Source organism: Marinimicrobium sp., from assembly GCF_002695945.1.
Taxonomy (GTDB): Bacteria; Pseudomonadota; Gammaproteobacteria; order Pseudomonadales; family Cellvibrionaceae; genus Marinimicrobium; species Marinimicrobium koreense.
The window spans coordinates 60,899-118,569 of record NZ_NZQP01000012.1 but is presented as its reverse complement, the minus strand read 5'-3'; the positions used below and the strand labels follow the sequence as shown (position 1 = coordinate 118,569).

At 59.0% G+C, this 57,671-nt stretch carries 44 protein-coding genes and 1 riboswitch (2 of these 45 running past the window's edge); of the genes, 13 read left to right on the top strand and 31 right to left on the bottom strand.

Annotation, left to right across the window (positions count from 1 at the left end):
- From miaA to CMG77_RS01410, 5 genes are all read right to left on the bottom strand, one after another.
- Positions 1 to 610: the 5' portion of a tRNA (adenosine(37)-N6)-dimethylallyltransferase MiaA gene (miaA, locus tag CMG77_RS01430; RefSeq protein ID WP_123638185.1), read on the bottom strand. The gene continues 383 nt to the left of window position 1, outside the view; 610 of the gene's 993 nt are visible here — the first part of the coding sequence; the start codon lies at positions 608 to 610; its stop codon lies off the left edge, out of view.
- A gap of 622 nt (positions 611 to 1,232) precedes the next feature.
- The gene (gene mutL, locus CMG77_RS01425; RefSeq protein ID WP_286807335.1) at positions 1,233 to 3,104 is read right to left on the bottom strand and encodes a DNA mismatch repair endonuclease MutL; all 1,872 of its coding nucleotides are present in this window, start codon (positions 3,102 to 3,104) and stop codon (positions 1,233 to 1,235) included.
- A gap of 45 nt (positions 3,105 to 3,149) precedes the next feature.
- Entirely contained in the window at positions 3,150 to 4,442 is a 1,293-nt protein-coding gene (locus CMG77_RS01420) for an N-acetylmuramoyl-L-alanine amidase (protein ID WP_286903486.1), read from the bottom strand.
- A 145-nt stretch (positions 4,443 to 4,587) separates the two neighbouring features.
- Complete coding sequence (gene tsaE, locus CMG77_RS01415) at positions 4,588 to 5,100, bottom strand: tRNA (adenosine(37)-N6)-threonylcarbamoyltransferase complex ATPase subunit type 1 TsaE (RefSeq protein WP_286903485.1); 513 nt, start codon at positions 5,098 to 5,100, stop codon at positions 4,588 to 4,590.
- A complete protein-coding gene (locus CMG77_RS01410) occupies positions 5,093 to 6,616 on the bottom strand; it encodes an NAD(P)H-hydrate dehydratase (RefSeq protein WP_286903484.1) in 1,524 nt (507 codons plus the stop codon). Before CMG77_RS01410 ends, tsaE begins: the two co-directional genes overlap by 8 nt.
- Before the next feature lie 69 nt (positions 6,617 to 6,685).
- On the opposite strand from CMG77_RS01410, the gene queG reads away from it, so the two are divergent.
- Positions 6,686 to 7,801: a tRNA epoxyqueuosine(34) reductase QueG gene (gene queG / locus CMG77_RS01405; protein ID WP_286903483.1), complete on the top strand. Its 1,116-nt coding sequence runs from the start codon at positions 6,686 to 6,688 to the stop codon at positions 7,799 to 7,801.
- 195 nt (positions 7,802 to 7,996) lie between these two features.
- Positions 7,997 to 9,448, top strand: coding sequence for a decarboxylating NADP(+)-dependent phosphogluconate dehydrogenase (gnd, locus tag CMG77_RS01400; RefSeq protein ID WP_123638191.1), 1,452 nt, complete (start codon positions 7,997 to 7,999; stop codon positions 9,446 to 9,448).
- Between the two features lie 138 nt (positions 9,449 to 9,586).
- Here gnd and orn read toward each other — a convergent pair whose 3' ends face one another.
- Entirely contained in the window at positions 9,587 to 10,147 is a 561-nt protein-coding gene (gene orn / locus CMG77_RS01395; RefSeq protein ID WP_286903482.1) for an oligoribonuclease, read from the bottom strand.
- 57 nt (positions 10,148 to 10,204) lie between these two features.
- Here orn and rsgA point away from each other — a divergent pair, with 57 nt between their 5' ends.
- The 3 genes from rsgA (at position 10,205) to CMG77_RS01380 (ending at position 13,703) form a co-directional block, all read left to right on the top strand.
- Positions 10,205 to 11,302, top strand: coding sequence for a small ribosomal subunit biogenesis GTPase RsgA (gene rsgA / locus CMG77_RS01390; protein ID WP_502691715.1), 1,098 nt, complete (start codon positions 10,205 to 10,207; stop codon positions 11,300 to 11,302).
- Between the two features lie 102 nt (positions 11,303 to 11,404).
- Complete coding sequence (locus tag CMG77_RS01385; protein WP_286903480.1) at positions 11,405 to 12,214, top strand: sulfurtransferase; 810 nt, start codon at positions 11,405 to 11,407, stop codon at positions 12,212 to 12,214.
- Positions 12,215 to 12,218: 4 nt separating this feature from the next.
- Positions 12,219 to 13,703, top strand: coding sequence for a RimK family ATP-grasp domain-containing protein (locus CMG77_RS01380; RefSeq protein ID WP_286903479.1), 1,485 nt, complete (start codon positions 12,219 to 12,221; stop codon positions 13,701 to 13,703).
- A 16-nt stretch (positions 13,704 to 13,719) separates the two neighbouring features.
- On the opposite strand, the gene CMG77_RS01375 is transcribed toward CMG77_RS01380, so the two are convergent.
- The 7 genes from CMG77_RS01375 to CMG77_RS01345 all read right to left on the bottom strand — a co-directional run bounded on the left by CMG77_RS01375 (position 13,720) and on the right by CMG77_RS01345 (position 22,585).
- Complete coding sequence (locus CMG77_RS01375) at positions 13,720 to 14,109, bottom strand: DUF3859 domain-containing protein (RefSeq protein WP_286807329.1); 390 nt, start codon at positions 14,107 to 14,109, stop codon at positions 13,720 to 13,722.
- 528 nt (positions 14,110 to 14,637) lie between these two features.
- Positions 14,638 to 18,252: an urea carboxylase gene (gene uca, locus CMG77_RS01370; RefSeq protein WP_286807328.1), complete on the bottom strand. Its 3,615-nt coding sequence runs from the start codon at positions 18,250 to 18,252 to the stop codon at positions 14,638 to 14,640.
- Positions 18,253 to 18,586: 334 nt separating this feature from the next.
- Positions 18,587 to 19,225, bottom strand: a complete 639-nt coding sequence (locus CMG77_RS01365) for an urea amidolyase associated protein UAAP2 (protein ID WP_286903478.1) — start codon at positions 19,223 to 19,225, stop codon at positions 18,587 to 18,589.
- A gap of 22 nt (positions 19,226 to 19,247) precedes the next feature.
- The gene (locus CMG77_RS01360; protein ID WP_286807325.1) at positions 19,248 to 19,967 is read right to left on the bottom strand and encodes an urea amidolyase associated protein UAAP1; all 720 of its coding nucleotides are present in this window, start codon (positions 19,965 to 19,967) and stop codon (positions 19,248 to 19,250) included.
- Entirely contained in the window at positions 19,957 to 20,757 is an 801-nt protein-coding gene (locus CMG77_RS01355; protein WP_024461156.1) for an ABC transporter ATP-binding protein, read from the bottom strand. The genes CMG77_RS01360 and CMG77_RS01355 overlap by 11 nt, the downstream gene beginning before the upstream one ends.
- A gap of 6 nt (positions 20,758 to 20,763) precedes the next feature.
- Entirely contained in the window at positions 20,764 to 21,591 is an 828-nt protein-coding gene (locus CMG77_RS01350; protein ID WP_123638201.1) for an ABC transporter permease, read from the bottom strand.
- Positions 21,592 to 21,830: 239 nt separating this feature from the next.
- A riboswitch (guanidine-I (ykkC/yxkD leader) is annotated at positions 21,831 to 21,961 on the bottom strand.
- Positions 21,962 to 22,291: 330 nt separating this feature from the next.
- Entirely contained in the window at positions 22,292 to 22,585 is a 294-nt protein-coding gene (locus CMG77_RS01345; RefSeq protein WP_286807324.1) for a hypothetical protein, read from the bottom strand.
- Positions 22,586 to 22,793: 208 nt separating this feature from the next.
- Between CMG77_RS01345 and CMG77_RS01340 the strand changes: the two genes are divergently transcribed.
- Positions 22,794 to 22,958, top strand: a complete 165-nt coding sequence (locus CMG77_RS01340) for a DUF1328 domain-containing protein (RefSeq protein WP_024461159.1) — start codon at positions 22,794 to 22,796, stop codon at positions 22,956 to 22,958.
- A gap of 73 nt (positions 22,959 to 23,031) precedes the next feature.
- Here CMG77_RS01340 and CMG77_RS01335 read toward each other — a convergent pair whose 3' ends face one another.
- The 3 genes from CMG77_RS01335 to CMG77_RS01325 form a co-directional block, all read right to left on the bottom strand.
- Positions 23,032 to 23,319, bottom strand: a complete 288-nt coding sequence (locus CMG77_RS01335; protein ID WP_024461160.1) for a hypothetical protein — start codon at positions 23,317 to 23,319, stop codon at positions 23,032 to 23,034.
- Between the two features lie 71 nt (positions 23,320 to 23,390).
- Positions 23,391 to 24,977 carry a carbon-nitrogen hydrolase family protein gene (locus CMG77_RS01330; protein ID WP_286807322.1) on the bottom strand — a complete coding sequence of 529 codons (1,587 nt, stop codon included), beginning with the start codon at positions 24,975 to 24,977 and terminating at the stop codon, positions 23,391 to 23,393.
- Positions 24,978 to 25,012: 35 nt separating this feature from the next.
- Positions 25,013 to 26,356 (bottom strand): MFS transporter, encoded by a 1,344-nt coding sequence (locus tag CMG77_RS01325; protein ID WP_286807321.1) that lies wholly within the window; start codon positions 26,354 to 26,356, stop codon positions 25,013 to 25,015.
- A gap of 114 nt (positions 26,357 to 26,470) precedes the next feature.
- On the opposite strand from CMG77_RS01325, the gene CMG77_RS01320 reads away from it, so the two are divergent.
- On the top strand, positions 26,471 to 28,819 hold the full coding sequence (locus CMG77_RS01320; protein ID WP_286807320.1) for a fatty acid cis/trans isomerase: 2,349 nt from the start codon (positions 26,471 to 26,473) through the stop codon (positions 28,817 to 28,819).
- A 4-nt stretch (positions 28,820 to 28,823) separates the two neighbouring features.
- On the opposite strand, the gene CMG77_RS01315 is transcribed toward CMG77_RS01320, so the two are convergent.
- The 6 genes from CMG77_RS01315 to purE all read right to left on the bottom strand — a co-directional run bounded on the left by CMG77_RS01315 (position 28,824) and on the right by purE (position 35,293).
- On the bottom strand, positions 28,824 to 30,500 hold the full coding sequence (locus CMG77_RS01315) for a putative bifunctional diguanylate cyclase/phosphodiesterase (RefSeq protein ID WP_286807318.1): 1,677 nt from the start codon (positions 30,498 to 30,500) through the stop codon (positions 28,824 to 28,826).
- A gap of 180 nt (positions 30,501 to 30,680) precedes the next feature.
- Positions 30,681 to 30,956 (bottom strand): helix-turn-helix domain-containing protein, encoded by a 276-nt coding sequence (locus CMG77_RS01310; protein ID WP_286807317.1) that lies wholly within the window; start codon positions 30,954 to 30,956, stop codon positions 30,681 to 30,683.
- Positions 30,957 to 31,133: 177 nt separating this feature from the next.
- Positions 31,134 to 31,952, bottom strand: a complete 819-nt coding sequence (locus CMG77_RS01305; protein WP_286807316.1) for a M90 family metallopeptidase — start codon at positions 31,950 to 31,952, stop codon at positions 31,134 to 31,136.
- Positions 31,953 to 31,998: 46 nt separating this feature from the next.
- A complete protein-coding gene (hemN, locus tag CMG77_RS01300) occupies positions 31,999 to 33,390 on the bottom strand; it encodes an oxygen-independent coproporphyrinogen III oxidase (RefSeq protein ID WP_123638208.1) in 1,392 nt (463 codons plus the stop codon).
- A gap of 323 nt (positions 33,391 to 33,713) precedes the next feature.
- On the bottom strand, positions 33,714 to 34,778 hold the full coding sequence (gene purK, locus CMG77_RS01295) for a 5-(carboxyamino)imidazole ribonucleotide synthase (protein WP_286903477.1): 1,065 nt from the start codon (positions 34,776 to 34,778) through the stop codon (positions 33,714 to 33,716).
- A 5-nt stretch (positions 34,779 to 34,783) separates the two neighbouring features.
- The gene (gene purE, locus CMG77_RS01290) at positions 34,784 to 35,293 is read right to left on the bottom strand and encodes a 5-(carboxyamino)imidazole ribonucleotide mutase (RefSeq protein ID WP_123638210.1); all 510 of its coding nucleotides are present in this window, start codon (positions 35,291 to 35,293) and stop codon (positions 34,784 to 34,786) included.
- Between the two features lie 194 nt (positions 35,294 to 35,487).
- Here purE and senA point away from each other — a divergent pair, with 194 nt between their 5' ends.
- From senA to selD, 3 genes are all read left to right on the top strand, one after another.
- Positions 35,488 to 36,825 (top strand): selenoneine synthase SenA, encoded by a 1,338-nt coding sequence (senA, locus tag CMG77_RS01285; protein ID WP_286807313.1) that lies wholly within the window; start codon positions 35,488 to 35,490, stop codon positions 36,823 to 36,825.
- Positions 36,826 to 36,845: 20 nt separating this feature from the next.
- Positions 36,846 to 37,592: a putative 4-mercaptohistidine N1-methyltransferase gene (locus CMG77_RS01280; RefSeq protein WP_286807312.1), complete on the top strand. Its 747-nt coding sequence runs from the start codon at positions 36,846 to 36,848 to the stop codon at positions 37,590 to 37,592.
- Positions 37,593 to 37,917: 325 nt separating this feature from the next.
- A complete protein-coding gene (gene selD, locus CMG77_RS01275) occupies positions 37,918 to 40,194 on the top strand; it encodes a selenide, water dikinase SelD (RefSeq protein WP_286807311.1) in 2,277 nt (758 codons plus the stop codon).
- Positions 40,195 to 40,370: 176 nt separating this feature from the next.
- On the opposite strand, the gene CMG77_RS01270 is transcribed toward selD, so the two are convergent.
- From CMG77_RS01270 to CMG77_RS01235, 8 genes are all read right to left on the bottom strand, one after another.
- A complete protein-coding gene (locus tag CMG77_RS01270; protein WP_286875468.1) occupies positions 40,371 to 40,502 on the bottom strand; it encodes a hypothetical protein in 132 nt (43 codons plus the stop codon).
- Between the two features lie 381 nt (positions 40,503 to 40,883).
- Positions 40,884 to 41,411, bottom strand: a complete 528-nt coding sequence (locus CMG77_RS01265; protein WP_286807310.1) for a hypothetical protein — start codon at positions 41,409 to 41,411, stop codon at positions 40,884 to 40,886.
- Positions 41,411 to 42,112, bottom strand: a complete 702-nt coding sequence (locus tag CMG77_RS01260) for a DUF3800 domain-containing protein (protein WP_286807309.1) — start codon at positions 42,110 to 42,112, stop codon at positions 41,411 to 41,413. Before CMG77_RS01260 ends, CMG77_RS01265 begins: the two co-directional genes overlap by 1 nt.
- Before the next feature lie 49 nt (positions 42,113 to 42,161).
- Positions 42,162 to 46,106 (bottom strand): RNA-directed DNA polymerase, encoded by a 3,945-nt coding sequence (locus CMG77_RS01255; protein ID WP_286807307.1) that lies wholly within the window; start codon positions 46,104 to 46,106, stop codon positions 42,162 to 42,164.
- A gap of 10 nt (positions 46,107 to 46,116) precedes the next feature.
- A complete protein-coding gene (locus tag CMG77_RS01250; protein ID WP_286807306.1) occupies positions 46,117 to 47,832 on the bottom strand; it encodes a restriction endonuclease subunit S in 1,716 nt (571 codons plus the stop codon).
- Entirely contained in the window at positions 47,829 to 49,313 is a 1,485-nt protein-coding gene (locus tag CMG77_RS01245; protein ID WP_286807305.1) for a type I restriction-modification system subunit M, read from the bottom strand. Before CMG77_RS01245 ends, CMG77_RS01250 begins: the two co-directional genes overlap by 4 nt.
- 53 nt (positions 49,314 to 49,366) lie before the next feature.
- The gene (gene hsdR, locus CMG77_RS01240; protein ID WP_286807304.1) at positions 49,367 to 51,769 is read right to left on the bottom strand and encodes an EcoAI/FtnUII family type I restriction enzme subunit R; all 2,403 of its coding nucleotides are present in this window, start codon (positions 51,767 to 51,769) and stop codon (positions 49,367 to 49,369) included.
- Positions 51,770 to 52,022: 253 nt separating this feature from the next.
- The gene (locus CMG77_RS01235; protein ID WP_286903476.1) at positions 52,023 to 52,565 is read right to left on the bottom strand and encodes a ferritin-like domain-containing protein; all 543 of its coding nucleotides are present in this window, start codon (positions 52,563 to 52,565) and stop codon (positions 52,023 to 52,025) included.
- Between the two features lie 415 nt (positions 52,566 to 52,980).
- Between CMG77_RS01235 and CMG77_RS01230 the strand changes: the two genes are divergently transcribed.
- The 3 genes from CMG77_RS01230 to CMG77_RS01220 all read left to right on the top strand — a co-directional run bounded on the left by CMG77_RS01230 (position 52,981) and on the right by CMG77_RS01220 (position 56,911).
- A complete protein-coding gene (locus CMG77_RS01230; RefSeq protein WP_502691723.1) occupies positions 52,981 to 54,111 on the top strand; it encodes a c-type cytochrome in 1,131 nt (376 codons plus the stop codon).
- Between the two features lie 6 nt (positions 54,112 to 54,117).
- Positions 54,118 to 54,612 (top strand): (2Fe-2S)-binding protein, encoded by a 495-nt coding sequence (locus CMG77_RS01225; protein WP_286903474.1) that lies wholly within the window; start codon positions 54,118 to 54,120, stop codon positions 54,610 to 54,612.
- Positions 54,527 to 56,911, top strand: coding sequence for a xanthine dehydrogenase family protein molybdopterin-binding subunit (locus CMG77_RS01220; protein ID WP_502691714.1), 2,385 nt, complete (start codon positions 54,527 to 54,529; stop codon positions 56,909 to 56,911). The genes CMG77_RS01225 and CMG77_RS01220 overlap by 86 nt, the downstream gene beginning before the upstream one ends.
- A 287-nt stretch (positions 56,912 to 57,198) precedes the next feature.
- On the opposite strand, the gene CMG77_RS01215 is transcribed toward CMG77_RS01220, so the two are convergent.
- Positions 57,199 to 57,671, bottom strand: the 3' portion of a protein-coding gene (locus CMG77_RS01215; RefSeq protein WP_286807298.1) for a nucleotidyltransferase family protein. Its footprint extends 124 nt past the window's final position; the window shows 473 of its 597 coding nt (coding positions 125-597); the start codon falls outside the window, past its right edge — the gene reads right to left on this strand; it ends in the stop codon at positions 57,199 to 57,201.

Sequence of the window (57,671 nt, the reverse complement as noted above, 5' to 3'; positions counted from 1 at the left end):
ATATGGCCAACTGGGTGACATCAAAGCGCTCGGTAAACGCCGGGCCCGCCTGGGCCTGCTGCTCGCGGCGCAGCTCGGTCATGGTTTTGCCGCTGACCCGGTAGACTTCCAGGGCACGACTGAGGCGCTGGGAGTGGTTGGGGTGAATCTCGGCCGCCATTTCGGGGTCCACCTCGGCCAATTGCGCGTGAATATGGGGCCAGCCGTGCTCGGCGGCCTCACGCTCAATGGCTTCGCGTACCGCCGGATCCGCCTCGGGCATGGGCGCCAGGCCGTCCAGCAGGGCTTTAAAATAGAGCATGGTGCCGCCCACCAGCAGCGGGATACGGCCAGCGGCGTGAATATCGGCGATTTCCCGCTCGGCGTCGGCCCGAAAATCCGCCACCGAGTAGGGATCGGCCGGGTCGCGGATATCAATCAAGCGGTGCGGCGCCCGAGCGAGCTCCTCGGCGGTGGGTTTGGCGGTGCCAATATCCATGCCCCGGTAGACCAGGGTGGAGTCGACACTGATCAGCTCCACCGGCAGGTGCTCGCGCAGGGCCATGGCCAGGGCGGTTTTGCCGGAGGCGGTGGGGCCCATCAGGAAGATGACTTTTTGGCGGTTGGTCATGGTTTATAGCGCCGTGTTTTAGTACTTCGTAGAGAGTCCGGTCCGGATTGGGGTAGACCCTTCCCGGACACGCCGTAAACCCATGACGTGCATGGATGCACTAATGCCGCGATGGCATGGATGCCACAGAGCGGCCCCTGGGGGCTCGCATCGCGGGTCCCCCGCTCCACGGTCCGGGAAGGGTCTACCCCAATCCGGACCTCCTAGGTCGCCGCGTGCTTTGGTGGCTGCGTATTTCCAAAACGCGACAAATCTATCCATGGAGCTCCCTCACTTCATCCATGAAGTGAGGGTTTGGGAATGGTTTACCCGATGTCGGGCCCTCAGAAGCAGCATCGTGGTTCGCGTAGGGCGGATAAGCGCAACGCGCGCATCCGCCGTAAATACCCTTACAACCCACGGATAAAAATCGGGGATTGGGTAACGGCGGATGCGGGCTGCGCCCTTATCCGCCCTACGCCACCTAAGTTGGACATGGCACTGAGGTCAGGGGTGGGGTATGGCATTCCGGGACCGTGGAGCGGGGGACCCGCGATGCGAGCCCCCAGGGATGGGTTCACGGCGTGTCCCGGAATGCCATACCCCACCCCTGACCGGACAATACTAAATCCACCCAAGCGCTCTACTGCCCACGCATAAAGAGCTTGTCGAGTTCGTCCAGGGACTGCAGCGCCCAAGTGGGGCGGCCGTGGTTGCACTGGCCGCTGCGCTCGGTGGCCTCCATATCCCGCAACAGGGCATTCATCTCCGGAACGGTCAGGCGGCGGTTGGCGCGCACCGAACCGTGACAGGCCATGGTCGAGAGCAGCTCGTTGATCCGCTGCTGAATCCGCTCACTGCTGCCGTACTCGATCAGATCCGAGAGCACATCCCGCACCAACTGCGCCACCGGGGCGCGGTTGAGCAGTGCCGGCACCTGGCGAACCAGAAGCGTCTCCGGGCCGGCGCGCTGTAACTCAAAGCCCAACTGAGTGAAGGTATCGGCGTGCTCCTCGGCACAGTCCGCCTCCTTCTGGCTCACCGCAATGCTCTCCGGCACCAGCAGCGGCTGGGTCTGCAGGCCACCTTGGCCAAACGCGGACTTCATCCGCTCGTACGTGATGCGTTCATGGGCCGCGTGCATATCGACGATGATCAGCCCCTGGGCGTTCTCCGCCAGAATATAAATGCCCTTGAGCTGGGCAATGGCATAACCCAGCGGCGGCACCTCGCCATCCTCAGACTCCGGCATCGGTGTAGGCGCCGACGGAGCCGCTGCCCCACCGTACTGGCCCTGGTAGCCGGCACCGCCATTAAACGGCTGATGCAGGCTGCCGTACTGGCGCATCTGCTCCGCGACCGCGCCCGGGGCGGGCGCACCGGGGGGCTGATACCCGCCGGCCGGGTGACTGGCGGCGGCCAGGCCCATGGGCGCCTGGCGAAACTCGCCTGCGGCGGCTCCGCTCAGGGCTGGCTCGGGCGCATCGGTCTCCGACTCCAGACGATCCCCCGGGCGGACCTGAGCCAGGGCATGATGCAGGCTGCTGAAAATGAAGTCGTGCACCCGGCGGTTGTCCCGGAAGCGCACTTCGTGCTTGGTCGGGTGGACGTTGACATCCACGGTGGACGGGTCCACTTCCAGGTACAGCACAAACGCCGGGTGGCGTCCGTGATAGAGCACGTCCTGGTAAGCCTGACGGACTGCATGCCCGACCAGCTTGTCACGAATGGCCCGACCGTTGACGTAAAAATGCTGCAGGTCCGCCTGGCTGCGATTGAAGCTCGGCTGCGCCACCCACCCCCACAGGCGCAGTCCGGAGCGCTCGATATCAATGTGCAGCGCCTGCTCCATAAACGCCGGGCCGCACACCTGAGCCACCCGGCGCTCGCGCTCAATCTGGGTGCCGGCTTCACGCCAGCTGTAAACCGCACGGTTATTGTTGCGCAAGGTGAAGGCGACATCGAACCGGGACAGGGCCTGGCGCTTGATGACATCGTCCAGATGGTTGTATTCGGTCTTTTCCGTGCGCAGGAATTTGCGCCGGGCCGGGGTATTGAAAAACAGATCCCGCACTTCCACCGTGGTGCCTTTGGGGTGGGCAGCCGGCGCCAGCTCGGCCTGCATATCCCGCCCTTCGGCGGTGACCTGCCAACCGGCGCTCTCGTCGCTGGTATTACTGGTCAGGGTCAGGCGCGCCACGGAACTGATACTGGCCAGGGCCTCACCGCGGAACCCCAGGGTGGCCACCGCCTCAAGGTCATCCAGCTCGCGAATCTTGCTGGTGGCGTGGCGACTCAGGGCCAGGGGCAGATCGGATTTGTCGATACCACCGCCGTTGTCGCGCACTCGCATCAACTTGACGCCACCGTCCTCAACGTCCACTTCAACGCGGGTCGCGCCCGCGTCCAGACTATTTTCCAGCAGCTCCTTGATCACCGATGACGGGCGCTCCACCACCTCGCCGGCGGCGATCTGGTTGGCGAGGCGCGGGTTGAGCAATTGAATTCTAGACATGCATTCTCAATAGGGTTAAAGGCTGGCGTAGGCCAGCCGCGAGCCTCAGCTCGATGGAATTTTCAGTACCTGTCCGACCTGGATCACGTGACCGTTGAGGCCGTTTTCCCGCCGGATGGCATCCACACTGACGTTGTGCTGGCGGGCAATGGCGCTCAGGGTGTCTCCGCGACTGATGGTGTACTCCCGCGCATCTCCACCGCCCTGACGGCGGCTGGCCAGATAGGTGCCGGCCGGTGGCTGGCGTTCGAAGTAACGGCGTACCCCCTGCCCGATACGGTCCGCCATCTGCTGGCGATACTGGGCCGTGGCCAGTTTGCGCGCCTCACCGGGATTGGAGATAAAACCGGTCTCCACCAGAATGGACGGCACATCGGGCGATTTGAGCACGGCGAAGCCGGCCTGCTCGACCCGGGGTTTGTGCAACCGGGAGATGCCGCCCATAGACTCAAGCACCTCCTTACCTACCGTCAGACTCGAGTTGAGCGTCGCGGTCATGGACAGGTCCACCAGTACACCGGCCAGCACTTCGTCTTTGTCTTCCAGGCTGACACTGCCCACCCCGCCAATCAGGTCGGCCTCGTTTTCGCGTTCGGCCAGAAACCGGGCGGTCTCACTGGTGGCGCCGCTGCGCGACAGGGCGAACACCGAGCTGCCATTGGCCGACGGGTGGGTAAAGGCATCGGCGTGAATCGATACAAACAGGTCCGCCTGCATCTTACGGGCGATATTGCGTCGCTCCCGCAAGGGCACATAATAGTCGCCGGTGCGCACCAGTTTGGCCTCATAGCCGGGAATCCCATTGAGCTCCCGGACCAGCCGCTTGGCGATATCAAACACCACGTTTTTCTCGTACAGTTTGCCGGGGCCAATTGCCCCCGGATCCTCGCCCCCGTGGCCGGCATCCACGGCAATCACCACGTTCCGATCGCCGCTGGTTGTGGCAGGGGTTTTATCCGCGAGCGCTTCCGCCCGACTTTTTCCCTGATCGTGCAGATCGATTACCAGCCGGTCATTGGTGCCGGCGTGGCGCTTGAGCAGGAAACTCTTGGGGCGCACGGATTCTTTCAGGTCGAACACCACCCGCAGAGTGCCATCGCTGCGATGCGCACTGCGTACCCGCCGGATCGGGGTATCGTCCAGCGCGAGATCATCCAGGCTGGCCTTGAGCCGGGTATCGGCAACGTCGACGACCACCCGGCTGGGCGAACTCAGGGAGAACAGNTTGTGGTCCACCGGGCCGCTGAGATCGAACACCNACCGCGTGTGGTCCGGTGCGCGCCACAGACGGACACTATCCACATCCGCAGCGCTGANCGGAAANGACCCACTACCCATCAGGAGCACCACCAGGGCCCACCGAGTCGNTTGTTGTCTCCAGGCTGTTTTCAAAGCGCTTTTCCCGACACGATTGTAGATTCCATAACGGACGGTCCGTCCCTCACACTATCGATTAATGGGGTCATTGATCACCCCGCTGGCGCTAGGTTCCCGCTCCGGGCATTTCGAGACCCGAAAAGTCGGCCCAGTGCTTCAGCCACTGCTCACCGAGCGATGTTCCACCCTGCAAGCGCGCGCGCCGGCCGCTTCCATCGACCGTCACTGTAACCCGCAGATCCGGTTCCGGCAAAACCCCGGCGCCCCGCTCTGGCCACTCGATGACGCACACGTCCCCGGCCTTAAAATAATCCCGGATCCCCATATATTCCAGCTCTTCGGGATCCCCGAGGCGATAGAGGTCAAAGTGATTCAGCGTCCGCCCGCCCAACTCATAGGGCTCCACCAGGGTATAGGTGGGACTCTTAACCGCACCTGAATGCCCCAGTCCGCGCAGGAGCCCGCGGCACAGCGTGGTTTTGCCCGCGCCNAGATTGCCCTCGAGAAACACCACCAGCCCGTTCGGCCACTCANGCAGCGCCTCTGCCANGGAGGCACCCAGATCCAGCGTGGCGCTCTCATCGGCCAGGTAAACCGAACGATGGATCGGCTCAGACATGGCCCGGCTCCGCCTGCAACAATTGGCATAGTGCAGGGATCAGATCCGTGGCCAGCAGGCTGCGCTCGCCCCAGTCACCTACCGCCAGATCCGCCGCTTCCGCGTGCAGTCCCGCACCCAATGCTGCCGCCCGATCCACACTCAACCCCTGCGCCAGAAGGCCGCCCAGGATGCCGCTCAGTACATCCCCCATACCGCCGGAGGCCATGCCGGGGTTACCGGCACTGATCACTTCGAGCGGGCCCTCGGGTGTCGCCACCANCGATCCTGACCCCTTGAGGATGACGGCGCCGCCGAAACGCTTTTGTAAGGCGGCGACGGCCGCAAAGCGATCGCGTTGCACCTCGCTGGTGACGCTCTGCAACANGCGCGCCGCCTCGCCGGGGTGCGGCGTCAAAACCCAGTTATCCCGAGCCTCGGCCACGGCGGGCCGCTGCGCCGCCAGCAGATTGAGGGCATCGGCATCAAGGACGAGCGGCAGACCGGATTGGAGAGCCTGCTGCAACATCTGNTCTGACCAGGGCGACTGCCCCAGGCCTGGGCCGACCACCAGCACGGTGGGTCGCGCCAACCAGGGTTCCAGTTCCTGCCCCGAAGTCACCCCGCAGACCATGATTTCCGGACNNCGGGTCANCGCNGGNGCCACATGTTCGGGNCGNGTCGCCAGACTGACCAGACCGGCACCGGTTCGAGCCGCCGCCTCGGCGGCCATNATGGCCGCGCCGCCATAGCCGGTGTCACCGCCAATAATCATGACGTGGCCGAAATCGCCCTTGTGGGCATCCACAGCGCGGGCCGGCAGGGCAGCCAGCGCCTCGGCCAGCTCAAACCGGTGGCACTCACCGGGCACCTCCGCGTANACGGCCTCGGGNACNCCCAGGCCGGCAAACACCANCTCCCCNCACAGAGCGNGCCCNCGCCCCGTCAGCAGNCCTCGNTTNGCGCCGATGAAGGTCACCGTCAGGGCCGCGCGCACCGCNGNNCCCATTTCCGNNCCGGTNTCCGCGTTGAGCCCCGAGGGAACATCNACCGCCAGTACCGGCAAAGCGGATTGATTGATCTGCGCAATCGCCTCGGCATNGGNCGNNCGCACNTCACCNCTGATACCCGTGCCCANCAGCGCATCGACAATAACGCCCTCCTCGGGCCCGCGNTCTGNTAGGGCATNGACGNCNACGCCTTCCTGCANNGCATAATCCCGNGCCTCGGCCGCNTCNCCNGNGAGNTTTTGCGGATCACCCACGGCGATCACCCGAACCGGNATGCGANGCTGGGCGGCCAGGCCGGCGATGACNTAGCCNTCNCCNGCATTGTTTCCGNCNCCGCAGTANACCGTGATGGNGGNGGGACNNGGNAAGNNTTGCAGCAGTTGCTCAAANGCGGCTCGCCCGGCCCGNTTCATCAACTGANNNCCCGGAATNCCACTGGCAATGGCCCGCTTATCCAGNTGCCGGGTNTGTTCANCGGTGTACANAGTGCGGGGAAATTCTGGCGCGTCGACCGACGTCAATTTCATAGAATCCTCAATTTGGTCGCGATATCTGGCAGAATTATACGCGAACTCACCGGAATCCCGTAACGATCTATGCCGCACTCCGTGGACTTTCAACAACTCGCCGACGACATCAAACNGTGGGGGCGGGANCTGGGCTTTCAGCANGTGGGCATTACCGATACCCANNTGCAGGANAGNGAGGCNCNACTGAANCAGTGGCTCGAGCGCGGCNACCACGGNACCATGNANTGGTTTACCGCCCACGGCGACAAACGCTCCCGGCCACCGGANCTGCACCCCGGCACCATNCGGGTNATNTCGGTGCGGATGGATTANNTNCCGGCCGATACCGATCAGATCAAGNTCCTGAAAGANCCCACCAAAGCCTACATTTCCCGCTACGCGCTGGGTCGGGATTACCACAAANTGATTCGCAAACGCCTGGCGACCCTGGCCAAGAAAATCGAGGCCGCCCTTCCCCCGGAACTGATAGAAGGCCAGCAGCGGCCCTTTGTGGACAGCGCCCCGGTGATGGAGAAACCCTTGGCGGACAAAGCCGGGCTGGGTTGGACGGGAAAGCACACCCTGATCCTGAACAGCGAGGCGGGCAGCTGGTTTTTCCTCGGAGAACTATTCACCTACCTGCCACTGCCGGTGGATCGATCCGAGCAACCCAACCAGTGCGGCACCTGCAGCGCCTGCCTGCAGGTGTGCCCCACCGACGCCTTCCCCGAGCCCTACACCCTGGACGCCCGCCGCTGCATTTCGTACCTCACNATTGAACAGAAGGGACCGATTCCCGAGGAATTTCGCGAGCCCATGGGCAACCGGGTGTTCGGCTGTGATGACTGTCAGGCGGTGTGCCCCTGGAACCGCTATGCCCAGCACACCCGGGAACGGGATTTCTCCCCCCGGCACGATCTGGACCGGCAGGACCTGTTGACGCTGTTTCAGTGGACCGAAGCGGAGTTTCTGACCCGCACAGAGGGCTCGGCCATCCGCCGAACAGGCTACGAGGGCTGGCTGCGCAACCTGGCGGTAGGCCTGGGCAATGCGCCCTCCGATCCGGGCATCATCGCGGCGCTAGAAGCCAAGCGGCCCCTGGCCAGCCCGATGGTCCAGGAGCATATTGACTGGGCCCTTCAGCAGCAGGCTCGACCCAACCGCCGCCGCAAGCGGAAAATTCGCCGAAAGCGCGAATCATAGGTAAAAACAGCGTTATAACAGGGATTTAGATTATAACTATTAGCGCTATTGGCCCGATCACCCTGTTAATTTGAGTGATAAACGTGAATAATACGCACCCTTTTTTGAAAACATTGACGATAAAGCGCGTACCGACGTCCGGGCGCCAATAATGACCATCACCCACATCAACCCGAGAGACAGGTAGCAGACTCTATGAAAGAGAAATCCGATATCGGCCTGGTTGGCCTCGCCGTGATGGGCGAGAACCTGATTCTGAACATGGCCAGCAAAGGCTATACCGTGACCGCGTACAACCGCTCCACCGATAAGGTGGAAAAGTTCGTCAATGGGCGCGCCAAAGGCAAAACCATTCGCGGCGCCTCCTCGGTTGAAGAGCTGGTGCAGTCCCTGGCCAAGCCGCGCAAAATCATGTTGATGGTCAAGGCCGGACAGGCGGTAGACGACTTTATCGAGCAGTTGATCCCGCACCTGGACAAGGGCGACATCATCATCGACGGCGGCAACACGCACTACCCCGACACCAACCGTCGCACCGAATACCTGGAAAGCAAAGGCCTGCTGTTTATCGGCACCGGCGTTTCCGGTGGCGAAGAGGGTGCCCTGACCGGCCCGTCCATCATGCCCGGTGGTTCTCCGGCGGCCTGGGAGCACGTCAAGCCCATCTTCCAGGACATCGCCGCCAAAGTGGACGATGGCAGCCCCTGCTGCGACTGGGTTGGCGAAGCCGGCGCCGGCCACTTTGTGAAAATGGTCCACAACGGCATCGAATACGGTGACATGCAGCTGATCTGCGAAGCCTATCAGTTAATGAAAGACCTGGTGGGCATGACCCACGATGAAATGCACGAAGTGTTCGCCGAGTGGAACGAAGGTGAGCTGAACAGCTACCTGGTAGAAATTACCCGCGACATCCTCGCCTATAAAGAAGACGGCGAGCCGCTGGTTGAAAAGATTCTGGACAAAGCCGGCCAGAAAGGCACCGGCAAGTGGACCGGCATCATCGCCCTGGACATGGGTATTCCCCTGACCCTGATCGGTGAAGCGGTCTTTGCCCGTTGCCTGTCCGCCCAGAAAGACGAGCGCGTGGAAGCGTCCAAAGTACTGAATGGTCCGAAAGTGAAGTTCGAGGGCGACAAGAAAGCCTTTGTGGACGACCTGCGTCAGGCACTGCTGGCGGCCAAGATGATTTCCTACGCCCAGGGTTACGCCCTGATGCGCGAAGCGGCGAAGGAATTCGGCTGGCATCTGAACTACGGTGGCATCGCCCTGATGTGGCGCGGTGGCTGCATCATCCGCTCCGGATTCCTGGACAACATCAAGCACGCCTTCGACAAGAATGGCGATCTGAAGAACCTGCTGATGGATGACTACTTCAACGGTAAAATTGATGCCGCTCAGGACGGCTGGCGCCGCGTGGCCGCTACCGCGATCACCAGCGGTATTCCGGCCCCGGCCATTACCGCCGCCCTGAACTACTTCGACGGCTACCGCTGTGAGCGTCTGCCAGCAAACCTGCTTCAGGCCCAGCGGGACTACTTCGGTGCCCACACCTACGAGCGGGTCGACAAGCCCCGGGGTGAGCACTTCCACACCAACTGGACCGGACGTGGTGGGGATACGGCGTCTTCCACCTATAACGTTTAAGTCCCGTTTGGGTTACGGCGGATGCGGCCTTTGGCCTTATCCGCCCTACACGACCCNCTNAGNNAGTCGCGTAGGGCGGNTAAGCGCGAAGCGCGCANCCGCCGTNACCNNACTTCATTCCNCNACTCAACTCAACCCTCACTCCATCCGAAAAAACGTCTCCCGGTAATGCTTTAANTCCTCAATCGAGTCCTTGATATCGTCCAGGGCCAGATGTGCCCCACTCTTCTTGACCCCCTCGGCCACCTCCGGCCGCCAGCGCCGGGCCAGCTCCTTCACCGTCGACACATCCAGATTCCGGTAGTGAAAATAACGCTCCAGCCTGGGCATACCGCGCACCAGAAAGCGCCGGTCCTGGCAGATGGAATTACCGCACATGGGCGACTTGCCCGCCGGTACCCATTGCTCCAGAAAGGCGATGGTCTGGGCCTGGGCCTCTTCCAGAGAAATGTTGCTGTCTTTCACCCGNTGGGTCAGGCCGGACTGGCCGTGCTGCCTGGTGTTCCAGTCGTCCATGGCCGCCAGTGCCGAATCCGGCTGGTGAATGGCGTACACCGGCCCCTCGGCCAGTACATTCAGATGGGCATCGGTCACAATGGTCGCAATTTCGATGATCACATCCGAATCCGGGTCCAGCCCGGTCATCTCCANATCGATCCAGATCAGGTTGTTTTCATTGGGTGTGGCAGCATTTGACATACAATCGGTTCCTAGAGCGTGTTTGACGCGAGACTTTATCCAGACAGATAGGGCACAATGCCCGTAATCGCCACCAAGATTAACCCGCAGGCCCGCCGGGAACAACCGGCCGCCTCATTACCGCGCGGAGAACACACGCCCTGCATGAGTAAACGCAAACTGACCCGTCGCCAGAACTGGCGCATCCAGAAGATCCAGGAAGAACGCCAGGCCCGTGCCCAACGCAAACAGTCGGGCCCCNTGGAGNATCTGGATGAAAACGCCCTGGGGGCGGAACAGGAAGGGTTGGTNGTGACTCACTTCGGTACTCTGGTGCTGGTGGAGGCCAACGGCGAGCGCAAACGCTGCCACTTTCGCAGCAACCTGGGCTCTCTGGTGACGGGCGACCAGGTCGTCTGGCGCGACGGTTCACCCTACGGTGTGGTGGAAGCGGTCATGCCGCGNCGCTCCGAGCTGTGCCGCCCGGANCCCTACGGTGACCTGAAAACCGTCGCCGCCAATATAGACCGGGCGCTGATCGTGATTGCACCCTACCCCGAGCCCCANTTCAGTCTNGTGGATCGCTANCTGGTGGCCGCCGAAGCCAGCGATATCACCCCGGCGCTGGTGATCAACAAGTGCGATGCNATTGATGCCCGTATTGNCGACAAGATCNAACGGATGGANTCCCTCTATCGCAGCCTGGGNTATTGGGTCGTGCGNGTCTCCGCCGNGACCGGCGAGGGTATGGACGCGCTGGCCGACTACCTCAAGGACTTCACCAGCGTATTTGTCGGCCAGTCCGGGGTTGGCAAGTCTTCACTGACCAACTACCTGTTGCCGGACGCCGACCTGCGTGTGGGCGAACTCTCCGAGCGTCAGACCGGCAGTCACACCACCACCAATGCCGAGCTGTTCCATTTTCCCGGGGGCGGCCAGTTGATTGATTCCCCGGGGGTGCGGGAGTTCGGGCTCTGGCANATGAGTCGNGATCANGTACTGGAGAACTTCATCGAGTTTCGTCCTCATCTGGGGCACTGNAAATTCCGCGACTGCGCCCATCAGGGCGAGCCGGGCTGCGCCCTGNAGAAAGCCCTTGAATCCGGCGAGATCAGCCCTCAACGAATGAGTAGTTGTGAACAGATTCTCGACAGTTTGAACTCACCACGCGGCTGAATGCGNCAAAGTCCGCATTTTACTATTGAGTCCCGCGTATTCGGCGTTATGCTAACNGAAGACCATGCAGTAACCCGATGCAGTAACCAAAGGAATTTCACTATGGCCGACCTGCCACTGATCATCGAACCCGCTGACCTCGCTCAGCTGCTGAAACAACCGCCGGAAAACCTGCGCATTGTGGATCTGTGCAGCGAACCGAGCTATCAGCACGGTCACGTCGAAGGGGCCCTGCACATTCCACCGCAAATGCTGTTGAGCAATATCCCGCCCGCCCCGGGGCGCATCGCCAGCGTGGAGCAGCTCAATCGGCTGTTTTCCTACCTGGGTCTGACCCCCGATACGCACTTTGTCGTCTACGACGATGAAGGCGGCGGNTGGGCCGGACGCTTTATCTGGACCCTGGACGCCATCGGGCACAAGNATTACTCCTATCTCAATGGAGGGCTGCAGGCCTGGAAGAGCGATGAGCTGCCCCTGAGCCGGGAGATTCCGCAACCGCCCTTTACCGANGCCCACGTCAGTCTCGACCCGAGCGTTGTGGTGGAAATTCCGGATATCCTCGAGGCGCTGGANGATCCNAANTTTGTCGTCTGGGATGCCCGGGGACCGTCTGAATACCGGGGCGAAAAAGTGCTCGCCCAAAAGGGGGGGCATATCCCCGGCGCCGTGAATGTGGAGTGGACTCAGTTGATGGACCATCGCAACGGCCTGCGNATCCGCCCCGACGCCGAAGCCTTTCTGGCCGAACAGGGGCTGACCAAAGACAAACGCATTGTCACCCACTGCCAGAGCCATCATCGCTCGGGCTTTACTTATCTGGTCGGCAAGTCGCTCGGCTTNGACATCAAGGGCTATCACGGCTCCTGGTCCGAGTGGGGCAACCATCCCGACACCCCTGTGGAAATCTGATTGAATGTCACGACTGCTCATTGTTGTTGAGTCCGCCCAGGACTGGGCACCCTACTTCCCCAGTGAGCAGGTAATCACCTTTGATGATTACCTGCAGCTGCCGCCGGCGAAAACCAATCGCACCCGGGTCATCAACCTGTGTCGCAAATTCAGCTACCTGAGCAAAGGNTANTACTGCTCGCTGCTGGCGGAAGCCCGGGGGCACTCGGTGATTCCGTCGGTGAAAACCCTGAACGATCTGCGCAATCACANCAGTTTTTCAGTGATTGCCGAGCAGCTCCACAGCCAGGCCGACAANTTTCTCACCAAGCTGGCCAATCGCGAGACGAGTACCTTCGAGTTCTGGGTGTTCTTCGGAGAAAGCAGCGTGCCGGAACTGAAAAAGCTTGCCCGGGAACTGTTTGAGCAACAGCCCTGCCCGATTCTCAAGGTCGAACTGAACTGGCGCGGCGGTTGGCGCATCAACAGCCTCAAGGTGGCGCCGGTGCATACCCTGACCGAGCCGGAGCAGGAAGCCTTTGCCAACGCCCTGGATCGTTTCAGTGCGCAACTGTGGCGCAAACCCAAAGCCCAGAAGGTCAGCCGTTACGAAATGGCCATTCTGGTCAACCCGGATGAGAAGCTGCCTCCCAGCGACGACAAAGCGCTGAAGAAATTTGTGAAAGCGGGTAACCGGCTGGGCATCAATGTCGACTTCATCGGCCGCAAGGACATCCGCAAGCTACCCGAATACGACATGCTGTTTATTCGGGAAACCACCAATATTGACCACCACACCTTTCAGTTCGCCTGCCGGGCCGAGGCCGAGGGGCTCGCGGTGATTGACGATCCGCAGTCCATCATCCGTTGTACCAACAAGGTGTACCTGGCCGATCTGTTCAACGCCCGCAAGGTGGATACCCCCACCACCCGGCTGATTTCCACCCGCTCCAAAGCCGCGCTCGATAAAGTCGCCGCCGAGCTGGGCTTCCCCATGATCGTCAAAATCCCGGACGGGTCATTCTCCCGGGGCATGGTCAAGGTGGAAGACCGGGAAGGATTGGACCGGGCCGTTACCGAGCTGTTGAAACAGTCCGCCCTGCTGCTCGCCCAGGAGTTCATGTACACCGATTATGACTGGCGCGTTGGCGTTCTGAACGGCAAGCCGCTGTACGCCTGTAAATACTACATGGCCGGCGGTCACTGGCAGATTTACGATCACAACAACACCGTAGATCCCTCCGGGGGCTATCAGACCATGCCGACCTATGAGGTGCCGCGCAAAGTCATCGACACCGCGATCAAGGCGGCGGGACTGATCGGCAAGGGACTCTACGGCGTGGATCTGAAGCAGAGCGGCAAGCGGGTGGTGGTGATTGAGGTGAACGACAACCCGAGTATCGATGCCGGGGTGGAGGATGAATTTATCGGCGATGAACTCTACAACCTGATCATGCAGGAGTTCATCAATCGGGTGCAGACCATCCGCCGCTTGCGCGAGGCGCTGTAAGCGCCCCTGGTCAACGTTAAGGCAGCATGAGGGTCAGGGTCTCGTCGGCGATCAGTTGGCCGTCAATGGCCAGGGTAATGCGCCAGGGACCCTGCTTGTTCTCTACCGGCTTCCAGATGGTATCGCCGATAAAGAAATCCCAGTCGTTCTGTTTGATATACACCTCACCGTCGAAGGGTGGCAGGGGGTTGCCGTCTTCATCGGGAATATTCGGGTGGTAGATGCAATACTGCAGCTTGCGGTTTTTGGCTTTTTTGATATTGACGATGTAGCCGAATTCGATATCCAGCTCGCAGGGGATGTCCCGCGTCATTTTGATCAGCTGCGGCAGCTCCTTGGAGTTGGGATCCAGCGGGGTATAGACGCCCCAACTGCGCAGTTTGACTTCCGGTTTTTTCTTGGCCATGGCACCCGAGTAATGGTTGGTTCAAAACCCGAATTGTACCATGGGTGGTTTCAGGGTTTTCGGTTCGTTATTGGGCCTCTGTATCATCACGCCCGGTCAGGTGAGGGGAAGCCCTTCCAAGACACGCCGTAAATACGGTCCCCTTCGCGCTCCCGGCGCTTCGGGACACTTCCCACATCCATGTGGGGCGTCCATGTAGGCTCGAATCGCGGGTCCCCCGCTCCACGGTCTTGGAAGGGCTTCCCCTCACCTGACCTCATCAGGAGAACGACCTTGGGCAAAGGTACCGTAGGGAGGAGTAAGACAACGGCGGATGCGCTGCGCTTATCCGCCCTACGCAACCTGCACTGCTATCCGTAGGGCGGATAAGGTCGAAGACCGCATCCGCCGTTACCCAAGTTGTCGCAGCCAATAGGTGCTAGCTCCCGAAACGATACGCTGCTGCCGCGGAGGCTGGGTATACCCAGGCGGAGCACTCCGGTACGAAGCGCTTGCCCAAAACACCCTCCGACCATTCAGCTCTGCCTTTTAGGAGAGAACCAACAACCGATCCCCCGCATTGACTGATTGACCTTCGGCGCGGGAGAGAGAATCCACAACCCCCGCCTCCGGCGCTACCACCTCAATCTCCATTTTCATCGACTCGAGAATGCACACCACATCTCCGGCCTTCACCTTATCGCCGGGTTTGACCATGAACTGCCAGATATTCCCGGCCACATGACTTTCCACCGCCGTGGCGCCCTCGGGCAACGCGTCCACCTGTTCTTCGGCCGCCTCCTGACCACTGGTGTCGAAATTCATCTGACCGTTATCGATCCAGCGCTGAAGCTCCTCGTTGAACGCACCATTGCGCTTCTTGACGAAGGCATCAATCTCCGACTGGTGCTGCTCGATGAATGCCTCGTAGTCGCTCAGCTTGAAAGTGGTTTCTTCAATGCGCAGCGGGTATTGGCCCTTCGGGAAGTCCCTGCGAATCTGTTGCAGCTCTTCATGGCTGACTTCATAGAAGCGAATCTGGTCGAAGAAGCGCAGCAGCCAGGGGTTGGTGAACTCCCGGGTTTTTCGGTAGCGGTTCCACATCTGCAGCGTGCGGCCGACGAACTGATAACCGCCCGGCCCTTCCATGCCGTAAACGCACAGGTAGGATCCGCCGATGCCCACCGAGTTTTCTGCGGTCCAGGTGCGCGCGGGGTTGTACTTGGTGGTCACCAAACGGTGCCGTGGGTCCAGGGGTGTGGCCACGGGCGCGCCCAAATAGACATCACCCAGCCCCATGACCACATAGCTGGCCTCGAACAGAATCTTCTTCACTTCATCGATGGAGTCCAGACCGTTGATGCGCCGGATAAACTCAATGTTGTCCGGGCACCAGGGGGCGTCCTTGCGCACCGACTGCATGTACTTTTCCGCTGCCTGACGACAGGCCGGGTCATCCCAGCTCAGGGGCAGATGAACAATGCGCGAGGGCACTTCCAGCTCGTCGATGTTCTGTAACTTGTGTTCGGCTTTTTCCAGCAGGTCGAGCAGCCGGTCTGTCGACAACTGCTGGCTTTCATAGTGGATCTGCAAAGAGCGGATGCCCGGAGTCATTTCCATAATGCCGTCAACGCCCTGCTCCTGCAGAAAGAGCATCAATGCGTGCGCCCGGAAGCGCAGACGGATATCCAGCTGCAGAGGCCCGTATTCCACCAGCAGATATTTGTCGCCGGACGGTCGATAGACCACCGGCACGCCGGTCTCGTCACCGGAGAGGGTTTTGAGCACCGGAGTCCGGGCAATCAGCTCGCCGATGGCCAAAGGCTGCGCCGGTTCACTCTCGGTCGAGTCCAGTTGCGCCAGTTGGGTCTGTTGTTCCCGCTCCAGGCGATTGGCATCGGCCAGACTCACCGGGACGAACTGCAATTTGTCTCCCGCTTTCAGCTGACCGAGTTTCCACAGGTCGGCCGCGATCACGGTCACCGGGCAGACAAAGCCACCCAGGGACGGACCATCGGGGCCCAGGATCACCGGCATGTCCCCGGTAAAATCCACCGTGCCGATGGCGTAGGCGTTGTCGTGAATATTGGACGGGTGGAGCCCGGCTTCACCGCCGTCGGAGCGGGCCCACTCGGGTTTGGGACCGATCAGGCGGATGCCCGTGCGACTGGAGTTGTAATGCACTTCCCAGCGATGCTGGAAAAAGGTGCGCATATCCTGTTCGGTAAAGAAATCCGGGGCGCCGTGAGGCCCGTAGATGACCCGCAACTGCCAGTTGCCGTCAATATCCGGGCGCAGGGCCTCCGGTGCCCTGGAGCTCTGCTCCGACAGTGGTTGTTCCACCAGATGCAATACATCACCGGTGCGCAACGCCCGTCCGGCAAATCCGCCAAACTGCCCGAGGGTAAAGGTGGACTTCGACCCCAGGTAATCCGCACACTGAATGCCTCCGGCCACCATCAGATAAGCGCGCGCGCCGCTGGCTACGACTTTTCCGATGGTCAATACCTGCCCCGGCTCGGCGCGCACCACCTGGCAAAACAGAACCGGTTGATCGTCCAGGGTCGCGTGCAAGGCCGCACCTGCGAGAACAAAATCCGTGGCGGTATTGAACTTCAGAGTCGGGCCGTTGAGGGTAATCTCCAGGCCGGCGGTGCCTTCGGGGTTACCCAGCAGACGGTTACCCAGGCGCAGTGAATAATTGTCGAAAGGACCCGAGGGCGGCACCCCGATATCCCAGTAGCCGACCCGTCCTGGAAAATCCTGCACAGTGGTCATGGTGCCCGGTGCCAGTACGTCCATCGTGTGCGGCTGATACGCCAGATCATTCAGAAACCGGGTGTGCACTTCACCGGCGTGGAACTCGGGCGTCGCGATAATACGGCGCACGTAATCGCCATTGGTTTCGATGCCCTCCAGGGTGGTTTGGGCCAATACCTGGTCCAGCGCATCGATGGCCCGGGCGCGATCGTCCTGCCAGACGATCACCTTGGCGAGCATGGGGTCGAAGTACGGCGAAACCGTCAGGCCGGCTTCCACCCAGGTATCGATCCGCAGCGCCTGGCCATCCGCCGGGGGAAAGTCCACGGCGCTCAGCAAGCCCGCGCTGGGCTGGAAATTTTTGTTGGCGTCTTCGGCGTAGAGGCGCGCCTGCAGCGCATGCCCCCGGGGCTTCAGCGAGGCTCCCAGTGGCTTGATATCCCCCAGCTCTCCGGCGGCCTGGCGCAGCATCCAGGCCACCAGGTCCACGTCATAGACCTGCTCGGTCACGCCGTGCTCTACCTGCAGGCGAGTGTTCACTTCCAGAAAGTAGAAGGTGTTTTCACCGGCGTCGTAAATGAACTCCACGGTGCCCGCGTTGCGGTAGTGCACGGCTTCGGCCAGGCGCACGGCGGTGTCGTGCAGCTGTTTGCGCACGGTGTCGGGAATGTTCGGCGCGGGGCACTCTTCGACCACTTTCTGGTTGCGGCGCTGGGAAGAGCAGTCTCGTTCGCCCAGGGCGACGGCGTTACCTTGACCGTCGCCAAATACCTGCACTTCGATATGGCGGGCGGTTTCAATGTATTTTTCGACAAACAGACCATCGTTGGAGAAGTTGTTGGCGCTCAGGCGTTTGACGCTGTCGAAGGCTTTGCGCAGCTCGGCTTCGCTGTAGCAGGTCTGCATTCCGATGCCGCCACCGCCGGCGGTACTTTTCAGGATGACCGGGTAGCCGATGTGCTCCGCCGAGGTGACGGCTTCTTCCAGGTCTTTGAGCAGGCCGGTGCCCGGTAGCAGGGGAACCTTGTTTTCTTCGGCCAGGGCGCGGGCGGTGTGTTTAAGGCCGAAGGCGTTCATCTGTTCGGGGGTGGGCCCGACGAAGGCGACACCGCGCTGTTCGCAGGCGCGGACGAAGTCGGGGTTTTCGCTCAGGAAGCCGTAGCCGGGGTGTACGGCCTGGGCGCCACTCTGCTCGATGACGGCGAAGAGTTTTTCCTGGTTGAGGTAGGTCTCGGTGGCGGCGCCTTCGCCTAACGAGTAGGCGTCGTCTGCCAGGGTGACGTGGAGTGAGTCGGCGTCGGCTTCGGCGTAGACGGCGACGGAGCCGATGCCGAGTTCTTTGAGGGTGCGGATGATGCGCACGGCGATGGCGCCGCGATTGGCGATCAGGACTTTGTTGAACATCGCATGGTCTCTCGATGTCGGTGCGGGTCGTCCCGCTGGATTCGTTGCCCTACCGGGTCGTCCCGATGAGGCTATATACAGGTCTGGAGGCTTTCAGTTGAGTCCGGTCTGGAGCGGGTACAACGATTCAAGACACGCCGTAAATACATGATGTGCATGGATGCACGAATGCCGCGGTGGCATGGATGCCAAAGAACGGCACCTGTAGGCTCGGATCGCCGGTCCCCGGCTCCACGGTCTTGAATCGTTGTACCCGCTCCAGACCTCCGTGCCAGCGGAAGTTTGCGTAGGGCGGATAAGCCGCAGGCGCATCCGCCGTAACCCAACGTCCCCCCTAATCCCAAACCAACACCTCAATCGGCGTCGGATCATACCCATTACACGGGTTATTCAACTGCGGACAATTGGAAATCAACACAATGGTGTCCATCTGGGCCTTCAGCTCCACATATTTTCCGGGCGCCGAGATGCCATCTTCGAACGTCAATCCACCGTCCGGGGTGATGGGCACGTTCATGAAGAAGTTGATGTTGTGGGTGATGTCCCGTTTGCTCAGGCCGAGTTCTTCGTGCTCGGCGATGGCGAGCATCCAGCTGTCGCGGCAGGCGTGCATGTGGCGTTTGTCGAGGTCGTAGCGCACGGTGTTGCTTTCGGTGGCGCAGGCGCCGCCCAGGGTGTCGTGGCGGCCGCAGGTGTCGGCGACGATGTCGAGCATGACGCGGTTGTAGTTGGAACGCAGGCGGGTGCCGGCGCTCAGGTAGGCGTTGCCCTGTTCGCGGATGGTGTCCATGGCGCTGTAGCGCTCGGTGGGATCATCGGCGCTGTAGAACAGTGTGTCGGCGGCCTGGTTTCCTTCGAGGTCGAGGATGCGCAGGGTCTGGCCGGCTTTGATCACTTTCAGGTAGTAGTCGCCCGCGCCGACGGTGTCGCGGACGCTGGCGTCTTCGGGTTTGAGTGTGCTTTCTTTGATCATGGGTGTTCTCCTCTGCCCTGACTCATGCGCCCAGGTAATAGAGACGGTTGTTTTCAAAGCCGCGGCGGTTTTCCGGGCGGAAGTTTTTGCAGTAGTCGTCCTCGGTGACCGGGTCGGCCTGAAGCAGGCGTATGCCCACGGGCTTGCGTGGGTAATCGAGCGCCCGGTTCATGGGGTGTGGGCAGGAGTGCATTACTACCAGCGTGTCCATTTCAAACCGCAGCAGGACGCGGCTGCCCGCGCTCGAGTGGTTTTCTGTCAGTGCCAGGTTGCCTTCGGCATCCGGGGCGACTTTGCTGAACCAGTTTAGGTTGGCGGCCAGGTCTTTCGGGCCCAGTCCGTATTTTTCCAGCTCCACCAGAAAGCTGCTGGTGCCGTCCTGGTGCCACTGGTTCTGGTCGTTCTGATAATCGCGCTTGCCCCACTGCTCGGCCACTTGTTGCGCGTTACTGGTGCCGCAGACGGTTTCATGCCAGCCCAGGCTGTCTTCCACGATGGAGGCGAAAATCCGGCCCATGTCTGAATAAAGGCAGTGGCCGCGGGTGAGTTTGAAAGTGTGTTGACACTTGAGGGTATCCGGCGCGTTATAGCGTTCGAGCAGATTTTCCGGGTTGTAAAACAACATACCGACGTTGGCGCCGCCCTCGAGGTCGGTCAGTTCCAGCGCGGTGCCGCGCCGCAAGCGCAGGGACCAGTGGCTGGCCGGTGGCAGGGTGTACTCGTACAGAGCTTCATTGGCCATGGTGAAGCGTCTCCTTTTTCTGTTCGGTTTGATTCAGGTTGTCGTCAATGGTTTTCAGCAATGCTTCGTCCGTCTCACCCACCGGCAGGTCATAGGTTATCCGCGCGCCGTAAGCTTCGGGTTCGTGCGGATCAATCCGGTCTTTGTCGAACACCCAGAGCCGGGTGCCGAGATAGAAGCCTTCCTGAATGTCGTGAGTGATCATGAATACGGTCAGGTTCAGTTCGCGCCAGAGTTTGATCACCAGTTCATGCATGTCCTTCCGGATGCCGGGGTCCAGTGCGCCGAACGGTTCATCCAATAGCAGGATGCGTGGCTGTTTGATCAGCGACTGGGCGATGGCGAGTCGCTGTTGCATACCGCCGGACAATTCATGGGGGTATTTGTGCAGGGCGTGACTCAGCCCCACCGCCTCCAGCATGTCCTCCGCGGTCTGCCGGGCCTGCCTGCTGGCCCGACCAAACAGACGCGCCATCAGCGGGCTGCGCTCAAACTCCATGGAGAGCATCACGTTTTCCAGCGCCGTCATATGCGGGAATACCGAATAGCGCTGAAACACGATACCGCGATCGTCACCGGGCTCCGCCACCAGCGGTTTGCCATCGAGTTCGATCCCTCCCTGAGAGGGAGACTCGGTGCCCAGCAACAATTTCAGAAAGGTGGTCTTGCCACAGCCCGATGCGCCGACAATGGTAATGAACTCACCGCGCTCCACGGTTTTGTTCAGATTTTCCAGCACCACGGTGTCACCATAGCGCTTCCACAGCTTGTCAATTTTGATGTAACTCATAACACCTCAGTGGCCGCTGCCAGTTTGTGCGTGGAACCAGGGGAAGCAACGGCGCGAAAGCAACCGCAACAACAGGTCGATAACAAAGGCAAGAATTGTGATCCAGACCACATAGGGCAGGATGACATCCATGGACAGGTAACGACGTACCAGGAAAATGCGGTAACCAAGTCCATCGGTGGAGGCAATCGCTTCGGCGGCAATCAGAAACAACCAGGCCGATCCCAGAGACAGGCGCACGCTGGCGAGCAGGCGGGGCAGTATCTGAGGCAGAATCACCCGCTGGATGATCTGCCAACTGCTGGCGCCCAGGGTTTGCGCTTTGATGATCTGCTCGGCGGGAATTTCCTGCACTCGCTGCTGCATATCGCGACACAAAAACGGCGCCGTGCCAATGATGATCAACATGACTTTGGACAACTCACCCAGGCCAAACACAATAAAAAGAATGGGCAATATGGCCATGGGGGGCACCAGAGAGACGGCCGTCATCAAAGGCGACAGGTTGGCGCTTACATAGGGAATGGCACCGCTGAGCACCCCGAACACCAGAGCGAACACGGCGCTGATGGTCACGCCAATAGCCAGGCGTTGGAGACTGCTTTGGGTGTCTTGCCAGAACAGGTACTCGCCCGTTCGGGCGCTGGGTTCGAACGCCAGTCTTTCGATTGCCGCGCCAAAGCTGTCAAAAGAAGGTAACAACTTGTCGTTGGGATTTTCCGCCAGACGCGCGTTGGACGCCCCCACATAGAGGGCCAACAACAGCAGAAATGGCAGCAGTCCCAACAGCCAGCGGGCAACGCGATTGGGTTGTTGGTTGATCAGTCGCTTCATGCTTACCTCAGCGTGGATGAATTGGCTCTGGACCGGTATTCAATTACCGGCTGCCAGCAGCGGGAAGGGTTCGGGCGAGGCGACAAAAAAAGGTGACAAGGAAAAACCCGGGGGTTTTTACCTTGCCACAACAGTGGGTCGGAGAGGGAGAGTAGTACGGTGTGGTGCCTGACATGGTGAACCTCCAGCGGTTACACGGTTTCATGAACGAGGATTCAATGGCGACAGCGCCATCGCGAACCTCCCGGGCTTTTGTCCCGCCGTGTAACCTTGCACTGAAAATTCCCGTGTAAGGTCGGCTGCTCTCGGACCAGACACGCGAACCTGAACCTGTTCAAGTCATCACGCCGGAACCCTAGCGGCCTATTCAGCACTGCATCATCCGCCGCAGCGCCTTGGTCAAATTGTCTTTACTGAGTTGCTTCAACGGGGTGGTCCCATCGAATCCTCTGTGTACTAAAGAGTGAGCAATATGAATGCCAACCTTAAAAGGCGCCAAAATAGCGCTTTTGCGCCGTTTCCGCAGGACAGGAACACCGCCTTCCGCACCAATACGGTGCAATTCTGCGCAAGGAGGCACCAGAACAAGGCCTGACTGAGTGACACCTGGAGGACAAGGAGGATGGTATGGAGAGGGGGGGAAGAGCGCGCCCTTGAGCCACCATAGTGACCCCAGGGCGCTTACTACTACAATGATTACTTATTCAACGGCATCTTCGGCGTCATCTGCCGCATCTTCCATTGCATCACCGGCATCATCCACCGCGTCATCAATATTCTCGCCCGCTTCTTCTGCAGGCCCTTGATCACAGCCGGTCAGGAAAGCACCGCCGGAGAGAACCAGAAACATTGCCAGGGCCAGTGAGCGGACGCGCTTGGTCAGAAGGTTTTCTTCATTCATGGTGTTGACTCCTTCATTCGATAAAAAAGGGCTTATTGCTGCCCCATGGGTGCCGTATGCTTGCTGTTTTGGCGCGAAATGCAGCAATAACAAGCCATTTTCTGCCAAAACCCTACGGTACTGTTTATCTTAGGCCAAGATTGCGGAATTCAACAGTCGCCGCCGGAACAAGGCGCCAAATGAGACTTCACTCACAACTTTCGCCCTCGAATGCAACTTTCCTACCTCCTTACGTCCAATATTGTGAAGGCCGCGTTTTTGCCTATACTCACAAAACCTGCATCGTCAAAGGAGATTGCTTATGTTCAGCTGGGCATTTTTATTTCTGATTATTGCCATTGTTGCCGGGGTACTGGGATTGAGCGGCATTGCTGGCGCCGCAACCAACATTGCCTGGATTCTTTTTGTGGTCGGCGTGGTGCTGGCGATCGTGTTCGCCGTTGTCGGGCGAAAACCGCCGCTATAACCTCAATGATACCGGGACATTGAAGAATGAGCGCGCTGTAGTCGCAATGGCGCGCTCACTTTTTTCAGCACCGTCACGCTAATGCATAGTAACCAAAAATCACCGAAGCGATGACAATTCCCACGATCACCGGGGACTGATACCAAGGGAGCGTGATGGGCCGCTTACCGCTTTTGTCCTTGCGGCGTTTGCGTACCGCGTCGAGTTGTTCCCGGGTCGCAAACAGTTTCTCCGGAAAAACAAAGCAGAGGGTGCCGTATACAGCCAAAGGCACACTCAACAGATAATCGCCCAACACCAGAAACAGAATTGCCAGCCCCAGGCAAATGGCACCCACGGTGCGAGACTCTCGATGCTTCATATCAACGTGCTCCTCAATCAGATTATTGTTGGTCTGTCATCAAGGGCCCCATCCCTGGGGTTCTGAAACAACTATTGCTTTTTATCCCCTCGCCACTGCATCCGGTACAGGTCGTGCCGACGATCTTTCAGATTCTGCACAGTGCCGCTGTTGCGGGCCATGATCAATGACTCGGGACGCAAGTCGGCAAACGCCACGGTTTCGACATTGGGCGTTGTATCTGCCGCAATGCCATCCCGCGCGAAGGGAAAGTCACAGGGCGTCAGAATGCAGCTCTGCGCGTATTGAATGTCCATATTGGAGACGTTGGGCAGGTTACCCACATTACCGGACATGACCACGTACATCTGGTTTTCCACCGCACGGGCCTGACAACAGTAGCGCACGCGCAGATAGCTTTGCCGCTCATCGGTGCAGAAAGGTACAAACAGAATCTGAACCCCCTGATCCGCCAGGTGACGCCCCAATTCCGGGAACTCCGAGTCGTAGCAGATCAATACACCAATCGGGCCGCAGTCGGTATCGATGGCGGTCAGGCTGCTACCACCTTCAATGTCCCACCAATAGCGCTCGTTCGGCGTGGGGTGGATTTTGGGCTGCTCGAAGATCCGGCCGTCGCGCAGAAAAATATAGGAAATATTTTCAATACGGCCGTTCTCTACCCGAGTGGGGTGCGAGCCGGCGATGATATTGACGTTGTAGCTGAGCGCCATATCCCGGAACGCATCTTTAAGACGAGGCGTGTACTTGGTCAGCGCCTCAATCGACTCGAAAGGCGAAAGCTCCTGGTCCTCAATCGACAACAGCTGCAGTGTCAACAGTTCCGGAAAGACCACAAAGTCACTTTTGTAATCCGCCACGACGTCGACAAAGTATTCGATGTACTTCAGAAACTCAGCGAACGACGTGACCCGCCGCTGCATATATTGCACAGTGGCGATGCGCACGACGTCGGGCATCCGTACGCCGTATTTTTTCACCGGTTTCTCATCTTCCTGCGGTACTTTCGGGTTGTACCAGACCAGGTGGGCGGCGTAGTTCAGCGATTCGGTATCATCGTCGAGGTAATTGGGGATAACGCCAATCACCTCAAAGCCATTGCGCAGCTGGAACGACAGGACCGGGTCCTTGATCTGCTTGTGCACCACCTGATCGATATAGTTTTCTACCGAGCCGACTTTTTTCAGGCGCTTGTGCAGGTTGGGCATTCTCCCGGCAAACACCACGCCTTTCAGACCCAGGGACTGACACAACTTTTTCCGCTCGTTGTACAGACGCTGGCCGATGCGATAGCCGCGATAGGCGTTATCGATACAGACTTCCATACCGTACAACCAGTCGCCATGGATGTCGTGACGGGATGCAAAACCGTTGCCGGTAATTTCATTCCAGGTGTGCGTCTTCAGTGCCACATCACCGGAGATGCGGAAGGTCGCACAGTAACCCACCAGGGCATCCCCCACCATGACCACGATCTGCCCCTGGCGGAAGTTATTGATCTGCCCGACGATCGCCGCGCGCGGGTAGGTCTCCATTTTGAGCGGACCGTACACACGGTCAGCGAGCGCCACAATGGCGGGCACATCCGCCAGGGTGGCATTGCGCACGGTCAGGTGAGCACCGGGCTGCTGCAGTTTGTTTTCCTCTTTCTTCGCCATACTGTTAACTGCCTCTACAACAGGGGATCAGCGGTTCAGCCGCTGATCTCTTTCAAATTGAGTCCATACAGGGCGGCGATCAGGGATATCCCGCCCAGCAATGCAATCACACCCGCGACACCGATCCACGCGGTCAGCAGCCCCACGCTACCCAGGGCGAGCAATGCCAGCCCGATCAGCGTGTTGCTGACCGCCACATATTGCGCGCGGGTCTGCGCGGTGGCCATATCGACAAGATAGACCTTGCGGGCCAGGCGCGCCCCGCCGTGACAGATACTGATACCAAAGAACAGCAGAGCATGCACCCAGGGCGAGGCGAGCAGCGTCAGCTCCAGCCACGCCAGCAGCGCCGTCACGGCACAGAGTATCGCACCCCCAAAGGCCGCCAGCGCCATGGTCCAACGGCTGGAGCGGTCACTCAGTCGGCCCCACACCGGCGAGCTCAGGCTGGCCGCCAGGCCACTGGCAATGATCATCAGGCCCAGCCCCGCCGCGCTGCTGCCGGCGTGTTCCTGAGCGAGCAACACAAAAAACGGCGGGACCAGCGCGATACTCAGCAACAGCCCCCGGGCGAGCACAAAGCGCCGAAAGTCCCGATCGGTCACCACGATACCCAGACTGCGCAGGGCCACACTGACCGCGTTCCCACCGCCCTCGGTGGCCCCCGGCGCTTCCTGAATCTGGCTGAACGCCAGTAGCGACAGCAGCCATAACGCCGCTGCGCCACCGAGGAACAGGGTCAGGTTGACCGGCTCGGCACCCGTGCCAAATTCCGCATACAGGCCCACCAGCAAGGTGGCCACCCCGGCCACGCTGGCCGAGTAACCCATCAGCGCACCGCGCCGGGTTTTCGAGACGGTTTTTCCGAGCACATCTTTGGCGGCAACCGAGCAGAGCCCTCTTGCCAGGCTGTACACCACCAGGGCGCCGACGACGGCCCAGCCTACCTCAGAGCCCTGCAGCGTCCCGGCGGCCAGGGCCATGGCCGCCAGCGCCAGCATGGACAGAAAAGCACCCAGCAGCCAAACCACTTTGCGCCGGGCCAAGCGCCGGATAAAGGCCGCGACCATCAGTTGCGGAATCAACACCCCCGCCTCGCGGATAGGCACCAGAAAGCCGGCGAACCCCGATGAGGCCCCGGCCGCGCCGAGCAGCCAGGGCAAGATCAGTCGGGCACTGGAGAGCTCATCCGCCACTTTACTGAAGGTGTTGGCGACCAGGTAGGCAAAAAAGTTGCGCGGTTGATGTCGGCAGGCATCCTCGGGAATATCCTTACAGACCCGGGCATCCTCATCATCATTCAATTGTTCGTAAACCCGGCTCAGGCGGGGGTAATCGGGGTACAGAACCTCGGGCTTGACGGGCTGATGGTCACTCACAGGCACTTTCTCTCCGGTCTGGTGTAGGCCGCCGCTCAGTATCGGTGCTTATCCGAATGATGTAAACCACGGCCTGTTATACTCCCGGGATAATGCACGACCAAGGATCTTCCCATGGCAACTGGACACTGGCTGACCCGGGGCTCACTGGTGACGCTCATACTGATCGTCATTGGCTGCAGCGCGATCGGCCACCAACTGTGGAATCAACGCTATGGCGCCCCCACCCCCCGGGAGCCACTGCGCAATGCGTCGGAGGACGACCGGTTCCAGGAACATATCAAACCGCTGCTCGAGCACCGCTGTACCGTCTGTCACGGCTGCTACGACGCGCCCTGTCAGCTGAAAATGGAAGCCCGGGAAGGTCTGTTCCGGGGTGCCCACGAGGACAAGGTGTACGACGGTACCCGCCTGCTCGGTGCCGAGCTCACCCGGCTGTTTGAAGATGCGGACAGCACCGCGCAGTGGCGAGAGAAAGGCTTCTTCCCGGTCATCAACGAGCGCGCCGACAGTGCCCAAGCCAATCTCCAGGGTAGCGTGCTCGCGCGCATGCTCCAGCTCAAACGGCAGCACCCCTTGCCCACCCAGGCCGTGCTGCCCGACAGTTTCGATTTTTCCCTTAACCGAGACTGGCACTGCCCCAAGGCCGAGACCTTCGACAGCTATGCCGAGGACTACCCACTGTGGGGCATGCCCTACGGGCTACCGGGGCTGTCCGAGCGCGAGCACAACCGCCTGATCCACTGGCTGGAAGATGGCGCCCCCGCCGGGGCCCCCAAACCCATTGGCCCCGAGTTGCAACAGACCGTTCAGCAGTGGGAGCATTTTTTTAACGCCGACTCCCTCAAAGCCCGGTTGACCAACCGCTACCTGTACGAGCACCTCTTTCTGGCCAATCTGCATTTTGAGGCAAACCCCACCGTGTTTTTCAAATTGGTCCGCTCCGGCACGCCCCCCGGCGAGCCCATCGAGCGCATCAGCACCCGCCGCCCCTTCGATGACCCGGGGGTGGACCGGGTGTACTACCGTCTCTGGCGGGACCCGAGCAGCATTGTGGTGAAAAACCACCTGCCCTACGCCCTGACGCCCGAGCGCATGGCCCACTGGCGAGAATGGTTTCTGGACGCGGATTACGCGGTCACCGAACTGCCGGGTTACCAGTCCGAACAGGCGGCCAATCCCTTTGCGACCTTTGTGGATCTGCCAGTAAAGGCCCGCTACCAGTTTTTGCTGGATGAAGCCGAGTTCACCATCATGAATTTCATCAAGGGCCCGGTGTGTCGAGGCCAGGTGGCCCTCAATGTGATTCAGGATCACTTCTGGGTCAGCTTTGTAGACCCGGCGTTTACCGCCGATAAATGGGATGGAGAGTTTCTAGCCAACAACAGCGAGCACCTGAAACTGCCTGCCGGAGTCGGCAACACCCTGCTGCCAATGACCAATTGGCGGCGCTACTCACAGTTGCAGAAAGATTACCTGGCCGCCAAAGCCACCCACCTGTCCGACAAGTTTGGCGAACGTGAACCGCTCAGCATGGAAATGATCTGGGATGGCGAGGGCCAAAACACCAACGCCGCTCTGACCATTTTCCGACACACCGACAGTGCCAGCGTGCACCGCGGTTTTATCGGGCCCGAGCCGAAAACCAGCTGGGTGATCGACTATCCCCTGTTGGAGCGGATTCACTACCTGCTGGTGGCGGGCTTTGATGTCTACGGCAACACCTCCCACCAACTGCTGAGCCGGCTGTATATGGACTTCCTGCGCATGGAAGGCGAGATGAACTTCATCAACTTCCTGCCCGAGCCAGTCCAGGAGCCGACCATTGCCCACTGGTATCGGGACGCCGAAGAAGACCTCAAAGAATACCTGGACGTTTACCAGAACAACCTCCAGGTAGAGACCGCTCTGGAATACCCGTCGGGCCAGGACCACCAACGGCGACTCTACCAGTTGTTGATCAGACGGCTTCAGCCGGTCCTCTCCGGCGAGCACCAGTTGGACGAACTGGCGCTGAATGAGCGCACCAGAGAAGCGCTGCAGACACTGCACTCATTGGAGGGAGAGGCCCTGCGGGTACTGCCGCCGACAACGGTCATCTATGTGCCCGATAGCGCGTTGTTCACACTGATTCACCACAACGCCTACAGCAACCTGTCATCGCTGTTTATGGAGCAGGAGCGACGCCTGCCGAAGGAGGACACACTGAGTGTGGCGGCGGGCATCATCGGAAGCTACCCGAACAGCTTCCTGATGATGGATGAGCGGGACATTCCGGCCTTCGTGAATCAGGTGCGGGCCATGAGCGACGAGCGGGACTACCGGAAGCTGAAGGATCGCTACGGGGTGCGCCGCAGCGATCCAAATTTCTGGGAAATCAGTGACGACATCCACGTGCTCTATCGTGAGCGCGCGGGAGTACAGGCAGGACTATTGGATTACAACCGGCTGGAAAACCGATAGAGCGTCAGTCATCCACCGGGCGATAGTGTTCACACCAGGCGGCAAACTGCCGACTCGGTAAGGCGGGCGTAAAGAAAAATCCCTGCACCTGATCGCAGCCCATCGATCGGAGCAGCCGGTACTGCTCCGCATTTTCCACCCCCTCGGCGGTAACCACCAGATCGAGGGCATGCCCCATATCCACCAGGCTGGCCATCAGTTTGCGGGAGCGTTCCTGGCTCTCCAAAGGTTGAACAAACGCCCGATCAATCTTGATCCCGGTGATCGGTAGGTGCTGCAGGTACTCAAACGAGGCAAAGCCGGTACCAAAATCATCGATACTGACGGAAAATCCCATGGCCCTGAGCCGCTCAATAGCAACTCGAGCCGCCTCCAGATTCTGAATCAGAGCGCTTTCGGTCACCTCGACTTCAATGTGCGCCGGCGCCACCCCCAGGCGACGGACCTGCTGTTCGAGGAAAGTCGGCATACGCTCATCCATCAGGTTCCGGGCGGAAAAATTGATGCTGACCGGGTGGGACTGCCAGGACACAAATTCACAGGCCGCCCGGCTGACAAATTCGGTCACCGGCCCAATCAGGGTCGTATTCTCCACTTTGGGCATAAACTGGCCGGGGGGAATCAATTGCCGCTCGCTGTCACGCCAGCGGATCAGCGCTTCACTGCCCACCAGCGCACCGTCACGCAGGCGTACCTTGGGCTGATAGTGCAGCTCGAATTCACCGCGCTCCAGTCCGCGCCGGACGTTGGAAATCAGGGTAATATGGGACAGCTTTTTCTTGGACAAATCGGAATGATAAGGGCAGTAGCTCACGCCTTTGCGAATGGCCGAGAAGAGCGCAATGCGCGCTTCACTGATCAGCTCATCCGTCGCCGAGCCCAGCCCCGATTTGAAGGCGCTGCCCAGGACCAGCTGCACCCGGACCGGTACCGATTGAACGACCAGGTTGTCTTCCCCGGCTTCGATGATGCGCCGGGCCATTGCTTCGAGCAACACCTCATCGGCCCCGGGCAACAGCACAATAAGTTCAGAAACACTGAACCGGTACACACTGGAATCACCGCCAACGAGGTGGCGCAGACGCTCGCCCACGAGCCCCGCCAGCTCATCCGACGCATCCGCCCCCATGGCCTCCAGCACGTCGGTAATATCGGTCAGGCGAACAATGATCAGCCCAACCGGTGCCTCTCGCCTCCCCTCACTGTTCTTCCAGGCATGAAGATCCTGATCGAGGGCCGCCTGATTGGGCAGACCCGAGCGAGGGTCGGTGCGCACCAGCGCCTCCCGTTCGCGATAGGCGCCCCGCAGGCTTTGAAACAGGCCGCCGGCGACGCCGCCCAGCAAAAGGTACAGCCCCATGCGCAGCAGCCAGTTGACCGGCTCCTGCATCACCGCCTGTTCCACATTCAGCGGCATCATCGCCATCAGCGTACTGGCCAGCAGCGCCGAGAGGAGTCCGCCGGCCAGGCCGTACCAGGCCGAAGCAAACAAAACGGGAATCAACATCAGGTAGGGATAAGCGTACGCCGTACCGCCGGTCTGATAGACCGTCAAGGTCCCGAGCGCCAGCAGCGCCAGAATGAAAAGAAGACAGTATAAATGACCTATGTCCTGAGGACCGGCCAGAATATTGACCGTCGCCAGATGGCGACGCTTCCGTAAATCCTCTGCTATATCCATTCTCTCCCCTCCCGAGCCCGCCCCCAAGCGGGAGCCGGATGAACATCCAATACAAGCTTAGAACAAAAGAAAAGCGTTGTGAGAGTTCTGGCCGCACAAAAGCCGAACGAATGGGCCATTCAAGGAAGAGTGTGGCATCTACTATTCAGATATACAAATAGGGAGAGAAGTCCCGGTCAGTTACTCCTCTTCATCCACCGGGGCCAGGTCGTGTCTTGCCAGGTGTGCTTCAAAGCGGCGTATCAAGGTGCGCAGACTGACCCCGAACACCCGACACAAGTCCAGCAGTTGAATCAGGTCGAGGCGACGAACACCCCGCTCCACATCACTTATGAAAGACTGAGGTCGACCCAATGCCTGTGAACATTGTGTCTGTGTCAAGCCAGCCTCAGAGCGCAGTTCTTTGAGCACTTCCAGCAACACTTTTGTTTCCGTTCTGTACAGCGATTTGGACATGGTTTCCTACCAAACTCGTGAGCAAGACTGCAATTTATCGTCACAGAGCTGATATCTGATTAATAGATACAAATCAGATGAAACTTTTAGCCATTCAAAACCCGACTACTGTTAACTGTAGCAGTTATAACGGAAAGCAGACGTCAAAATATTGTCAGAAAACGGCGGCTCGACGGGTCAGCGGACCCACAGAAAAGGGTCCAGATGGAACAACTGTTTTAACTCACGGTACACCAGGGGATAGGCGTAATACAAAGTCTCCGGACGCACGAAAAATGTTTCGCAGATCACCGAGAAAAACTCTTCCGGATTGGTTGCGGCGTATGAATCAATCATTTGCGCCGATTCAGAATTCGACTGACTCACATCATCGAAGGCCGCGGACATGATGTCGGCCCATCGCTGAACACTCTGGGGATCGCGCAACGGTGGCGTACCGTCCATCACGCCGTCGTAACCATCCAACTGATGGGCGTATTCGTGAATCACCAGGCAGTGGCTGTCTTCGCCGCGCAGGTCCTGTTCGATGTCCGCCCAGGAGAGCACCACCTTGCCCTGCTCCCAGGACTCCCCCAGCAACTCCTGACGCTCATAGGCGACCAATCCCAACTCATCGACCACCTCACCCTCGCGCACGAACGCCTCGGGATACAGCAACACCACCGGAAAGCCGGACCACTGCATGCAACCTTCACCGGCATTCATCAACGCCGCCTGAGCGAGAGTCAGCACGCGCATGGGCTCGGTCACGGTAAGGCCATTACAGCCGTAAAAACGGGTATGGGCGAGCATCACCTGCAACTGGCGATGCAGGTTGAGGCGCACCGGCTCGGGAAGGTAGGGGTACAACCACCAGCGGTCCTGCAGCCACTGCTGCCAACTGGCCGGCAGGGGTTGCTCGGCCAGTGCACGGCTGTGTCGATAGCGACGAATCGGGGCGTACACCAGCGCCGCCACCAGAACCCCGGTGAGTAAAAACAGCCAGAACAGTGCCACCACACGCCTCCCGATCAGTACTGGGAAGCATTGTACACGGATTGGCTCAGATCACTTTCGAATAGCGAATCTGGTTGCCAGTATCCAGGTATTGATCGAAGACCATGCACACGCGACGAATCAAAAGCCGCCCCTTGTTCAGCACGGTAATACCGGCCGGGGTAACCTCGATCAATCCGTCTTCCACCATGGGCGCCAACTGGGCCAGCTCATCCCGAAAATACTGATTGGGGTTGATGCCAAAGCGTTCGTAGAGTTGGCCAAAGCTGAGCTTGAAGTGACAGATCAACTGGTTGATCACCGCGCGGCGCAAATGATCTTCGGGCTGCAGGCGCACGCCTTTGATCAACGCGGGGCGCCCTTCATCGATGCGCGTCTGATACTCCTCCACTTTCTTGGCATTCTGGATGTAGGTGCTACCGTAATAACTGATCGCCGACACGCCAAAGGCGATCAGATCACACTCGGCGTGAGTCGAGTAACCCTGAAAGTTGCGTTGCAGTCGGCCTTCCTGCTGCGCCTTGACCAGGCTGTCGTCCGGCTTGGCGAAGTGATCCATGCCAATATACACATAACCCGCCGACTGCAGACGCTCAATGGCTTCGTGCAGAATGGCGAGTTTGTCCTGAGGCGAAGGCAGGTCCGATTCGTGAATCAGACGCTGGCTTTTGAACAGGTGCGGCAAGTGGGCATAGTTGAACAGGGACAACCGATCCGGGCCCAGGTCAATCACCTGATCCAGGGTTTCTTTTACACTGGCACGGGTCTGCAGCGGCAGGCCGTAAATCAGATCCATGCTGATGGACTGGTAGCCCTGATCCCGCGCCACATCCACCAGCTCGCGTACCTGCTCGACGCTGTTATAACGGTTGACCGCGCGCTGCACCTCGGGATTGAAGTCCTGCACCCCCATGCTGACCCGGTTGAACCCCAACTGACGCATGTGAACCAGCTTACCCACCGACATACGCCCCGGGTGTACCTCCACGGAGTACTCCCCTTCGTCGTTATCCAGCAGTTGAAAGTGCCGACGGGTCGCATCCATCAGCCAGGTCATCTCGTCTTCACTGATGTAGGTAGGTGTGCCACCGCCCCAGTGCAACTGGCTCACCGGGCGATCGGTATCGAACACCTCGGCCTGCAGGGCCATCTCCCGATCCACGCGCTCCAGGTAGGGCATGGCCCGGCTGCGCTTGTGGGTCACGATTTTGTTGCAGGCGCAGTAAAAGCAGAGGGTGTCGCAGAAGGGAATATGAAAATACAGGGATAGCGGCTTGCCGCTGCGGTTGCTGCGCGCCACGGCCTCGAGCCATTGTTGACGGGAGAAGTCGTCCCGGAACTGGGGCGCGGTGGGGTAGGAGGTGTAGCGCGGTCCGCTCAGGTCGTAGCGGTCGATGACGGACTGATCCCAGGCGAGAGGCTCTTGGTATAAGGACATGGTGTGGCTCGGTTTGTTGACGTGGGCGTTAGTCTAGGGCGATGGGAATAGGGCGGCGTTGACTTCGGTCAAGCCAGTGTCATTACGTCACCTCCGGCTACGGCGGATGCGGCCTTTGGCCTTATCCGCCCTACGCGAACCACGGCAGGCTGTGTAGGGCGGATAAGGGCGAAGCCCGCATCCGCCGTAACCCAACACACAACCCCGCCGCTCCCATACCCCCAATCTACTGCCCAAGGACCGGCCAAACCATACCGCTCTTGGGGTATACCATTGGTTCATTGGTGGATAAGGTCCGAAAGGCCGTCATCCACCATCACGCTTTATAACTGCGCCAAGGCCCAATCAAACACACACTGATCCTCGGCATCCACCTGTCCCTGCATCTGCTTGAGGCTGTCCATCAAGGCCTCCACATTGGGCCGGTGCAGATTCACATGCCCCACCTTGCGCCCGGGGCGAATTTCCTTCGCGTACCAATGCACATGGGCGCCGGTCACCCCGAGCCACTCGGTGCGCCAATCCCGCCCGAGCAGGTTGTACATCATGGTCACACCGTAAACTTCCGGAGTGATCAGCGGCAAACCCGCCACGGCCCGCAGATGCAGCTCAAACTGGCTGATATCCGCCCCGGCCTGGGTCCAGTGGCCGGAGTTGTGTACCCGGGGCGCCAGTTCGTTGACCAGCAGATGCCCCTCTTCCACAAAGCACTCCATGGCCATCACACCGACATAGCCCTGATCATCCATAATACGACCGAGCCATTCCTCGGCCAGTTGCTGCTGCTCGGCGGGTACATCCAGATTGCCCACGCTCGCCCGCAATATGCCGCTCTCGTGCCAATTACGGGTGAGCGGATAGAAAACCTTCTCGCCGGCACGATTGCGCGCGCCCACCAGAGAAACCTCGTGGCTGAAGGGAATCATCGCCTCGGCGATACACTCATTGGCCCACTCGGCCAGCACCGGCTCGCCCGGCTGCCAGCGCCATTGGCCACGACCGTCGTAGCCTCCGCGGCGACGCTTGATCACCGCCGGGCGGCCCAGTTCATCGAGCTGTGCGACCATGCCCGCCTCGTCCCCCAGGGACACCCAGGGGGCGGTGGGCACATTGAGTCGATCCAGCAGGCTTTTCTGCCGCTCCCGGTCGATCACCGAGTGCAGTGCCGTGGCGTTGAGAAAATTCGGGTGGTCTTTCAGTTGCACACCGCGCGGAGAGTCCGGCCAATGCTCCAGCTCGACAGTAATCACATCGCTGTCGCGCAGCTCCAGCCGGTCATCACTGGTGGGATTGACCGGCATCACCTCGATCTGCATGGGCGCGGCGGCCTGCTGCAGCATCTGGCCCAACTGGCCGTTACCGGCCACGATAATACGCGGAACACTCATGAGGCTTATTCGCTCCTCGGATCGGGATTGTCCAGTACGGTCTGCGACTGCTGCTGGCGCCAGGCGGCGATGCGTCCGGCCAGCTCGGCATCGTCGGTCGCCAGAATCTGGGCCGCCATCAGGCCGGCATTGAAGGCACCGGCACCGCCGATGGCCAGGGTACCCACCGCAACGCCTCGGGGCATCTGCACAATGGACAGCAGGCTGTCCTGACCATTGAGCGCCTTACTCTGCACCGGCACACCCAGCACCGGCAGAATGGTCTTGGCGGCGATCATGCCCGGCAGATGGGCGGCGCCGCCGGCACCGGCCACAATCACCTTGTAGCCCTGGTCCGCCGCGGTTTCGGCAAACTGGAACATTTTGTCCGGCGTGCGGTGGGCCGACACCACTTCGGCGTGGTATGCCACCCCCAGAGTATCCAGAATCTGGGCCGCTTCGGCCATGGTGGGCCAGTCGGACTTTGAGCCCATCACAATGGCCACTTTCGTTGCCGTTACCGCTTTGTCTGCCATAGCGCTCTCCAATAAACGCCGCCGGACGGTGGTCAAGCCACCCCCGGCGAGGGGTCCCGGCACAGACCGGGAAATGGAAAAAGGGCGGGATTATAGCAAGGGATCCCCGAAATTGCCTGTTTTTCCGCCCAACGGGGCGCCTATTTAGGCAATGTGTTATCGTCCTCGTGTCATGCCATTTTGAGGAGTTCGCGATGGACGACAGAGACAGCCTGCTGCAGGCGCTGGACGACACCCACCATCGGATGCACGAATTGGTGGAGGCCCTGGGCAATGACCGCCTTCAGGTGCCCTACCACCCCGGCGTCAATCCGCCGCTGTGGGAGTTCGGTCACTGCGCCTTCTTTTACGAAGTCTTTGTGCGCAAGGCGCTGGACGGAGTGGCCTCTTACGACCCCTCAATGGACGAAATCTGGGACTCCTTCCACCTGGACCACGAAGACCGCTGGCGGGCCGACCTGTTTCCCGGCAAGGCGGACACCCTGCGCTACGTGGACGCCATTCACCAGGCCATACGTCAACGTATCCTGGAGCAGCCCCTCACGGATCAGGCCCACTACCTGACCAAATACGCCATCTTCCACCAGAATATGCATCTGGAGTCGATGATCTGGTGCCGTCAGACCGAGGGTTACCCGGTGCCACCGGGCAGCCGCCCCGAACCGACCGCGAGCGCTGATCCCGCCGCTCTGGGCGATGCGGACATCCCTGCCGGGCGCTACACCATCGGTATGCCGGCCCATTCCCCGGAGTACGCCCGGCGCGACTTTGCCTTCGATAATGAAAAGCCCGGCTTTGAAGTGCACGTCCCGGCCTTTCGTATTGCCCGAACCCTGGTCAGCAACGGCGACTTCCGACGTTTTGTCGAGGACGGAGGCTACCAGCGGCCCGAGCTCTGGACCCAGGGCGGGCGCAAATGGCTGACTACCGAACAGGACCTGAATTTCGGCAGCGGCGAGCCCCAGCGTGGCACCCCAGCCCACCCCTATTATTGGCGCAAGACTGAAAACGGCTGGGAAGAGCGGCATTTCGACCAGTGGCGCCCCCTCCATGACGACTACCCGGTCAAACATGTGACCTACTGGGAGGCCGAAGCCTACTGCCGCTGGGCGGGCCGCCGTCTGCCCAGCGAAGTCGAATGGGAAGTGGCCGCCCTGGGCAACCGTCCCGGCGAGCCGCATCGGCGCTACCCCTGGGGGGATACGCTGGATTCAAGCCGGGTGGATATGGACGGTACCGGTCTGGCCAGCCAGCCAGTCACCGCCTTGCCCGAAGGCGACAGCCCCTTCGGCTGCCGGCAGATGCTGGGCACCCTCTGGGAGTGGACCAGCGACCAGTTTTTCCCCTATGACGGCTTTGCCATCGATATGTACCCTTTCATGTCCACTCTGCAGTTTGGCGACCACAAGGTCACCAAAGGCGGCTCCTGCGGCACCTCATCGCGGTTGATCCGAGGCAGCTACCGCCAGGCCTACCTGCCCAATCGACACGATGTGTTTGTGGGCTTTCGCACCTGCGCCCTCGACAACTAATCCATAACCGACCAGAGCCCATGACCGACAAGAACCCCTACGAAACCGACGAACTGCTCGGCCAATACCTGGATTTCCACTACGGCCCCAGTCACTTTGACGTGCCCAACTACCCGAAGGCCTGTATCGAGCAGGCCCTGGCCCACCACACCGGCACAACCGGGCGGGCCCTTGACCTGGGTTGCGCCGTGGGCCGCAGCAGCTTTGAACTGGCCCGTCGGTTCGACGAAGTCATCGGCATCGACCTGTCACGACGCTTTATCGACAGCGCCACCCGATTGGCCGAGCAGGGCCAGATTCAATATCAGGTCACCCTCGAGGGCGAGCTTATCGAACGCCGAACGGCGGATCTCGCGGCGCTGGAACTGAGCAACACCGCCGGGCGCACCCGCTTTCAGGTCGGCGATGCCTGTGCACTGGATGACACTCTGGGCCGCTTCGATCTGATCTTCGCCGGCAACCTGATCGACCGGCTGCCCGATCCCGCTGCGTTTCTCGCCCAGTTGCCTGCACTGGTCCGCCCCGGCGGCCTGCTGATGATCACCTCCCCCTACACCCTGCTCCCGGAGTTCACCCCCCGGGAACGCTGGATCGGCGGGTTCGAGAGTAACGGGCAACCGGTGCCCATGCTCGACGGCCTGCGCCACCACCTGGAACCGGACTTTGTGCTGCAGGAACCCACCCGGGATATCCCCTTTGTGATCCGGGAAACTGCCCGCAAGTACCAACACACGGTGGCCGAAGTGAGCCTGTGGAGAAGAGCTTGAGTGCTCTCAGTCGACCGATACACCTGCCCCTAAATTCACGTTTGAGAGGCAACTACTAAGGATTTCTCAGTCGTTCGCCAACAGGGGCGAGTCAGGTCTGGTACCGGATCAAAAAGAGCCACCGTTCCAGGCGGTGACCCTGACTACCGCGCTTGCTGTCGGATTACGCCTGCGGCTGATCCGACCTACGGGAAGTCTCGCAGCGAGCGCCAAGTAGGTCGGATTAGCGAAGCGTAATCCGACACCCGCACCGTAGATGAGCGAACACTCAGCATAGTGTATGCTGGAAGTCTTTGACCCCGTTGCAGCGAACCGAGGCCCGCTCATGCATCAACCCGAACAGCCCATCCTGCGCGATATCGTGTTAATTGGCGGTGGCCACAGTCATGTGGGGGTACTCAAACGCTTCGCCATGAAACCCGAGCCCGGGGTGCGGCTGACGGTGATCTGCCGGGATACGCACACGCCCTACTCCGGCATGCTGCCCGGCTATATTGCCGGACACTACAGCTACGATGAAGTGCACATTGATCTGCGCCGACTGGCGGAGTTTGCCGGCGCGCGGTTTTTCAGTGATGAAGCGGTCAATATTGATCGGGCCAATCAGAAAGTCATCTGCCGCGGTCGGCCGCCGGTGCCCTACGATCTGCTCTCCATCAATATCGGCTCCACCCCTCAGGTCAGCCGGGTGCCCGGCGCGGAGCAGCACGCGGTACCGGTCAAACCCATCTATCAGTTCAATGACCGCTGGCAGCAATTGCTCGACCGGGTGATCCATCATTCCGGCACCACCCGGGTGGCTGTGGTGGGCGGTGGCGCGGGCGGCGTGGAGCTGGTGCTTGCCATGCAATATCGCCTGACCCGGGAGCTTCAGGCCATGGGGCGCAACCCTGAAGAACTGGTATTCGACCTTTACACCCGCGATGAAAAAATTCTGCCCACTCACAACCAGAAGGTGCGCAATCACTTTCATCAGGCCCTGGCAATGGGCGAGATCAACCTCTACACCAACGCCGAAGTGACCGCCGTGGACGCCGGGCGACTGCACACCGAAGACGGATACTGGCACGAAGCGGACGAGGTGGTCTGGGTAACCAGTGCCGGCGGAGCCGCCTGGCTGAAGGAGACCGGCCTGGAGCTGGATGACAACGGCTTTATTCAGGTGCGCGATACGCTGCAGACCATGAACGACCCGGCCATTTTTGCCGCCGGGGATATCGCCACTCAGGTAAATCATCCCCGCGAGAAAGCCGGCGTATTTGCCGTGCGTCAGGGGCGCCCACTGGCGGATAACCTGCGCCAGGCCGTGCTGGGTCAACCACTCAAACCCTATCGTCCCCAGAAAAAATGGCTGGCTCTGATCAGCACCGGCAACCAGCACGCAGTCGCGTCCCGCGGCGGTTTTTACGCGGCGGGCGATTGGGTATGGCGCTGGAAGGATTCGATTGACCGGCGCTTCATGGCCAAATTTAACGAACTGCCGCCGATGGACGAACAGGCCATGGCACCGACCAAGCCGAGCCGCGTACCACTGGAAAAAGACGAACAGGACCAGGCCATCTCCGCCATCGCCATGCGCTGCGGCGGCTGCGGAGCCAAGGTGGGGGCGACGGTCCTGTCCCGCGCCCTCTCCACCCTCAAGCCCGTGGAGCGGGACGAAGTGCTGGTGGGCCTGCACGCGCCCGACGATGCCGCCGTGGTGAAAATTCCCGCCGGCAAAGCGGCGGTCCACACCATCGATTTTTTCCGCGCCTTTATTGACGACCCCTATGTGTTCGGCAAAATTGCCGCCAATCACGCCCTGGGGGATGTGTTCGCCATGGGCGCCGAAGCCCAGACCGCCACCGCCGTGGCCACGGTGCCTCAAGGGCTGGAATCGAAAGTGGAAGACACGGTGTACCAGATGATGACTGGCGCGCTGGAGGTGTTGAACGATGCCAACTGTACCTTGGTGGGCGGTCACACCGGCGAGGGCAAAGAGCTGGCGCTGGGTTTTGCGGTCAACGGACTGATTGATGAAAACGACACGGCGCTGACCAAGGGCGGCCTTCAGCCCGGCCAGGTGCTGTTGCTCACCAAACCCATCGGTACCGGCACCCTGTTCGCCGCCCTGCCGCAACTGAAAATCAAAGGCCGCTGGATCGACGCGGCGCTCGCCAGCATGTGCGTTTCCAACCGACTGGCGGCGCAATGCCTGCGCGAGTATGGCTCAACGGCCTGCACCGATCTGACCGGTTTCGGCCTGCTCGGCCACCTGGTGGAAATGACCCGCGCCTCAGGCGTGGATGCCGAACTGAAGTTGGAGGTACTGCCGCTGCTGGAAGGCGCCGAAGAGACCATCGCCGCTGGCGTACTCAGCTCCCTGCAACCGGCCAACGTCCGCCTGCGCCGCGCCATCAAGGATCAGGACCAGTGGGTCGACCACCCCCGTTACCCACTGCTCTTTGATCCCCAGACCGCCGGCGGCCTGCTCGCCTCTGTGCCTGCCGACCAGGCCGACGCCTGTGTGGCGGCGCTACATTCTCTGGGCTACCCTCACACCCGGATCATCGGCCGGATTCTGCCCGAAGGCGATGCGCTGGAGCCGATTCATTTGCGGTAGTCGCCGACGCGGCACGAATCGTAGGGTGGCATAAGGCCGAAGGCCGTCATCCACCGTTACCCTAAGGGTCAAAACTTGACCTCTCAACGGGTTCAAGGCTGCCCTGATCGATAACACAGCCCCCGCATCTTGGTTTTAACAGAAGCCTACGCGGGGGTTCTTATTTTCAGGCTCCTCTAGCTCAACAGCACCGACAGTGCGCCCGTGGTCATCAGAACGATGGCGATAGCCGCCGGCGTGATCACCAGAGCCGGAAAGATAGAGTAATACCCTACCGTATTCACCACATCCAAGGTCGTTTGCATCATTCAACTGTTCCAACGAGTTCCATTAAATCCGCGTCGATAAACCAGGCGCCACTGGCCTCGACTCTCGTCTTGGTGCGGGTTTTGAGCATAGTGTCGCAATACCTCTGGGCTGGATTTGGCGGACGATGAGATCCGACCCAGTGCTCGAACGCACCAAACAGTGTGACAACGGTGTCCTGATGCGGATGGGATTGAGATTTTCGTAAAGCGATAATAGCAGCCCCGGATTTTTATACCTAAAAGGTATAAGAACACATTTGATTATGGCTTTTAACGCAAGTATAGTTATTAACAGGTCGGAAACGACCGGTTGATCCTTTACCCAAGGTTTTGGATCGTGGCAGCGCCTCAGTCGCCGATAAGACTGGGGCTTTTCTTTTTCTAGCCCCCCTGTTTTTTCGCCCCGACTTTGGTCTCCACCAAAAAACTTGTCCGTTTGATTTGCTCCATGTAGCTCCGGTCTGCCGGGAATGCCGTGACGAACTGGTGTGGTTTGCCTTTTTCTTTGGGGTCGTCGAATACCACTACATAGCGCTCTTCCACCACAACCAATGTCCGCCTTTTCGCCTGCCGTCCCCGGTCGGTTTTTCTGGTTTGGGCGTATCTCTGAATAGTTCCGGCGCTGAGTTTCAGAACTTCTCTAATCCACAGGATTCGCCTAAGGCGCTTGCGAGACCATCCGTTATCGTGGATGCCTGAACTGGTACGGTGGTTCTTTGCCTCTGAAAACGCGTGATTAAACGCTCTTTCCGAGAACTGATAGCGACAACCTGTCCAGTCTGTGAAGACCCGCCGTTCACCGTTTTCGTCCCAAACGTAGGTCTCGTGATAGACCTGTCGATACTTGGCAATGAGTTCTTTTTCCGTATCCGCTTTCAGACGAAGCTGTGGCCACAGTGACTCGCACATCAGACACGGCCCTGCCAGTCAAAGATGTTGAACTTCTTCTCGCCTCTAGGTGTGCCTCCGGCCAGTGAAGTACGTCCCAACCCTGCCTCAAGTCTACGCAAGAAAGCGATTTTGGCTTTACTGGCACCTTCCACTTTATCCCTCTCATTCCATGCGTAGCCCACGGCACCAATCAGCAAGTCAGCCAATTGCACCATGGGCTGGTTGTCAGACCATACCGGTTCGAGGCTGAGAACATGTGCGCGGCCTGACAATTTGCGAGTAAGAACGGTTTTCAGGTCCTGAAACCGGTTGCTGGCGGCGTTCTGCTGCCAGTCGAGGTACAAGCGGTACTCGTGGGATGGTTCTAGCCAGTGCACGAGCATTTGATAGTAGAGCTTGTAAAAGCCCAACTCAGGGCTGCCTTCGTTATACCGCTCATGGTCGAGATTGTGTCGGTCAACCACGATGCAGCGAAAGTTCAGAAACGGCGTATCCAGAAAAATATCCAGAAGGTCATCGTAGAACCGGGCGCGATTTGGCGAGAGACGTTTCCAGCCAAGCTCTCCATGAGCATTGTGTAAGGCTTGAAGGCTGTGTATCCGGTGTACCAGCGCTTTTTTCTCGTCCCGAGGGCATTGTAGAGCACCTATGACAGCGTAGCGGTCTCCCTTGTCCGACGTATGGCGGCTTTCATCACAGTAAATGTTGAAAACGGTCATGTCTGCAAGGCTCCTTAGAAAATGGCTGTAGCTCGCTGGCAATAAATGGTCATTGAACCTCAACGCCCGCCGGTGCAGCTTTAAGTTTTATGCCTGACTGCATGCTTGTACCGACCCCATCACGCCTGAAATCGAACATGTTCATCTGGAACGTATTAATTGTCACTTGGTCGTTCCCACTTGAGTGAGCAATCAAACGTTCGTGTCGCTTGTCATACGGTGCCATGGCATAGGAACCGCCATATTCGCCCGTGTTAACCAGCACAACGTGTTGATACATGTGGTAGTGCAATGCTTCAACCATAGAGTCAAAGGTGTTCACGTCTCGGTTAAGGGCAGGAATTAGTAAGGCATGGGATTTGTCTCGAAGGTCTGCACTCAGAGCTATGTCTGTAGAATCAAAACAGATCGCTGCGGTTACAGTGAAACCGTTTTGTTTTGGGAAGGCCGGGTGAGCAAGTTCCAGCATTAACTGGTAAGGGCGCCAGGGCTGAATTTTTAGCTTCTTCTCGGGAGCCGTCATGTGGTGTTTACCCTGAAACCGATGGATTTCGTTGCGATTGCCGTTATGTTTTCTCGGCACGATCCACACCGCACAGTTATTTGGCCCCTTAACACCAGGCTGCTCTACAAAGCCAAGCCCTGCGACCACAATTGCGTGAGTTTTGCGGGATAAATGAATCAGAATATCCATGTCGTCCTGATGCACTGCTAGCTCTGGTAGCACGATCAGATCGATGTCTTGTTCACGCCCACCGTTCTTTGGCTTTTCGAGGTGCTGTGCCTCAATGTGCTTGGTAACCAATTTAGCCACACGGGCTAAATGGCACCTGTGCTTCGCCCGGTAATCACTGTCATTAAGGTATAGACCGTGGTCAGCAAAGTCCTGCTGTTGTGGCATTTTTGTTTGAACCATGGCAACAGTCAGGCTTTTCTTATCCGGTTTCCAGTTTGGTGAAACCAGCTCAGGGAGGCTTGGCATGCCAGATTGCCGGCAGTAGAGAAGTTTTAATTTAGCTAGGCGTTCATTAACGATTTTACTGACACTCTCACAGGTGAACTCCGTCGGCCATGAGTAACCTTGGTCATTTACACGGATGCCTGGCCATTTGAGCAGCTTGGATAGCAGGGTTGTTAACCATCCCGAGAACTGAGCAGCCTCCCCCGCAAGTGACTCCGGCGTTGTCAGTAAGCCAATCTGCCTTTTGAACTGGGTTGTTTTGAGGCCACGGTACCCAGTCTTTGCGGTAAGGCTAGGCCCGAAGCCTGTGGGGTCTCCTGAGCCGGATAACGCTGCACGCAGACATAGCGCAATGCGTTGAAGAAGGAATGTCTCGTTGCGCTCGGAATGTAGATGGCTGGCGGCTTCAGAAAGAACCTTGTTGAACTTCAGCTTCACCAGAAGCTCAGAATCAAATACAGAGAAGGCGGGCGGTGCCGAGAAGTGCCCAAACTTCACTTGGGTTTTGGCCAGGTCGATTACTTCATCTGGTTCTGCTGTTTCAAAGGCTTCACTAACATTTAACAGAGCCTGCATAAGCTTTAACGCCATTATTTCGTTTCCGAAGGGATTGTCTGGCCGCGAAACAAGCTTGTATAGCGAGATGTAGGAAGTGATTTGTTCCAGCTTTCTGACTGAAGGCCTGGTGTTGATGTAAAGCTTTTCTATCAAAGCCTGGACTTCATCGGAGTTTAACCAGTTGTACTTCAATGCCCGGGCATGGAGTATCAGTGCTCTGAAGAGTGTTGCATCTTGAATCGCAATCAGCGCCAGTACCTCAGGGGCATTTCGTCTACGCTCCAGAAGGCCTGAACTTGCGCGAAGGAGTGGCTTGGCATTCTCCACTAACTGTCTGGCAACGATTATTCCTGTCGCGATATCGCGTTTAGAGGCCGTCTCGGGAAGAGTGATATTCCGGAATCCATTAGCGAGCTTGAAAACAAAGTCATGGAACCAACAGCCCGAACTGCTCTCCAGTGTTGTATCCATTCTCACCAGAAGCAAGAAACGAGCCTGAGCGGCTAGAAAGTTGAATGGGATCGGTTTGGGCTTAGTTTCTGTTGCAGAAGGTAGATTCTGGATGGAGTTGGTTATGTTTTCCATAGCCACATCTTCTATGGCTTGGGTCTGTAGCAGCTCAAAAAATTGATCTACGTCGGCATGCGCCGGCATAGCCTGTCTGTCTTTGCGATGAATGATGGTTGCCGCATGTCGATAGATCTCGGCGAGACAATACTGCCCAATAGCGGCTTGGACGGTAGCTTGCTTCTCTTGAGTACCAAACGGGTCGCCGTAGGGTAAGGATCTTAAGTAGTTGAGTTGATCCAGCACTGGTTCAAGTAGTTTGGTACTGGGAAATAGCTCGAGCCCCTTTTTGAGCAATAGCACCACGGCTGGGTCGCGACTCCAGCAGGCGACGAACCGCCGAGCGAGGCGTTCTTGCAGGTAGTCCCAGTCTCCAGGAACTGGCCTGCCATTTTCGTCCGTTTGGCGCGATGAAAAATGACGGAAATTGTTTAATAGCCTTGAAATCTTGTTAGCGGCAAAACGTTTAAGTGTATCTTCGCGGACATCAAACATGTCCTTCTCAATTGCCGCAAGTCGATTGAAGTATCCTGCCCCGTCTGATTGATCTGCTTCGTTGGCTTTGGACAGAGCGAGCAGTGACTCCAATTGACCAAGATGAATTTCAGCGTCGTCATACGATACTGGGCCAGAGACGTTCTTCTGTATATCTTCCAAGGTCTTAGATATTCCCACAGACTTTCCTCTGAAGGCTTCGATCTTGGTTTTCTTGGGGTTTGCTTCGAGACTTAACTCACGCAGGGCTGGGTTACCAACATCAAATAATGAGTCAGTTATAATGTCTAAGTGGCTTTCAGTCTGGGGCTGAGGCGCCTCCAAAAGGCGTTCCTCCAAGCCCTGTCGATTAGGACCGACGAGAACAAAACGCATATCATCGACATAGCGACAGTAATCAACCAGCTTGATACCATACCTATCATTGATTACTTGTCCTATGAGACCCTTCATCAGGCCATCAAAATCGGACATGTAAATATTGGCGAGGAAGCCCGATGCTACCAATCCCTGGGGTAGTCCGAGAGGCGCCACAGGAATTGCATCAGATGAAAACTTTTGTTTGAAAGTTTCATCCGCTGCCTCTGACCAGTTCCAGCTCCTGAAAGCCTCGAGAACATTTTTTACAAACACCATTTCATGTTCGTCTGTTATTCCTTGCTCACGAGCCATCTCCACAATTCTCTTTACCAGCGATGGTCGATCGATCCGGTCGAAGAATTGAGCAAGGTCGATCTCTAAAAGGTAAACCTCTTCCTCATCAGACTTTTCTTCTAGCTCCTTTCTAGCGAAGTAATACGGACGCTCAAGGAACTTCCGGTAGTCCGTAAAATACTTGCTGTAGATAGTCGTCGCGCCGTAATTGTGATCGGCTTTTCCGTCCTCATACTGGCAATAAAGGCGATTACCGTAACTAACGATTTCTTTGGCATGAACCTCTTCATATTCAGTCGAAGGGTCTCCTTGCATGGTTTCGACTTCGTTGGAGAGACACATCATAACCAGCGTCATGATGGTCTGCTCACGAATACCGATATGCGCAAGTGGTCTTAACTTAAGCGGGCCTTCGTCCTGGTCATCACTTCCTGGTTTAGATTCCGGCCGCCAAAGCAACTTATATTCAGCTACTTGCATTGGATCATCGGGCTTCTCAAACTTCCAAGGATGAGATTTAGGTGCCGGAACCAGCTCTAGCGGAGTAAAAGTGAGTCCGTCTTGTAGTTCTTTTGTCCATTCACTGCAGCGATTTGCCAAGTCAATTGAAGATGTGTCGAGTTCGAAGTTATCTGCATACCAGTTGGTTGTGCGGATATACTCATGCGCTTTTTTCCATGCGAGCGCCATGAGGAGCGGATCTGAAAGGTAGTCATCATGCAGCGCAAGCGTGTCGTACTTTTTATCCAAAACTGGCATTGTATTGTCCTTAACTGAGTGCTTGTTGGACGATAGTTTCCGCTAATTGGCAGCGGGTTCCGCGGGCCCGATTCAGGCGTTCTTTGAGCTGGTCGCAGAGGGCCATGAGCTCATCGACTTTTTGGACGATTCGGTGTTGCTCCTTTAGAGGAGGAATGGCGACAGGAATTTCTTTGAGCTTTGAGGCCTTGATACCAGTGGCAGTCATGCCAGTTGCATTCTCAACTAGCTTTTCCTGGAACGGGGATGCCATTATCTGTATGAGCATGAATCGAGATATATCAAGAATATGCCATTGAAAGCATATGGCGCGCTGGGCTAAGGCAAACTCTTCATTCAAGTCTACTATTGCGGCGTTCCCCAACGGTGCCTCTGGCGTAAACAGCAGGTCTCCTTTTCGAGGAAATCCGCGTGTCATCCACTCGGTATAGTCCTCTTCGGAGATAAACTCTTCGGGCTCTAAGTCAATGTAGCCTTGGCGGATATTTTTCGCGGTAATAAGGCGCTTTCCATGGCTAGTCTTTATGGGGGTTTTCCCCCGGTAATCGATGAATTTGGCAATATTACCCAGCTTAATCCATTCCCATGTATCGGGTAAACTCAAGTATTTTTCATCCGGTGACACGTCGTTACCGGCTTTTGTCCTCATGCCTTCATTACTAGCCAGATGGTCTCGAGCCTTTAGCATTTTTGAAACAAAGGTACTGCCAGGCTCATCCCCCGCATCCTGCTCCACCAACCGCCCCATCACCGCCAGCTGCAGGATGGTTTGCTTGAGCTTGTCGATGCTCTGCTCGGTGGTGAACAGGGTGTCAAAGTGGGCGGCGAGGCGGGTCCAGTTGTCGGCCAGTTCGGTGGCGTTTTCGGACTGCGTCAATGTGCCGAGCAGGGTGTCCACGAGGGTTTCGTGGGCTTCGAGCTGGTCATTGGTTTGCTGTTCCAGCCGGTCGCAGAGGGCCATAAGTTCATCGACTTTTTGGACGATGCGGTGTTGTTCTTTTAGTGGCGGAACCGGAACTATGAGTTCCTCCATCTTGGATTTCGTCATGTGAATCATGGCGATACCGCTGCCTGAGGATTTTATCTCCTCAGTAACAGCCTTCAGGTACAGATAAAGAAACCGTTTGTCGATGGCCGCCTCATCGAATAGATCCAGTTTCCAGATATGGTAGTGGTAGATAGCGCGCCCACCATCCCAGATGAATGGACCGAAAGAAGCAGACCAAGCATAAATCAAATCGCCGCTATCAATGTATTTGTCATCTTCTAGCTCTAAGTCAGAGTAGTACCAATCGTTTGATGTGAAAAGGTTGCCTACTCGCAGCAGAGGGGTTCCCGATGAGAGCATTTCGTGCTTCTTGTAGGCCCTGCCATTTATAACGCGCACCACATCATCAAGGCGGCTCCAGACCCACCCCTGGGGTAGACTAAAAGAGGTGTCGTCATTGGTGATAGAGGCATGCTTTCGAACCTTCTTGAGCTTGCCTAGCTCGACAGAAACGGCTTTAGCCTTCAGGCATTGCTCCAGCAACTTTTGAGCGGGCTCATCACTTGTATCTTGATCAACCAGAGAGCCCCTTACAGCCAACTCCAAAATCAACTCCCGAAGCCTCTTAACCCCCGTCAGCTCAATCTTGCCGTTGTTCCCACGGCCACTGGCTGATTTCTTGGTTACTGCCCCAGTCCATAAATCCAGATGCTCTGTTATCAGTTCCTGCGCACTCACGCCGCACCTCCGTTGGCGTTATGGCTGAGGGCATCGGCCAGGATATCCCGCAACTGGTCACGGATTTCCTGGATTTCCGCCTGCTGCTGCTCGTATTGGGCCAACAGCTCGTCCGGGTCGTGGCTGACCTGTTCGCCCACGTGGGGGTTCTTGATATCCAGGTTGTAGTTGCGGGCCTTGATGTCGTCGATGGAGACCTTCCAGGCCTGTTCGGTTTCCACGCGGCTGGCGAAGCCGTCGGCCTCGGTGCCCCACCAGTCGATTTCGGTCTGGAACTCCGAGAACTTCATGGGCTTGGTTTTGCTGTAGCTCTTGTAGCCTTCCGGGTAGGGGTGCTCGTAGTACCAGACGTTTTCGGTGGGCTGACCCTTGGTGAAAAACAGTAGGTTGGTCTTGATGCCGGTGTAGGGGTTAAACACGCCGTTGGGCAGGCGCACGATGGTGTGCAGGTTGCACTCTTCCAGCAGTTTTTCTTTCAACCGGGTTTTCATGCCCTCGCCGAACAGGAAACCGTCCGGCAGTACCACGGCGGCGCGGCCGCCGTCTTTTAGCAGGTGGATAAACAAGGTCATAAACAGGTCGGCGGTTTCCCGGGTGCGAAAGGCGCTGGGAAAATTGGTCTCGATGCCGTCCTCCTCCATGCCGCCGAAAGGCGGGTTGGCGACGATGATGTTGACCCGCTCTTTGGGGCCCCAGTCGCGCAGCGGGCGAGCCAGGGTGTTGTCGTGCTTGATCTGGTCCGGCACTTCGATGCCATGCAGAATCATGTTGGTGGTGGCCAGCAGGTGCGGCAGGGGCTTTTTCTCTACCCCGTGAATGCTGCGCTGCAGCGTCTGTTCGTCCTGCGGGGTTTTGACGTAGTGCTTACGCTTGTGGTCGATAGTGCAGGTGAGGAAGCCGCCGGTGCCGCAGGCCGGGTCCATGACTTTCTCGTCCAGCTTGGGGTCCACCCGGTTGACCATAAACTCGGTGACGGCGCGTGGGGTGTAGAACTCCCCGGCGTTGCCGGCGCTCTGCAGGTCCTTGAGGATCTGTTCGTACATATCCCCGAGTTCGTGGCGCTCGGCGGATTTATTGAAGTTGATGCCCTCCTGCAGCTTGTTGATGACCTGGCGCATCAACTGGCCGGACTTCATGTAGTTGTAGGCATCCTCAAAGACGTTGCGGATCACAATGGCCCGGTAATCGTCGCCGCGCGGCTGAAGGCTTTGCAGGCCGGGGAACAAGGCGTTGTCCACAAATTGCTTGAGCTCTTCGCCGGTCATGCCCTCGGGGTCGGCCGCCCAGCTGCGCCAGCGCAGGTCTTCGGGGATGGGGGACTGATAGTTGTCCTGCAGCAGCTCCCACTCCTGTTCGCGGTCATCGAAGATTTTCAGAAAGAGCATCCAGACGAGCTGGCCAATGCGCTGGGCGTCGCCGTCGACGCCCACGTCTTTGCGCATGATGTCCTGTATTGACTTGATGGTGGTACTGATGGCCATTCAGAGTCCTATTGGGTGTTCATTACTGTAGGGAGAAGAGCGCATTGGGGCGCTCAGGGTATGTTCTGGTAGAGGGCGTCTTCCAGGTCCCGGACGGCCCGGGTGTAGCCGGGCTTGCCGCCGAAGCCGTCGATCAGCTCCACAGGCGCTCCGATCTGACTGAAAGGCGCCAGGGTGAGGATTTTAACATCCTCGATGGGTTCGATCCCGGCGTCGGTGTACTTGTCCAGCAGTGCGTCCAACACCTGGCGGCTGACGCCCTGATACTGCTGGAAGTAGTCGTTCTTGCGCACCTGCTCGGCCCGCTCTTTGCGGGACAGGGGCGGCTGGTCGTAGACGATGTGGCAGATAACGTCGAATGGGTCCGGTTCGGCCCCGAGCTTTTTACGCAGCTCGCGGGTCAGGTCTTCCCAGATAACGCCCTGCTCGGCCAGCTCATCAATGATCACCTGCTTGCGCTCAGCCTGATTCCAGCGGCGCAGAAAGTCGTCCAGGGAGGCGTATTGGGCCTTGACCTGTTTGCGGGTGAAGTCCCGCAGGCTTTCGGTAATGAGCTTGCCATCCGGGCCCAGGTACTGAACGCGCTCGGCGAGCACTTTGACCTCCACATCGCCGACCACGTATTTCACCCGCTTGGTGGGTTCGTCCGGGTCTTCTATCCAGGCGCCACGGCTGTCGTCGGACTGCCAGGTTTCGTCCGGCTCCACCTCATAACCCGCCGGATCCTCAGCAATGGGACCGTCGTCGCGCTCGTCCTCCGGCACCACCGGGTCATCCCCTCGGGGTTGGTACACCTGTACCGGGTCGCCGTCGAAGTTGGGGTCGGCAAACAGTTCGGTGGCTTTTTTGAAGTCCAGGATGGTGAACCAGTGTTTGTTGTAGTCGTCATTGATGCGGGTGCCGCGACCGATGATCTGTTTGAACTCGGTCATGGACTGAATGCGCTGATCCAGCACGATCAGTTTACAGGTCTGGGCATCGACGCCGGTGGTCATCAGCTTGCTGGTGGTGGCGATCACCGGGTAGCGGCTTTCCGGGTCGATAAAGTTGTCCAGCTCGGCTTTGCCTTCGGCCTCATCCCCGGTGATGCGCATGATGTATTTGCGGTTTTCCCGCACCCGCAGGGGGTTTAGGTTGACCAGGGCCTGGCGCATCCGCTCGGCGTGGTCGATGTCTTCACAGAAGACAATGGTTTTCTGGTAGGGGTCGGTCTGCTCCAGAAATTCGGTGACCTTGCGGGCCACCAGCTCTGTACGCTTTTTGAGCACCAGTTGGCGGTCGAAGTCTTTCTGGTTGTAGATGCGGTCTTCGATCAGCTCGCCCTGCTCATCCACCTGCCCCTTGGAGGGGCGCCAGCCTTGCAGGTCACGGTCCAGGTCTATCCGCACCACTTTGTAGGGGGCGAGAAAGCCGTCTTCTATGCCCTGCTTGAGGGAGTAGGTGTACACCGGCTCGCCAAAGTAGTCGATGTTGGAGACTTCTTTGGTTTCTTTCGGGGTGGCAGTCAGGCCGATGTGGGTGGCGCTGGAGAAGTAGTCCAGAATGGCGCGCCAGGCGGAGTCTTCCGAAGCGCTGCCCCGGTGGCACTCGTCAATCACCACCAGATCAAAGAAGTCCGGTGAGAACTGCTTGTAGATGTTCTTCTCATCGTCGTTGCCGGTGACCGCCTGATAGAGAGACAGGTATATCTCGTAGGAGGGGTCCACCGTGCGATTGCTGACCTTGGTCATGGCCTGACCGAAGGGCTTGAAGTCATTGTTCTTGGTCTGGTCCACCAGGATATTGCGATCGGCCAGAAACAGAATGCGTTTTTTCTGGCGGGACTTCCACAGCCGCCAGATGATCTGGAAGGCGGTGAAGGTTTTGCCGGTGCCGGTCGCCATGACCAGAAGCACCCGGTCCTGGCCCTTGGCGACTGCCTCTACGGTGCGGTTGATGGCGTTGGTCTGGTAGTAGCGCGGGGTGCGGCCGGAGCCGTCGTCGTAGTAGGGCTGCTCGACCGTCTGTTGGGCATGCCCATCCAAACCTTTCCACTGACAGTACCAGTGCCAGAGGGTGTCCGGGCCGGGGAATTGATCCAGGGAAAGGGTTTGCTCGGTGGCGCCGCTCAGGCCGGTGCGGTCGTGAAACAGGAAACCGTCGCCATTGCTGGAGAACATAAAGGGCACATCCAGCGCCTCGCCATAGGCCTGGGCCTGCTGCATGCCATCGCCCAGGCTGTGCTTGTTGTCTTTGGCTTCAATTACTGCCAGGGGCTGGTTCTTCTGATGAAAAAGCACGTAGTCGGCGCGGCGCCGGCTTCCACGGGTATGTAAGCGCCCACGGACTATGATCCGGCCGTTGGTGAAGGACAGCTCTTCGCGGACTTGAGATTGGATATCCCACCCGGCGTTTTGGATGGCCGGGGTGATGTATTTGGTGCAGATATCGCGCTCGGACAATACCTTTTTGTTCATGGGCTCATTCCCGCAAGTTCAGGCGACGTGGTGACTGTACCTTAAAGTTGTGTGGAGTTCACGGGAGGTGGGTTATTACGGCGAATGCGCGGTCCGGGGCGTTGGGTTACGGCGGATGCGGCCTTCGGCCTTATGCCGCCCTACGCAGGTGTTGTGGCATACGCAGGGTTGTGGCGGATGCGGCCTTTGACCTTATGCCGCCCTACGCGGGTGTTGTGGCATGCGTCGGGCCGATCCACCGTTAGGCACGAGGTTACTTGCCGTCGAGGCCTTCCAGCAAACCCGCCATATCATCGGCGTGCTCTTCTTCCTGGGCGAGGATGTCTTCAATGATGCGGCGGGAGGTGGGGTCCTGGTCGCCCAGGTAGGCGGCGATTTCCCGGTAGCTGTCGATGGCGATGCGTTCGGCCACCAGGTCTTCCACCACCATTTCGCGCAGGGTGTCGCCTTCCACAAATTCCGCATGTGAGCGGGTCTGCAGCCCTTCCGGGGAAAAGTTCGGTTTGCCGCCCAGTTGCACGATGCGCTCGGCGAGCCAGTCGGCGTGCTGCTCTTCCTGCTGGGCGTGTTCCAGGAACTCCTGGGCCGCCACTTCGGCGCTGATGCCCTCGGCGCGATAGTAGTGGCTCTTGTAGCGCAGGGTGCAGACAATCTCGGTGGCCAGGGCCTCGTTGAGAATCTTTATCACATTATCCCGATTGGCCTTGTAGCCCTCGGTGACAGCCCCCTGCTCAATGTGCTTCCGGGCGCGTTCGCGCAGGGTTTTAACATCGGTCAGAAACGGTTGATCGGTCATAACTACCTCTCTTTCAGAATGGATAGGTTCAGCATAGCAGCTCGGTCAAGCCGGCGTTTCCGAACCACCTACCCTCCTTACGACAACTCTGACCCGGCAGACGTGCCCTGATCGCCGGGGCGCGCAAATCCGTAACCATGGTCTACACTGTAACGATAACAAGCAGCACCGGTAGTACCGTGGTTTCCGGACCTGTCCTCAGCGATACCCCTGCCGCGACTGGCGCTCCCCGCGCTGAGCGGTAGACCAACGAAGGAGATGCAAGGTGATCAAACGCATAGTGGTCGGCATTGTCGGCCTAATCATCCTGGGTTTTATTGTTCTGTTATTGCTCGCGTGGGAGGGCGGTATCGAGCGCCAGTCGCCGCCCTCGGCGGATAGCTTCTCGCAGGAGCAGATTGACCGGGGCCAGGTCATGGCGGGCATCGGCAACTGCCAGAGCTGTCACACCACCGACCCCGATCAGCCCTACGCGGGCGGTCTTGCCTTCGAGACCGAGTTCGGCACCCTGTATTCCACCAATATCACGCCCGACCCGGATACCGGGATCGGCCAGTGGTCCCAGGAGGCGTTCAACCGGGCCATGCGTGAAGGGGTCTCCCGGGACGGCTCGCACCTGTTCCCCGCCTTTCCCTATACCCACTTTGCCAATGTCAGCGACGGGGATCTGGAAGACCTATACGCCTACATGATGACCCGCGAGGCCATCAACGCGGAGCCGCCGGAAAACACCCTGCGCTTCCCGTTCAGCATTCGCATGCTGCAGGCGGGCTGGAAGCTGCTGTACTTTGATGGCGCCACNCTNGAAGAGGATGCCAGCCGNGGAGANTACCTGGCCGAAGGCCTGGGGCACTGCTCNGCCTGCCATACNCCNCGCAATTCGGTTGGCGCNGAGGCCGACGGGCAAGACTACGANGGGGCCNTGGTCAACGGCTGGTTCGCGCCGGCGCTNAGNGACAACCACAGNACNCCGGTCGGCTGGACCGAAGACGAGCTGTTCCTGTANCTGCGCAACGGCGTATCCATCTACCACGGTGTCGCCGCCGGCTCCATGGCCGATGTGGTGCATCAGGGGCTGGTTGAGGCCAGCGATGACGANATTCGGGCNCTGGCCCGCTANTTCCATACNGTTGCCGGTGGCAGCNACGCGGCCCAGGCGGGCANCCAGGCCGCCCGGGCGATTCGCACCGCCCAGGANCGCAGCGCCGGCACCCTGAGCCGGGGGGAGGAACTGTTCACCTACGGCTGCGCCAGTTGCCACTACAACAATCCGGATGAGCCCAGCATCATGCGCCCGGACATGAGCCTGAACAGCGCCGTGACCGCCGATGANCCNACCAACCTGATCCGCTTCACGNTGGANGGCATTTCCGACGAGGCCGGNATTCAGGGCGTCGTGATGCCNGGNTACGCGGACTGGAGCAATGGCGATCTGGTGGCCNTGTTCNNNTTCCTGCGNNANACCCACACCGATCGCCCCGCNTGGGACAANCTCGAACAACGTATTCAANNGCTGCGCGATAACGCCGGCAACGGGAAGGAGTAACAGACCATGAGCACCACATTCANNCTCAANGGGCAAAAGGTCACTCTGGAGGTGACCGACGACACCCCGCTGCTCTGGGGCATTCGCGANGACGCCGGCATGACCGGCACCAAGTTCGGCTGNGGCATCGGCCTGTGCGGCGCCTGCACCGTGNTGGTCAACGGCCGGGCCACCCGCTCCTGCATTACGCCGNTCAGNCAGGTGGCCGGGGCCGAGGTCACCACCATCGANGGGCTGGACGANAACGGCCAGCACCCCCTGCAGAAAGCCTGGGTGGAAACCCAGACGCCNCANTGCGGTTACTGCCAGTCCGGGCAGATCATGCAGGCCGCGGCCATGCTCAAGGATTTTCCCAACCCCACCGATGAGCAGATCGACCAGGTGATGAGCGGCAACCTGTGCCGCTGCATGGCCTATGTGCGNATTCGGGAAGCCATCAAAATNGCCGCCANCGANATGCGCGGCGGTGTCCAGATNCAGGAGGGTGCCTCCAATGAATAAGCTATTTCGCTCCTTGCTCAACCCCGATGTGGGCGCGGTCAATCACGGCCCCAGNCTGAGCCGCCGCGGCTTTCTGATCGGCGCCGCCGGTGCCGGCATCACCCTCGCCTTTTANCGCCCCGGGNTGAGNTTNGCCCANCCGGAAGAGGTNATTGAAAACCANACCTTTGAGCCNACCATCTGGTATCAGATCGAAAATGACGGGCGCATNATCGTCAANATTGCCGAGGCCGAAATGGGCCAGCATGTGGGCACNGCCCTGGCCCGCATTGTCGCGGANGAACTGGANGCCGANTGGTCCAAAGTNGANCTGCANCATGTCGACAGCGATCCCAAATGGGGNCTGATGGTCACCGGTGGCAGNTGGTCGGTNTGGCANAACTTCATGCCCCTCAGTCGCGCCGGNGCCGCCGGTCGGCAAGTGTTAATTGAAGAGGGCGCCAAACTGCTCGGCGTCAACGCCAGTCAGTGCCGCGCGCGCAACAGCGAAGTGATCGCGGGCAACCGCTCCATCAGCTACGCCGAGATCGTTCAGCGTGGCAACATGTCCCGCTCCTTCAGCGAAGACGAACTGGAAAAAATCCAGGTCAAAAAACCCGAAGACCGCCGCCTGATCGGTCAGGAAGCCCAGGCACTGGATATNCCCGATAAAACCGATGGNTCCAGTGTGTACGGCATCGATGCCACCGTCGAAAACATGGTGTACGGTCGGCCGCTGATTCCGCCNACCCGCTACGGTGCCAAGATCAACAGCATCGACGACAGCGAGGCGAAAAACGTCGAGGGTTACCTGCAGACCATTCAACTGAATGACCCGACCGACACCGTGCCCGGTTGGGCGGTGGTCATTGCCACCTCGTTTTACGCGGCGAGCAAAGCGGCCAGNAAAATCAAAGTGGACTGGACGCCGGGGGAAACCGCCAACGTCAGCGAGCAGGATATTCTCGATCGCGGTTTGGAATTGATTGAGAAAGGCGATGGCGGTGCACTGGTGGTGAATGAAGAAGGCGTGGACGACGCCTTCAGCAACGCCGATTCGGTGCTGGAAGAAGATTACATCGCCCACACCGTTTTGCACTTTCAACTGGAGCCGGTCAACGCCCTCGCCTACCAGAAAGACGGTATCTGGGAAATTCACACCGGCAACCAGTGGCAGTCCCTGATTCTGCCGACGCTGGCCAACGCGCTGGATGTACCGGAAAACAAAGTCATCATGCGTACNTATATGCTCGGCGGTGGTTTTGGTCGCCGGCTCAATGGCGACTACGCGGTGCCCGCCGCTCTGGCCTCAAAAGCGCTGAACCGCCCGGTGAAGCTGGTGTTCACCCGGGAAGACGACGCGCGCTTTGACTCGGTGCGCTCCCCCGCCTACCAGCGGGTGCGCATGGCCTTTGATGCCGAGGGCAACCCCACCGGCATGGAGCACCACGCCACCGCCGGCTGGCCCACACAGGTGATGGTGCCGGGCTTTATGCCCGCGGCCACCAACGGTGNGAAGTACGACCCCTTCGCCATTCAGGGCGCCGCTCACTGGTATTCGGTGGGGGCGCATCGGTTGCGGGCCATTTCNAACGANCTGGCCAATAAAACCTTCCGCCCCGGCTGGCTGCGCTCGGTGGGCTCGGGCTGGGTAAACTGGGCCNTGGAATCCTTTATGGACCAGGCGGCCCGCAAGGCCGGGAAAGACCCGATTGAGTTCCGTCTGGCCCTGCTGAAAGCGGAAGGCAAAAACGCCGGCGAAGCCCCCAACTCGGTGGGCGGCGCCAACCGTCAGGCGAATGTNCTGCGCCGGGTNCGGGAAATTTCCGAGTGGGGTCAGGANATGCCNGCNGANACCGGCCTCGGNGTGGCCACCACTTACGGCCAGGAGCGCAACATGCCGACCTGGACGGCTTGNGTCGCCAAGGTGCATGTGGATCGCAATACCGGCAAGGTGACGCTGCAGAAGCTGACGCTGGTGACCGATGCTGGCACGGTGGTGCATCCGGATGGTGCCCGTGCGCAGGTGGAAGGCGCGGCTTTGTGGGGTGCCAGTATGGCGCTGCATGAGGGTACGGTGTTTGAGAAGGGTGAGGTGAAGGATCAGAACCTGAATACTTATTCGCCGATGCGGATTCGCGATGTGCCGGAGATTGAGATGGAGTTTGTGGACAGTACGGAGTTGTCGGTAGGCTTGGGTGAGCCGGCAACCACGGTGGTCGGTCCGGCGATTGGCAACGCGATTTTCGCGGCGGTCGGAGTACGGATGACGGAGATTCCGATTCGACGCGAAGCGGTGTTGGCGGCGTTGAAGGCTTAGCTTACTGACTCTTTAATCCGATAGTCCGGTACGGGAAGGGGGACGTTGTTTCCAGACACGCCGTGAATACATCCATGTAGGCTCGGATCGCGGGTCCCCCGCTCTACGGTCTGGAAACAACGTCCCCCTTCCCGCACCTCAGTGCTTCGAATCCAGTTTGGCAGTACAATGCTTTAGACATCATCGTAGGGTGGATAAGGCCGAAGGCCGTCATCCACCGCTTACCACTGTAATGAAAAAAACCGATGGTGGATGACGCGCTATGCGCTTATCCACCCTACGATAGTTTAAGCCTTTCCCAAGTCACTTGGCCGATCGACGTCCCGCAACACCCCAACATCCGAAACAGGAACCAGATGGCAGCAGCTGTGGTGTTTTCTGATGATGGTGCGGGCACCGAGGTCGCCGTGGAGGTTGGCCAGCTCGGGCCAGAAGTGGCGGCCGAATAGTACCGGGTGGCCCGCATTGCCATCGTAGACCGGGCGGATGATCGTGTCTTCCGTTGCGTGGTTCAACAACTCGCTGAACGCATCCGGTTTGATCCAGGGCATATCACCGAGAAGAACCGCCGCTGCAGTGGCGTCTTTGTTGTTTACCCGTAAGTGGTGAAACGCGGCGGCGATGCTGGTGCCCAGACCGATGGGTTCTTCGGGAGCATAAATGACCGGCTCCGTCCCCAGCCCAAGATCGCGCTCTTCATCGTCGGAGCGGAGTACCACATAAAACGCTTCAAACACTGATCGGGTCATGGCAACCGTTG

Bases quoted from the DNA above. Each gene is read 5' to 3' on its own strand.
- mutL (WP_286807335.1), bottom strand. From the start codon at position 3,104: ATGTCTAGAATTCAATTGCTCAACCCGCGCCTCGCCAACCAGATCGCC.
- gnd (WP_123638191.1), top strand. From the start codon at position 7,997: ATGAAAGAGAAATCCGATATCGGCCTGGTTGGCCTCGCCGTGATGGGC.
- CMG77_RS01375 (WP_286807329.1), bottom strand. From the start codon at position 14,109: ATGGCCAAGAAAAAACCGGAAGTCAAACTGCGCAGTTGGGGCGTCTAT.
- uca (WP_286807328.1), bottom strand. From the start codon at position 18,252: ATGTTCAACAAAGTCCTGATCGCCAATCGCGGCGCCATCGCCGTGCGC.
- CMG77_RS01365 (WP_286903478.1), bottom strand. From the start codon at position 19,225: ATGATCAAAGAAAGCACACTCAAACCCGAAGACGCCAGCGTCCGCGAC.
- CMG77_RS01360 (WP_286807325.1), bottom strand. From the start codon at position 19,967: ATGGCCAATGAAGCTCTGTACGAGTACACCCTGCCACCGGCCAGCCAC.
- CMG77_RS01355 (WP_024461156.1), bottom strand. From the start codon at position 20,757: ATGAGTTACATCAAAATTGACAAGCTGTGGAAGCGCTATGGTGACACC.
- CMG77_RS01350 (WP_123638201.1), bottom strand. From the start codon at position 21,591: ATGAAGCGACTGATCAACCAACAACCCAATCGCGTTGCCCGCTGGCTG.
- CMG77_RS01340 (WP_024461159.1), top strand. From the start codon at position 22,794: ATGTTCAGCTGGGCATTTTTATTTCTGATTATTGCCATTGTTGCCGGG.
- CMG77_RS01335 (WP_024461160.1), bottom strand. From the start codon at position 23,319: ATGAAGCATCGAGAGTCTCGCACCGTGGGTGCCATTTGCCTGGGGCTG.
- CMG77_RS01330 (WP_286807322.1), bottom strand. From the start codon at position 24,977: ATGGCGAAGAAAGAGGAAAACAAACTGCAGCAGCCCGGTGCTCACCTG.
- CMG77_RS01320 (WP_286807320.1), top strand. From the start codon at position 26,471: ATGGCAACTGGACACTGGCTGACCCGGGGCTCACTGGTGACGCTCATA.
- CMG77_RS01315 (WP_286807318.1), bottom strand. From the start codon at position 30,500: ATGGATATAGCAGAGGATTTACGGAAGCGTCGCCATCTGGCGACGGTC.
- CMG77_RS01310 (WP_286807317.1), bottom strand. From the start codon at position 30,956: ATGTCCAAATCGCTGTACAGAACGGAAACAAAAGTGTTGCTGGAAGTG.
- hemN (WP_123638208.1), bottom strand. From the start codon at position 33,390: ATGTCCTTATACCAAGAGCCTCTCGCCTGGGATCAGTCCGTCATCGAC.
- purK (WP_286903477.1), bottom strand. From the start codon at position 34,778: ATGAGTGTTCCGCGTATTATCGTGGCCGGTAACGGCCAGTTGGGCCAG.
- purE (WP_123638210.1), bottom strand. From the start codon at position 35,293: ATGGCAGACAAAGCGGTAACGGCAACGAAAGTGGCCATTGTGATGGGC.
- senA (WP_286807313.1), top strand. From the start codon at position 35,488: ATGGACGACAGAGACAGCCTGCTGCAGGCGCTGGACGACACCCACCAT.
- CMG77_RS01280 (WP_286807312.1), top strand. From the start codon at position 36,846: ATGACCGACAAGAACCCCTACGAAACCGACGAACTGCTCGGCCAATAC.
- selD (WP_286807311.1), top strand. From the start codon at position 37,918: ATGCATCAACCCGAACAGCCCATCCTGCGCGATATCGTGTTAATTGGC.
- CMG77_RS01270 (WP_286875468.1), bottom strand. From the start codon at position 40,502: ATGATGCAAACGACCTTGGATGTGGTGAATACGGTAGGGTATTACTCT.
- CMG77_RS01265 (WP_286807310.1), bottom strand. From the start codon at position 41,411: ATGTGCGAGTCACTGTGGCCACAGCTTCGTCTGAAAGCGGATACGGAA.
- CMG77_RS01260 (WP_286807309.1), bottom strand. From the start codon at position 42,112: ATGACCGTTTTCAACATTTACTGTGATGAAAGCCGCCATACGTCGGAC.
- CMG77_RS01255 (WP_286807307.1), bottom strand. From the start codon at position 46,106: ATGCCAGTTTTGGATAAAAAGTACGACACGCTTGCGCTGCATGATGAC.
- CMG77_RS01245 (WP_286807305.1), bottom strand. From the start codon at position 49,313: ATGGCCATCAGTACCACCATCAAGTCAATACAGGACATCATGCGCAAA.
- hsdR (WP_286807304.1), bottom strand. From the start codon at position 51,769: ATGAACAAAAAGGTATTGTCCGAGCGCGATATCTGCACCAAATACATC.
- CMG77_RS01235 (WP_286903476.1), bottom strand. From the start codon at position 52,565: ATGACCGATCAACCGTTTCTGACCGATGTTAAAACCCTGCGCGAACGC.